Origin of the sequence: Bartonella silvatica, from assembly GCF_040545155.1 — a bacterium.
In the GTDB taxonomy this organism is placed as follows: Bacteria; Pseudomonadota; Alphaproteobacteria; order Rhizobiales; family Rhizobiaceae; genus Bartonella; species Bartonella silvatica.
This window is the reverse complement of record NZ_JBEPLI010000008.1, coordinates 1-57,671: the sequence shown is the minus strand read 5'-3', so window position 1 is coordinate 57,671 and position 57,671 is coordinate 1. Positions and strand designations below refer to the sequence as shown.

Annotated in this window: 49 protein-coding genes, 2 tRNA genes, 1 other RNA gene and 4 pseudogenes (1 of these 56 running past the window's edge); 26 read left to right on the top strand and 30 right to left on the bottom strand. The window is 40.0% G+C overall.

Going from position 1 to position 57,671, the window contains the following annotated elements:
- Positions 1–729, top strand: partial view of a hypothetical protein gene (locus ABID23_RS04675; protein ID WP_354189812.1) — the 3' portion only. 237 nt of this gene lie to the left of the window's left edge; 729 of the gene's 966 nt are visible here — the last part of the coding sequence; its start codon lies beyond the left edge, outside the window; the stop codon is at positions 727–729.
- A 442-nt stretch (positions 730–1,171) separates the two neighbouring features.
- On the opposite strand, the gene ABID23_RS04670 is transcribed toward ABID23_RS04675, so the two are convergent.
- On the bottom strand, positions 1,172–1,384 hold the full coding sequence (locus tag ABID23_RS04670; protein WP_354189810.1) for a hypothetical protein: 213 nt from the start codon (positions 1,382–1,384) through the stop codon (positions 1,172–1,174).
- Positions 1,385–2,844: 1,460 nt separating this feature from the next.
- Here ABID23_RS04670 and ykgO point away from each other — a divergent pair.
- Both ykgO and ABID23_RS04660 read left to right on the top strand, forming a co-directional pair.
- A complete protein-coding gene (gene ykgO / locus ABID23_RS04665) occupies positions 2,845–2,970 on the top strand; it encodes a type B 50S ribosomal protein L36 (protein ID WP_011181208.1) in 126 nt (41 codons plus the stop codon).
- 120 nt (positions 2,971–3,090) lie between these two features.
- Positions 3,091–3,885, top strand: coding sequence for a tetratricopeptide repeat protein (locus ABID23_RS04660; RefSeq protein WP_354189808.1), 795 nt, complete (start codon positions 3,091–3,093; stop codon positions 3,883–3,885).
- Between the two features lie 78 nt (positions 3,886–3,963).
- On the opposite strand, the gene ABID23_RS04655 is transcribed toward ABID23_RS04660, so the two are convergent.
- Positions 3,964–4,194 (bottom strand): hypothetical protein, encoded by a 231-nt coding sequence (locus ABID23_RS04655; RefSeq protein ID WP_354189806.1) that lies wholly within the window; start codon positions 4,192–4,194, stop codon positions 3,964–3,966.
- A gap of 212 nt (positions 4,195–4,406) precedes the next feature.
- On the opposite strand from ABID23_RS04655, the gene ssrS reads away from it, so the two are divergent.
- The 5 genes and pseudogenes from ssrS to ABID23_RS04630 form a co-directional block, all read left to right on the top strand.
- Positions 4,407–4,567: non-coding RNA, 6S RNA (gene ssrS, locus ABID23_RS04650), on the top strand.
- Between the two features lie 126 nt (positions 4,568–4,693).
- Entirely contained in the window at positions 4,694–5,302 is a 609-nt protein-coding gene (locus tag ABID23_RS04645; protein ID WP_354189824.1) for a 5-formyltetrahydrofolate cyclo-ligase, read from the top strand.
- Between the two features lie 139 nt (positions 5,303–5,441).
- Positions 5,442–5,570 carry a hypothetical protein gene (locus tag ABID23_RS04640; protein ID WP_354189804.1) on the top strand — a complete coding sequence of 43 codons (129 nt, stop codon included), beginning with the start codon at positions 5,442–5,444 and terminating at the stop codon, positions 5,568–5,570.
- 67 nt (positions 5,571–5,637) lie between these two features.
- Positions 5,638–6,459 carry a TIGR00282 family metallophosphoesterase gene (locus ABID23_RS04635; protein ID WP_354189822.1) on the top strand — a complete coding sequence of 274 codons (822 nt, stop codon included), beginning with the start codon at positions 5,638–5,640 and terminating at the stop codon, positions 6,457–6,459.
- A 648-nt stretch (positions 6,460–7,107) separates the two neighbouring features.
- Positions 7,108–7,589: pseudogene (locus ABID23_RS04630) on the top strand (integrase arm-type DNA-binding domain-containing protein); the annotation flags it as partial.
- A 24-nt stretch (positions 7,590–7,613) separates the two neighbouring features.
- On the opposite strand, the pseudogene ABID23_RS08170 reads toward ABID23_RS04630, so the two are convergent.
- From ABID23_RS08170 to ABID23_RS04615, 3 genes and pseudogenes are all read right to left on the bottom strand, one after another.
- A pseudogene (locus ABID23_RS08170) lies at positions 7,614–7,823 on the bottom strand (carboxyvinyltransferase); the annotation flags it as partial.
- A gap of 304 nt (positions 7,824–8,127) precedes the next feature.
- Entirely contained in the window at positions 8,128–9,423 is a 1,296-nt protein-coding gene (gene murA / locus ABID23_RS04620; protein WP_354189800.1) for a UDP-N-acetylglucosamine 1-carboxyvinyltransferase, read from the bottom strand.
- A 173-nt stretch (positions 9,424–9,596) separates the two neighbouring features.
- On the bottom strand, positions 9,597–9,743 hold the full coding sequence (locus tag ABID23_RS04615) for a hypothetical protein (protein ID WP_354189798.1): 147 nt from the start codon (positions 9,741–9,743) through the stop codon (positions 9,597–9,599).
- Positions 9,744–9,899: 156 nt separating this feature from the next.
- On the opposite strand from ABID23_RS04615, the gene ABID23_RS04610 reads away from it, so the two are divergent.
- Positions 9,900–9,974 (top strand) — tRNA-Thr (locus tag ABID23_RS04610).
- Between the two features lie 17 nt (positions 9,975–9,991).
- Here the strand turns inward: ABID23_RS04610 and ABID23_RS04605 are convergent.
- The 4 genes from ABID23_RS04605 to ABID23_RS04590 form a co-directional block, all read right to left on the bottom strand.
- Positions 9,992–10,783 carry a lambda exonuclease family protein gene (locus tag ABID23_RS04605; RefSeq protein ID WP_354189796.1) on the bottom strand — a complete coding sequence of 264 codons (792 nt, stop codon included), beginning with the start codon at positions 10,781–10,783 and terminating at the stop codon, positions 9,992–9,994.
- A gap of 1,216 nt (positions 10,784–11,999) precedes the next feature.
- Positions 12,000–12,197 carry a hypothetical protein gene (locus tag ABID23_RS04600; RefSeq protein WP_354189794.1) on the bottom strand — a complete coding sequence of 66 codons (198 nt, stop codon included), beginning with the start codon at positions 12,195–12,197 and terminating at the stop codon, positions 12,000–12,002.
- 4 nt (positions 12,198–12,201) lie between these two features.
- Positions 12,202–12,591 carry a hypothetical protein gene (locus ABID23_RS04595; protein ID WP_354189792.1) on the bottom strand — a complete coding sequence of 130 codons (390 nt, stop codon included), beginning with the start codon at positions 12,589–12,591 and terminating at the stop codon, positions 12,202–12,204.
- Between the two features lie 311 nt (positions 12,592–12,902).
- The gene (locus ABID23_RS04590) at positions 12,903–13,220 is read right to left on the bottom strand and encodes an XRE family transcriptional regulator (protein WP_354189790.1); all 318 of its coding nucleotides are present in this window, start codon (positions 13,218–13,220) and stop codon (positions 12,903–12,905) included.
- Positions 13,221–13,669: 449 nt separating this feature from the next.
- Between ABID23_RS04590 and ABID23_RS04585 the strand changes: the two genes are divergently transcribed.
- The 3 genes from ABID23_RS04585 to ABID23_RS04575 all read left to right on the top strand — a co-directional run bounded on the left by ABID23_RS04585 (position 13,670) and on the right by ABID23_RS04575 (position 17,565).
- The gene (locus ABID23_RS04585; RefSeq protein WP_354189788.1) at positions 13,670–14,671 is read left to right on the top strand and encodes a YdaU family protein; all 1,002 of its coding nucleotides are present in this window, start codon (positions 13,670–13,672) and stop codon (positions 14,669–14,671) included.
- A gap of 233 nt (positions 14,672–14,904) precedes the next feature.
- A complete protein-coding gene (locus tag ABID23_RS04580; protein WP_354189820.1) occupies positions 14,905–16,776 on the top strand; it encodes a bifunctional DNA primase/helicase in 1,872 nt (623 codons plus the stop codon).
- A gap of 204 nt (positions 16,777–16,980) precedes the next feature.
- Positions 16,981–17,565: a hypothetical protein gene (locus ABID23_RS04575; protein ID WP_354189786.1), complete on the top strand. Its 585-nt coding sequence runs from the start codon at positions 16,981–16,983 to the stop codon at positions 17,563–17,565.
- 131 nt (positions 17,566–17,696) lie between these two features.
- Here ABID23_RS04575 and ABID23_RS04570 read toward each other — a convergent pair whose 3' ends face one another.
- On the bottom strand, positions 17,697–17,843 hold the full coding sequence (locus ABID23_RS04570; RefSeq protein WP_354189784.1) for a hypothetical protein: 147 nt from the start codon (positions 17,841–17,843) through the stop codon (positions 17,697–17,699).
- 70 nt (positions 17,844–17,913) lie between these two features.
- Positions 17,914–18,063, bottom strand: coding sequence for a hypothetical protein (locus ABID23_RS04565; protein WP_354189782.1), 150 nt, complete (start codon positions 18,061–18,063; stop codon positions 17,914–17,916).
- A gap of 2,139 nt (positions 18,064–20,202) precedes the next feature.
- On the opposite strand from ABID23_RS04565, the gene ABID23_RS04560 reads away from it, so the two are divergent.
- Complete coding sequence (locus ABID23_RS04560) at positions 20,203–20,433, top strand: hypothetical protein (RefSeq protein WP_354189780.1); 231 nt, start codon at positions 20,203–20,205, stop codon at positions 20,431–20,433.
- Positions 20,434–23,316: 2,883 nt separating this feature from the next.
- Here the strand turns inward: ABID23_RS04560 and ABID23_RS04555 are convergent.
- From ABID23_RS04555 to ABID23_RS04540, 4 genes are all read right to left on the bottom strand, one after another.
- Complete coding sequence (locus ABID23_RS04555; protein WP_354189778.1) at positions 23,317–23,748, bottom strand: hypothetical protein; 432 nt, start codon at positions 23,746–23,748, stop codon at positions 23,317–23,319.
- Positions 23,749–23,988: 240 nt separating this feature from the next.
- A complete protein-coding gene (locus ABID23_RS04550; protein WP_354189776.1) occupies positions 23,989–24,312 on the bottom strand; it encodes a hypothetical protein in 324 nt (107 codons plus the stop codon).
- Between the two features lie 230 nt (positions 24,313–24,542).
- Positions 24,543–24,824 carry a hypothetical protein gene (locus ABID23_RS04545; RefSeq protein WP_354189774.1) on the bottom strand — a complete coding sequence of 94 codons (282 nt, stop codon included), beginning with the start codon at positions 24,822–24,824 and terminating at the stop codon, positions 24,543–24,545.
- A 494-nt stretch (positions 24,825–25,318) separates the two neighbouring features.
- Positions 25,319–25,492, bottom strand: a complete 174-nt coding sequence (locus ABID23_RS04540) for a hypothetical protein (RefSeq protein WP_354189772.1) — start codon at positions 25,490–25,492, stop codon at positions 25,319–25,321.
- Positions 25,493–29,295: 3,803 nt separating this feature from the next.
- On the opposite strand from ABID23_RS04540, the gene ABID23_RS04535 reads away from it, so the two are divergent.
- On the top strand, positions 29,296–29,847 hold the full coding sequence (locus ABID23_RS04535; protein WP_354189770.1) for a hypothetical protein: 552 nt from the start codon (positions 29,296–29,298) through the stop codon (positions 29,845–29,847).
- A 727-nt stretch (positions 29,848–30,574) separates the two neighbouring features.
- On the opposite strand, the gene ABID23_RS04530 is transcribed toward ABID23_RS04535, so the two are convergent.
- Positions 30,575–30,718 (bottom strand): hypothetical protein, encoded by a 144-nt coding sequence (locus tag ABID23_RS04530; RefSeq protein WP_354189768.1) that lies wholly within the window; start codon positions 30,716–30,718, stop codon positions 30,575–30,577.
- 556 nt (positions 30,719–31,274) lie between these two features.
- Positions 31,275–31,427 (bottom strand): hypothetical protein, encoded by a 153-nt coding sequence (locus ABID23_RS04525; RefSeq protein ID WP_354189766.1) that lies wholly within the window; start codon positions 31,425–31,427, stop codon positions 31,275–31,277.
- Positions 31,428–33,466: 2,039 nt separating this feature from the next.
- On the opposite strand from ABID23_RS04525, the gene bgtA reads away from it, so the two are divergent.
- From bgtA to ABID23_RS04505, 4 genes are all read left to right on the top strand, one after another.
- Positions 33,467–34,129 carry a gene transfer agent endolysin BgtA gene (gene bgtA, locus ABID23_RS04520; protein WP_354189764.1) on the top strand — a complete coding sequence of 221 codons (663 nt, stop codon included), beginning with the start codon at positions 33,467–33,469 and terminating at the stop codon, positions 34,127–34,129.
- Positions 34,126–34,347, top strand: a complete 222-nt coding sequence (locus ABID23_RS04515; RefSeq protein ID WP_354189762.1) for a hypothetical protein — start codon at positions 34,126–34,128, stop codon at positions 34,345–34,347. The genes bgtA and ABID23_RS04515 overlap by 4 nt, the downstream gene beginning before the upstream one ends.
- 131 nt (positions 34,348–34,478) lie before the next feature.
- Positions 34,479–34,697 (top strand): hypothetical protein, encoded by a 219-nt coding sequence (locus ABID23_RS04510; RefSeq protein ID WP_354189760.1) that lies wholly within the window; start codon positions 34,479–34,481, stop codon positions 34,695–34,697.
- Between the two features lie 255 nt (positions 34,698–34,952).
- On the top strand, positions 34,953–35,834 hold the full coding sequence (locus tag ABID23_RS04505; RefSeq protein ID WP_354189758.1) for an outer membrane protein: 882 nt from the start codon (positions 34,953–34,955) through the stop codon (positions 35,832–35,834).
- A 1,623-nt stretch (positions 35,835–37,457) separates the two neighbouring features.
- Here ABID23_RS04505 and ABID23_RS04500 read toward each other — a convergent pair.
- A tRNA-Leu gene (locus ABID23_RS04500) sits at positions 37,458–37,542 on the bottom strand.
- Positions 37,543–37,764: 222 nt separating this feature from the next.
- Here ABID23_RS04500 and ABID23_RS04495 point away from each other — a divergent pair.
- The 6 genes and pseudogenes from ABID23_RS04495 to ABID23_RS04470 all read left to right on the top strand — a co-directional run.
- Positions 37,765–38,367, top strand: a complete 603-nt coding sequence (locus ABID23_RS04495) for a YqaA family protein (protein ID WP_354189756.1) — start codon at positions 37,765–37,767, stop codon at positions 38,365–38,367.
- 18 nt (positions 38,368–38,385) lie between these two features.
- A complete protein-coding gene (locus tag ABID23_RS04490; RefSeq protein WP_354189754.1) occupies positions 38,386–38,955 on the top strand; it encodes a disulfide bond formation protein B in 570 nt (189 codons plus the stop codon).
- 399 nt (positions 38,956–39,354) lie between these two features.
- Positions 39,355–39,888: a type II toxin-antitoxin system PemK/MazF family toxin gene (locus tag ABID23_RS04485; RefSeq protein WP_354189752.1), complete on the top strand. Its 534-nt coding sequence runs from the start codon at positions 39,355–39,357 to the stop codon at positions 39,886–39,888.
- A gap of 830 nt (positions 39,889–40,718) precedes the next feature.
- Entirely contained in the window at positions 40,719–41,528 is an 810-nt protein-coding gene (locus ABID23_RS04480) for a VIT1/CCC1 transporter family protein (RefSeq protein ID WP_354189750.1), read from the top strand.
- Between the two features lie 243 nt (positions 41,529–41,771).
- Positions 41,772–42,311 carry a dUTP diphosphatase gene (gene dut / locus ABID23_RS04475; RefSeq protein ID WP_354189748.1) on the top strand — a complete coding sequence of 180 codons (540 nt, stop codon included), beginning with the start codon at positions 41,772–41,774 and terminating at the stop codon, positions 42,309–42,311.
- Positions 42,312–42,396: 85 nt separating this feature from the next.
- Positions 42,397–42,668: pseudogene (locus tag ABID23_RS04470) on the top strand (dCTP deaminase/dUTPase family protein); the annotation flags it as partial.
- 67 nt (positions 42,669–42,735) lie between these two features.
- On the opposite strand, the gene ABID23_RS08165 reads toward ABID23_RS04470, so the two are convergent.
- The 7 genes from ABID23_RS08165 to ABID23_RS04440 all read right to left on the bottom strand — a co-directional run bounded on the left by ABID23_RS08165 (position 42,736) and on the right by ABID23_RS04440 (position 47,408).
- Positions 42,736–42,984, bottom strand: coding sequence for a hypothetical protein (locus ABID23_RS08165; RefSeq protein ID WP_435521249.1), 249 nt, complete (start codon positions 42,982–42,984; stop codon positions 42,736–42,738).
- The gene (locus tag ABID23_RS08160; RefSeq protein WP_435521248.1) at positions 42,981–43,157 is read right to left on the bottom strand and encodes a hypothetical protein; all 177 of its coding nucleotides are present in this window, start codon (positions 43,155–43,157) and stop codon (positions 42,981–42,983) included. Before ABID23_RS08160 ends, ABID23_RS08165 begins: the two co-directional genes overlap by 4 nt.
- A 608-nt stretch (positions 43,158–43,765) precedes the next feature.
- Positions 43,766–44,350: a biopolymer transporter ExbD gene (locus ABID23_RS04460; protein ID WP_354189746.1), complete on the bottom strand. Its 585-nt coding sequence runs from the start codon at positions 44,348–44,350 to the stop codon at positions 43,766–43,768.
- Positions 44,347–45,213, bottom strand: coding sequence for a MotA/TolQ/ExbB proton channel family protein (locus tag ABID23_RS04455; protein ID WP_354189744.1), 867 nt, complete (start codon positions 45,211–45,213; stop codon positions 44,347–44,349). Before ABID23_RS04455 ends, ABID23_RS04460 begins: the two co-directional genes overlap by 4 nt.
- A gap of 521 nt (positions 45,214–45,734) precedes the next feature.
- Positions 45,735–45,908, bottom strand: coding sequence for a hypothetical protein (locus tag ABID23_RS04450; protein WP_354189742.1), 174 nt, complete (start codon positions 45,906–45,908; stop codon positions 45,735–45,737).
- A gap of 308 nt (positions 45,909–46,216) precedes the next feature.
- Positions 46,217–46,339, bottom strand: coding sequence for a hypothetical protein (locus ABID23_RS04445; protein WP_354189741.1), 123 nt, complete (start codon positions 46,337–46,339; stop codon positions 46,217–46,219).
- 589 nt (positions 46,340–46,928) lie between these two features.
- Positions 46,929–47,408 (bottom strand): short-chain dehydrogenase, encoded by a 480-nt coding sequence (locus tag ABID23_RS04440; RefSeq protein ID WP_354189740.1) that lies wholly within the window; start codon positions 47,406–47,408, stop codon positions 46,929–46,931.
- A gap of 808 nt (positions 47,409–48,216) precedes the next feature.
- On the opposite strand from ABID23_RS04440, the gene ABID23_RS04435 reads away from it, so the two are divergent.
- Entirely contained in the window at positions 48,217–48,543 is a 327-nt protein-coding gene (locus tag ABID23_RS04435; RefSeq protein WP_354189738.1) for an ElaB/YgaM/YqjD family protein, read from the top strand.
- A 3-nt stretch (positions 48,544–48,546) separates the two neighbouring features.
- Positions 48,547–48,990, top strand: coding sequence for a phage holin family protein (locus ABID23_RS04430; protein WP_354189736.1), 444 nt, complete (start codon positions 48,547–48,549; stop codon positions 48,988–48,990).
- 586 nt (positions 48,991–49,576) lie between these two features.
- Here the strand turns inward: ABID23_RS04430 and glmM (ABID23_RS04425) are convergent.
- The 5 genes and pseudogenes from glmM (ABID23_RS04425) to ABID23_RS04405 form a co-directional block, all read right to left on the bottom strand.
- A pseudogene (gene glmM / locus ABID23_RS04425) lies at positions 49,577–49,892 on the bottom strand (phosphoglucosamine mutase); the annotation flags it as partial.
- A gap of 311 nt (positions 49,893–50,203) precedes the next feature.
- Entirely contained in the window at positions 50,204–51,562 is a 1,359-nt protein-coding gene (glmM, locus tag ABID23_RS04420; RefSeq protein WP_354189734.1) for a phosphoglucosamine mutase, read from the bottom strand.
- A 953-nt stretch (positions 51,563–52,515) separates the two neighbouring features.
- The gene (gene ftsH, locus ABID23_RS04415; RefSeq protein ID WP_354189732.1) at positions 52,516–54,699 is read right to left on the bottom strand and encodes an ATP-dependent zinc metalloprotease FtsH; all 2,184 of its coding nucleotides are present in this window, start codon (positions 54,697–54,699) and stop codon (positions 52,516–52,518) included.
- Positions 54,700–54,813: 114 nt separating this feature from the next.
- Positions 54,814–56,385 carry a tRNA lysidine(34) synthetase TilS gene (tilS, locus tag ABID23_RS04410; protein WP_354189730.1) on the bottom strand — a complete coding sequence of 524 codons (1,572 nt, stop codon included), beginning with the start codon at positions 56,383–56,385 and terminating at the stop codon, positions 54,814–54,816.
- Positions 56,375–57,671 (bottom strand): tol-pal system YbgF family protein (locus ABID23_RS04405; RefSeq protein WP_354189728.1); only part of this gene is annotated, 1,297 nt, incomplete at its 5' end. The genes ABID23_RS04405 and tilS, both read right to left, overlap by 11 nt.

Here is a 57,671-nt window from a genome sequence, read left to right as displayed (position 1 = left end):
AGCTTCACAAAAGAGTTTGCCTCACTCCCCCACCACAAACAAAACAGCCCGCATCACCAACACCGTCAGCCTTCACAGACACACCCTCTCCACCAAAAACCTCTCGTCTGTCCTAAGAAGCAACCCCACCTTACAAAATACCCTAAAACTATCTGCCAAAACGCCCCCTTCACTATCTTCGCAACAGTGCCCCACCATTTCCGGCTTCACACCAGCTTCACAAAAGAGCTTGCCTCACTCCCCCACCACAAACAAAACAGCCCGCATCACCAACACCGTCAGCCTTCACAGACACACCCTCTCCACCAAAAACCTCTCGCCTGTCCTAAGAAGCAACCCCACCTTACAAAATACCCTAAAACTATCTGCCAAAACGCCCCCTTCACCATCTTCGCAACAGTGCCCCCCTATTTCCAGCTTCACACCAACTTCACAAAAGAGCTTGCCTCACTCCCTCCTACAAACACAGCAGATCCCCCTCACCAACACCATCTCTCCACCGCCTCCCTTTCATGGAACAAGCTTTCTTACTTCCACTTTCTTCTCTCACTTTTACGGATAAGAGATAAGATACTGATTGATAAGCATTTTACCTTTTCAGTGAGAAACGTTCATATCGTAAATTTTTCTCACGACAAATCTGTTTATCTTGAAGCAGATCCATCCTCTCACACATCACAAGTGAAATTATCTTGCAAATCCAAACATTTAAAGAAATGCCTCTTATGAAGAATCTCAATATAAAAACTGTTACAATCCCACGAACTGGACAACAGAATTCAATACATTGATTTATAATGATCATCTATTGCCTACCCATACTGAATGAAAATCCCGAATATCGTAGGATTCTCTCATTTCAAACTAGTTTATGTTATATCAATCAAAACCATTTGCTTGCAGGTCACAAGTGGGATGAGCATGTGGATCAAACTGTACAAGAAAGGACGAAGCTCTCATGAACTTATCTTAGCAAGGGCTGTCGCAACATCCACGAGCTGGCAAAATAATATGAGAGTACCAGCTTACTTCTCTATAAGCGTAAAGATGGGGGCTCAGTAGATTTATCGTTATATCCGTCACAAGCATGTCGCAAAATGGACTTGGATGCTCTTTGAGAGATGTTTCTTAAAAAAGCCCATGAATGTACAACCCTGTGGCATTCTGTTCTTCATGAGAGGCTACCCCTCTTAAAAGAAAGAAACAAAAGCGTGAAGAAATACATCATTTCCATTGATTGAATCACTCCATTTTTGGAAGCCATAAAGCACAATGAAAAAACGACAGCAAACCAGTGACTTTCTCCGGTCTTTACAGCTTTATATTCTGCCCAAGACTGTCTTCCGATTGCAGAAATGACATCACCCAAAAAGACGCAATACACTTTCTCTCACCTCAGATAGAAAAGCAGCAACAGTAAACAGAGCTTTCATTCACCTCAATCCTACTCTCAAACATACTGCTAGGATTGAGCAAACACACGGCGACCATTAAGATGACGTGTTGCTTGTCAAGCAACAACAAAAGCACGCACTCTCTCAAATCACCAACATCATAAAATCAGCCACCAACATCATAAAATCGGCAAGAGATGAGATGCTTTTTATAAAACATGAGATGATATAACAACGATGCCTTGTAAAAAAAGCTTGTAAAAAAGAGAAAGGGCGCATTGTCTCACGCTTTTATAGCGTTCTTTCGTGCAGTTACGCTGCTTACCATAACGGGCTTCATATTTCATGATCCTGACAGATTTTCACAGATGTCCTTTAATGCTCTACCACATTTTTATGTTCTATACGTAAAGAGCAAATTGATCATGATATCCAACCGATCTCTGCTTAAGAATAAAATCCTCCCTCTCATTTATAGCAAGGATAGCAAGAAATTTTATGGTCAAACATCGAATCCCTATTTCTGGCCTGTTCATTCGAGCAGATTTGACCTGTCCGTTCTTTTATTCAATTTTCTGATCATTTTATTTGCAATGACTTGTCTCCCTCCCAGACATAACTTATCTCCCTCCCCAATATTTCGCCTCATACCCCCAAAACCACTCCGTCATAAAGCCATCCTATCATACCGTTGATACAATTGAAGGCAATGAATCGCACCTCATACTCTCATACCGCGAACGTCTTTTCATCGAAAAAAGAAGGGTTAACCATAACAGCGCGTTTCATCTTTCTCGTAGGTGTCGCCCTAGCATGAAGACAAGCAACAGCTTTTGCATAAAGACAATAAGAGGCATATCTTTTCTCCTTTTTACCCACACATCAGCCCCACTTGTGACGTACAAATGATTTGTTTGCTTCAAGATAAACAAATTTCAAATAAATGAGAGAATCTCACGATATTCGGGATTTTCATTCAATATGCGTGGGCAATAGATGATCATTATAAATCAATCTATTGAATATAGTTTACCCATCCGGTTTTATGGTGAATATTTAGTTCCTCGTTTTTAGAAAAAAGCCAACCCCCCAAGCAATAAATTCATTTTTCAAACTAACTTTTTTCTCTTAATTTAAAATGTTTTCTTTTCTCTCTCATACGCCATCAAGAAATTATAAGGAATGTTTCCTTGACAAAAAGAAGACTTCTTGCTAAAAGAACTTCTGTTATTTTGCGATTTTCACTTATTCGTTGTAGTTATGGAATGTATAGGTGCACGCCCCTTTAAAGGGTGTGTTTTTGTTTTATGACTACAGAGAAAAATGTGTGGTCTTGCAGTTGCAAGAACGGAGCAAAATATTATTTAACACCGCGATGTGTTGTCATATGAGAGTGATCGCATCATGGTGTGTTGGTTTTATGTAAGAAAATATATAAACGGTGAGTATGATGAAAATTAAGAATTCACTTAAAGCACTAAGGGAGCGCCACCGTAACAATCGTTTGGTGCGTCGCAAGGGTCGTGTTTATATCCTCAATAAAACGAATCCGCGTTTTAGAGCCCGTCAAGGATAATGTTTTTGTGCCTGCTTTTTGGCAGGCATTGAATTTCTTATTTTTTGGCATTTTTTGTTGCAGGTTCTTTTTGCATGCAGGTCCGTTGTCTGACAATTTATCGTTTGAGGACTTGTTTTTATGCGTTTTTTTATTTTTTTGAAAGCTTTACAGTTCCGAATTTCTGATTTTCGGGGAAGTTTTTTTTATTCTTTGATATTTTTTTTCAGTGTTTTTTCCGGCAGTTTTTGTCTGAATAGTGTTTCATATGGTCAAAAAGTGCCTTCCCTGCCTGAAGATCACCCTTCTCCCCAATTGTTTTTGCCCTTAGATGATCTCATCCCCAACGGACCACCTTCAGAATCATCAAAGCCTGCGCCTGATTCATCTGCAACCGTTCTTGAAGACTTTGATACATCGCAGCTTTCTCCTACTGAACAAGCTAAGCAGCGCAAAGAAGCAGAGATTGTACGTCTGCTGAAAGAATTAAAGTTTTGCGCTCATTTTCGTGAATCACAAAAAATAAGTCGGCAACTTCAGCTTTTATGGTCACAATCGGGCAGTGAAACGATTGATCTTTTAATGTCTTGGGCTGAAAATGCGATTAATTCCGATAACTATGGCCTAGCACTTGATTATATTGATAATGCACTTGCACTTTTACCCAACTATGCGGAAGCTTGGGTAAGACGCGCATGGCTTCATATTCAAATGAGCGATTTTAAGCTTGCCATGCTTGACCTTAACCAAGCTTTAACACTTGAACCACGCAATTACATAGCCTTTTTTGAACTTGGGATCGTCATGGAAGCGACAGAGCGTCCAGAACTTGCCCTTAAAGCCTATGAAACAGCCCTTAAATATTATCCGCAAATGCAAAAACTACAAAAACGCGTTGAGACTCTTTTAGAGGAACAATCACCGCAACCTCTGTAATCGGAAGTTGCCAACGAAACTTTAAGCTTTTCCTTTATCCACGTCACATCCAAACGCATGACGCCCACCCCGCATATATCACGCGCCGCGCATATCCTGCTCACCCACCATATTCTTCATTGACCCCGCGTGCTCTTCATCCACCCTGCATCCCCCCATCCATCCTCCTTCCCTGCACCTACCCTGCACATGCTCACCTACCCTCCATACCCTTATACTCTGCCCCACTCTCTTTACTTGTTTTGCTTTCCACGCCACCAAGCTTTGATGCTTAAACCACGCAGAGAGCGTATACACTTTGAGAAACAAAGCAAAGCCTCTATACCCCCTCAAGGCTTCTAACTCTTTATGACCTACAAATGATAAAAACTGTCATTTTATCCTCATGATCAAAGGGATAAAAACACACGAAGATTTAACCAAAAGCTTTGACCGAAAAAGAGTTGTCTCAATCTCTGCAAAAGAGAGAACAAGACATTTTACATCTAGCAGAAGATTTCAAACTGTTTTATAATGGGGTCGGTGTTCTGCGCTTCTCGACAGGAAATAACGTATTCCTGAGACCTTAATGATCTCCAAGGGAGCTGTCCCTGATGAAGCTCGTGGGCTTTTTCATATGGCGCCCACCTATTTGTATAGGTTCTCGGAGTCAATTTTTTCCACCGGCTGTCGTGGATCACCTTTTTACATCAATAAGTTAATTTCTATGCGGGAAGAGGTCTGTCAATATTTCTAAAGGTTTGACTTTATTTCGTTGCAACGACTACAATAGATGTCATACACAATAGACATTATGATCGACGAAATAATGGTAGAAGACACAAAGCACTCACAATCCGCCTCATCCCTTCGTAATCAGCTACGTAAGATCGGTTTATCCCGCCGTTCTGCTCTTTCTGAATCAGAGCGCAATATTTTTTCTCAGCAGTCCTGTTCTCATTTGGTTCATTATCTGGAAGAAAGAAGAGAGGATTTTTCTCGCCTTATGCTAGCGGGTTATTGGCCCATCAAATCAGAAATAGATCCTCGCCCTTTATTGGAGGCGATAACGTTACGTGGTGGGCGGTTAGCATTACCAGCAGTGCTTGATTCTACCAGCATGGTTTTTCGTGCTTATTCACAACATACGGTTTTAGAGCGGATGCGCTTTGATACTTTGGGTCCAGGCATAGAAAATGCGGTTGTTATCCCCAATATTATTATTGTTCCCCTTTCCGCGTTTGACAGTCAATGCCACCGCCTTGGCTATGGAGGAGGATATTATGACCGTACTGTTGAAACTCTTAAACAGCAGGGGCATAAAGTTCACTTATTAGGCTTAGGTTTTTCATGCCAAGAAGTGGAAGCGATTCCCCAAGAAACACATGATCTTGTTTTGCAGGGAATTTTTACAGAAAAAGGTTTTTTAAAAGGCTAAAATGTGATCAAAACGCCTATGCGTTTTTATTTTTGGGTGCCATTGTTGAAGCAACAGACTATAAAGCTGTTTTTGAAGGGCTTCCAGAGTTCATTGAAAATGGTAACGTGATCTTGTCGTTGTCAATGGTGAAAATGCAGTGCATGGTTTTGGCATCACAAAAAAGGTTTATCAAGGCTTTTTAATGACAGGAGGTGATGTTATCATGATAAGCAATGATGCATTTTTATGCCAAGAAGTTGAAACAATTCCGCAAGAAACAACATGATCTTGTTTTGTAAAGAATTTTTACAAAAAAAGGTTTCTTAAAAGGCAAAAGTGTGATTAAAACGCCTATGCGTTTTTTATTTTTGGGCGATATTGTTGGCGCAACAGGCTGCAAAGCTGTTTTTGAAGAGCTTCCAAAGCTCATTGAGAAATGGCAACTTGATTTTGTCGTTGTCAATGGTGAAAATGCAGCGCATGGTTTTGGCATCACACAAGAGGTTTATCAAGACCTTTTAATAACGGGTGTTGATGTTGTCACGACGGGCAACCATGCATTTTCACGCCAAGAAGCATTACGCTATGCTTATGAGAGTGATCGTTTTTTACGCCCTGCTAATTTTTTAGAGGAAACACCAGGCAAAGGCTCTGGTATTTTTACGGCCAAGAATGGTGCTCGTGTTCTTGTTGCCAATCTTTTAGGCAGTATTTTTATGCCATGTAAGGTGATTGATCCGTTTGAAATAGCTGAAAATATTTTATTTTCTTGTTCTTTGATGGATCAAGCAGATGCTATTATTTTTGACTTTCATGCAGAAACGACAAGCGAAAAACAGTGTCTAGGACATTTTCTTGATGGTCGTGTCAGTGTTATCGTTGGAACGCATACCCATGTTCCCACAGCAGATGCGAAAATCCTAGAAGAAGGCAGTGCTTACTTATCAGATGCCGGAATGTGTGGAGACTATAATTCTTCTATAGGAATGGAGAAGGAAGAGCCCTTAAATCGTTTTATTTCTAAGCAAAAGAAATACCGTTATGAACCCGCACAAGGACCGGCCACTCTTTGTGGTTTAGCCGTTGAAATTTCAGACCGCACCGGTCTTGCAGAAAAGGTCTCAGCGGTGCGCATTGGTCCTCATTTAAAGCCTGAGCTTCCAGATTTTTGGTAATATACTTTGTCACTTTTGAGATGATCCTTTCATCAAAGGAAGCAAGACTATTTCTCCCGCTTTTTCTTTTTGGTTTTTCAAGTTGAAAAAAGAAGATTTTTAAACAATATTTTTCCTAAAAAGAGTGGTCGTTTATAAGAAAAGATTTTTGAGCTTTTTTGCCACCAAGATCTGTTAAAAGGACCCCAATATCTGTTAAAAGGATAAGTCCATTAAGCACCATGAAATAAAGATTTCAAATATCTTTCATGCCAATGATTCTCAAAAAGAAACACTCGCCACACCTCCCAAAGGTAGCATGAATCGCAAAGCAAGAGGCGAGAAAGCGCCCCCTAGACACGCCTAAAACAGCCATAGAAAAGCCACAAATAAAGAAAAAGCCTCAACCGCTGCTTCACACCCCACCCACAAACATCACCAAAGAGGCACAACATATTTTTAGTGTATAACATATTGATTTATAATGATATAAATCGTTATTCCTATTGAATTAAAACGCCGAATATCGCAAAACTCTCTTATTTCAAATCTGTTTATGTTGAAACAATCAAAATCGCTTGCTTGCACAACACAAGCGGAGTGAGCGCGTGGATACAAATTGTACAAGAAAGGAATAAAATGGCTCTTATGAACTTATCTTAGCAAAGGCTGTCGCAACACCCACGAGCTAGCAAACAGTATGATGGTGCCGGCATGCTCCTTCATCAGCGTAAAGATGGAAGTGCTGGGTGGATTTATCGTTATACCATTCACGGGCACCGTCGCGAAATGGGATTAGGTGCTTTAAGAGATGTCTCTTTAAAACAAGCGCGTGAATTGGCAACGGGGTGGGCTCTGTTTTACGCGAAGATCGTGCCCTCATTAAAAAACGTAATAAACAAAAGCATGAAGCAATGCGCAATCTCCATTTATTAAAAGATATTGCACGAGATTCTTTTGAAAGCCGTAAAGCTGAATTAAAGAATAACGGCAAAGATGGGAATTGATTTTTACCTTTAAAACTTCACATTTTACCCCAATTAGGCTGTTTGCCCGTATCAGGGATTACACAAACAGAGATACACCATGCCCTTGCCCCTATTTGGCATACAAAAGCTTCAACAGCAGAGAAAACACTGAATCGTCTTAATCCGCATAAGAAACAATGCCCTCACTCAAGGGCATAAAAAGCCACAAAATCTTAAACGGTGGCCCCGTTTGATGCGCACACCACAGCGTGATAATTTTTTAACCTCTCAAAACCACGATCAAGATGATAAACACGATTGACAATGGTTTCCCCCTTTGCCGCCAATGCCGCAATCACCAGAGAAACAGAAGACACGCCAATCCGTTGCCATCCCCCACATCCCTTGTAGATTTTCTATTCTATGAGATAAATTTTCATCCACATCTTATCTTCCCCACATCTCATCTCTCATGCCAATGACTCTCAAAAAGAAACATTCGCCACACCTCCAAAAGACAGCATGAATCGCAAAACAAGAGGCGAGCCCCCCTCAGAAATGCCTAAAAACAGCTATAGAAAAGCCACAAATAAAGAAAAAACCTCTAAAATGCTGCCTCACACTCCACAAACATCATCCAAGAGGCACAAAAACAACGCCTCAACGCGCGCCCGCATAAGAGGCAATGCCCCCCACTCAAGGGCATAAAAAGCCACAAAACTTAAACGGTGACCCGTTTGATGCGCGCACCACAGCGTGATAATTTTTCTTCTAATCTCTCAAAACCACGATCAAGATGATAAACACGATTGACAATAGTTTCTCCCTTTGCCGCCAATGCTGCAATTACCAGAGAAACAGAGGCACGTAAATCCGTTGCCATAACGGGCGCCCCTTGTAGATTTCCTGTCCCTATAATTGTTGCCGTCTGCTTATCGAGCTTTATCTGTGCCCCCAAACGGATCAGTTCCTGCACATGCATAAAACGATTTTCAAAAATTGTTTCGGTAATATGCGCTGTTCCCTGAGCCCGTGTCATCAGCGCCATAAATTGCGCTTGCAGATCGGTTGGAAAGGCGGGATACGGTCCTGTTTCAATATCAACAGGCATTATTTTTGTCTGTCGAGGATCGCGCTTTACGTGAATTCCCTGATTTTCTATTTGAATAGCGAGTCCTGTTTTTTGCAAGACTTTGAGCACTTGGGTTAAATGGTTATGATTTGCATTTTGCAGAAACACATCTCCCCCAGCCATTGCCACCGCCATTGCATAGGTTCCGGCTTCGATTCGATCAGCAATCACGTGGGCTTTAGCCCCATGGAGTTTTTGCACCCCTTCAATAGTAAGGGTTTTTGTTCCCTCACCAATAATTTTTGCACCCATTGCATTAAGGGTGCGAATAAGATTTGCCACCTCAGGTTCACAAGCCGCATTATCAAGGATAGTTGTCCCCTTTGCCATTGTCGCCGCCATAAGCATCACGTGGGTTCCCCCCACGGTGACTTTAGGAAAATGATAGTGAGTCCCTTTTAATCCTTTTGGCGCTTTTGCATGAACATATCCATTTTCGATTGCAATATGCGCCCCTAAAGATTTGAGTCCCTCGAGGATAAAATCGACGGGTCTTGTCCCAATAGCGCATCCTCCAGGCAGAGACACATAAGCTTCACGACACCGTGCCAGCAGCGGTCCAATAACCCAAAAGCTTGCACGCATTTTTTTCACCAATTCGTATGGGGCATGCGTTGTCGCTATCTTTTGAGCAGCAAAATGAATGATTCTTGCATTGCTGCAATCATCGTTAAATTTTTGTCCATCCACAGCGTATCCAACACCGTGATTATTAAGAATACGAATGAGCAACTCCACATCAGCAAGATGAGGAATATTTTCAAGAGTAAGCGTTTCTTCAGTAAGCAAAGAAGCAATCATAAGGGGCAATGCAGCGTTTTTTGCTCCTGAGATAGGAATGGTCCCTTGCAGTTTTTTCCCCCCGATGATTTGAATAGAATCCATAATGCTTTCCCTCTTTCCCTTTGTATTTCCCCTTCCAAAGGTTTTTTCCCCCTTGGGAAATTTTGGAAGTTATTTTATATTTTTACAATGCGCTAGGTGATATCAAAAACATCTCCCAAATTCTATAATGAACATGGAGAGCTTTGGTTTCAAAGATATGGTAAAAAGCCTTTTTAGGGTTCGGTTTGCGCTCTTTGTCGACTTTGTTCTTTTCGACGTTTGAGATTTTGTCGCAATTGTTTTGCCAATCTTTCTTGGCGCTGTTTTTCTTTTTGCTCTTGATGAGCTTTATGATTTTGTTTTTCTTGTTTTTGCGTCATTGCACAACCTTTTAAACAATGTTGAGCTTTTTTAAACATTGATGTCTCTGGAATCTATGTCATGACACAAGAGAGGTTTTCTTTCAAGAATAGACAAATGTTCTCTTGCCTATTTTATGACAATATGGCACAAGACGGCGCAAGAGATTGAAAAATGCTGCGGTAGCTCAGTGGTAGAGCACTCCCTTGGTAAGGGAGAGGTCGAGAGTTCAATCCTCTCTCGCAGCACCATCGAATCCTCGCGCACGCTAAACAGCTCCCCGCCTTCTCTTGCCACGCATTATTCTCGTTTTATTTCCCCGCCTCTTATTCCGCCCTACCACATCAACACCCACTCTTCTCTCACCCAGCCGCCGCCCTGCTTTTTTCTCCGGCTGCTGACATGTTTGATCTTCTAAAGCATTGACTATTCTGATGCTAAATCCTGTTTCAGCCGACTTAATTTTGTGCACCATATGCTCCAATTCCTCATTAAAACGGTTAATTGCACCCTCAAGCTTGCGAATATAAACATCATCCCGATAAGCACGCTTAATAAGAGGCGGCATATCTGGCCAATAAAGCATCAAATCCACCCACTCACGTTCAGCAATCCATAACCCTCCCTGACATTGTGCTTTATGCTCTGCCGGAAAATCATTTTTGTAGAAATGAGGAATAAGGATTTCCGGTTTTTTTGTTTTAATTTCCAACACGCCGTTTGTCCCAACAAAAGCATCCGGAGAAAATCCTTTCATGCGATCATCTGCAAGAACAAACCCAACACATTCCGGCTCTGTGTGCGTAAGCGTTCGATAAAGAATCCGTGCCCTTGGTTCTAACTCTATTCCCCGTCGCATAGCCAATGTTGTGCCCTCATCAACAGTTTTTCCAGTGATTCTTTCACCAGCAAGTTTCATCATCACGGCATGATATTTTGAAGTTTTTTGCCCTTGTTTTTTTTGTGCCATCACCATTTCAAACAAAGAAGCTGTCATCAACCCATTGCGTGCTTTTTTCCATTCTTCTGTTCCCTGAATACAATCGATAATCATTGGCATGATCTTTCTCCCCCTGTTACAAAACATTTTGTCTCACAATAATTTTGTCATTTTGCCTTAAAACGCTTTTTTGATGAAACCCTTCAGATCTTTCCAACCGCATTTTTTCCAACATTCGCTATTTTGGAGTTGAACAATTTTTTCAAAACATATAAAGCTTGCTTTTCTATAATCTCGTCCGTTTTTTCACAAAGTATCTCCCCACCTTCACTGCACAAACTGCCCCAAACCGCTTCTCACAAACCCACTGCCCCACGAACCAAACACCCCACAGCTTTGGAACCTCTCACATCCCCTCCGCATCTACTTCCGCATTTTCCACATTCCCCACAATGCCACCAAAACCATAGAGCAACATTTTGCTGCTTAAACAAAACGCTGCCACACAAAATCGCTCTCTATGATGCCACCTCAATCAAGCGCCCCGAACACCACCAAGACACCTCCCAAACATCTGCCCCTCATAGATCTCACTGGATACACCCCCAACCTTATCGGAATTCCCACCTTCACCGCACAAACTCCCCCGCAGACCTCACCGCTCCATATCTCGAACGCCACAAAAACATCTGCCCCATCACAAATGCCCCCAAACATCTCTTCACAGACCGCCCCTCCCAAATATCTACCTCCTCACAAACCCACTGCCCCACGAACCAAACACCCCACAGCTTTGGAACCTCTCACATCCCCTCCGCATCTACTTCCGCATTTTCCACATTCCCCACAATGCCACCAAAACCATAAAGCAACATTTTGCTGCTTAAACAAAACGCTGCCACACAAAATCGCTCTCTATGATGCCACCTCAATCAAGCGCCCCGAACACCACCAAGACACCTCCCAAACATCTGCCCCTCATAGATCTCACTGGATACACCCCCAACCTTATCGGAATTCCCACCTTCACCGCACAAACTCCCCCGCAGACCTCACCGCTCCATATCTCGAACGCCACAAAAACATCTGCCCCATCACAAATGCCCCCAAACATCTCTTCACAGACCGCCCCTCCCAAATATCTACCTCCTCACAAACCCACTGCCCCACGAACCAAACACCCCACAGCTTTGGAACCTCTCACATCCCCTCCGCATCTACTTCCGCATTTTCCACATTCCCCACAATGCCACCAAAACCATAGAGCAACATTTTGCTGCCTAAACAAAACGCCCCACCACACAAAATCGCTCTCCATTGATGGGGCTAAAAAGTTTCACTCATGCTGCTGCACGACACAAAAATCATCTCGGCAATATTTGAGTGCCAAATTTTCTGCAACACGCATGGCATCCTTTTTTGACATATAAAGAATTGCCTGATGTTTTTGAGATTCAAGTTTGATGGTATTTTGAATATTTCCAGCGTAATAAAGCGGAAACCCCTGATAAAAAGTTTTGAGATAATGTGCCATTTTCTTACCACCAGTAATCATTTAAGACATCACAAGGGCGCAAACGGTGCTGTTTTTCGTAAGATCCATAGATACGATCATCATAATCGCGTGCCACTTGTGCATTGAGATAGTCATGATAAGCATCACTATTGAGAATGAATGGCTGAAGTTGTGTATTTTGGTCGTTTATTTCATAATTTTCGACATAAGCCTCAGCAAATTGTTCCGTAATATCCTCGGCGTGAAGTGTTGTAAGATCAAGACGCAAAAGTCTGTAAAGCGTTTCATACTCCTCAATCAGTTCGAGTCCTTCTTCAATTTGATCAACGGGCCCTTCATAGACCTCATTTTTTCCATCTTCACAAAGAATAACGATGATCTCATCCTCTTTAACGAATGGAATATTTTTCATATTTCCCCCCCTTAGATAGTTTATAAAGCCCCACTTTGTCTTGACAAGGCCGAATATAGCGTTAGTCTTATATCCTCTATTAGGGAGATGTCAATTATTTTTATCCTCGAAAAAAGATATATTTTGAATCATTATGATGTTCAAACGACATATGTGAATGAAAGCTTGTTTTATTTTATCTACGCTATGCTCCGTGTCGTTCTCTATTTGTTCTTAATTAATGTAACCATCATAGACAGGAGGACTAAAAATGAGTGATTTAGAATTGATAGAGGAATGGTGCAAGCTTGATTTAAAAACACAAAAAGATATTATTTTGGCGCTTCGCCGATTGGTCTGCGCAAAAGAGTTAAAATCGCCTGCCTCTCCTCAGGAGAAAGCTTTGAAATCAGATCGATAAATTCTTTATCTTCGGGGCTCGCCCCCTGTCCATAGAGAATATAATTCATACTGATATCAATTTCATGACAAATCCGTGCGAGGGATTCAATTGTCGGTTCTTTTCCCTCGCTGAGAATGGAATGAAGATACCCAGCACCTTTACCGGCTGCGAGGGATACAGACCTCTTTGACCTTCCACTTTTTTCAAGAGCAGTCTTTAATCTTTGTCGCCAACCATCAATATCCATGTTTTCACCATATAGCGCATCTTTTAAAAAAAACATGTCCTTTTTATAAAACGGACTTGCATTATCCTCTAAAAAGGATAGAATTAAGGCAGCCAGTTTTGCATTTTATAAAGGGGGTATAAACATTTATTTTCAAGTTACCAGAACATTGTACCACCCAAAGGACGCCCAAAGGTACTCGCTGAAAACGCCCTCTATTTAAAAATATTTCATTCTTTATCCTTTGCGATCGACATAATGCCCAAACTTTAAGACTGATCCATCTCCATGAGGCAAATATCTACTGTCTTGATGAAATGATTTCATAGTGCCTATCATTTAACAGAAGCAGCCGCAACAAGATGAAAAGAGCAAACGAAACAACGACAACCCAATTTCCATAGATATTACGATATCTTATCTGATTTTTTTTAACGGGAATGAGAGAAAAAAAGAAAGTGGATTGAAACATGACACAAGTCAATGAATCAAAAACGTCTTACTATGAATCATCTACGCTTCCTTATGTTTGTTGGTATCAAAATGATTTTCTAGGAGGCGTGCGTGGAATGCGCGCCCATGAAATTGGAATTTATACGATTCTTCTTAATGAAATGTATGCCCGCGGTCGTCCATTAGAGCTCTCATCGGAACGGTTAGCGCGTCTTTGCGGCTGTGACAAGCGAACATTTTTGAATGTTTTAAAAATGTTAATCGAAGAGGGAAAGATTTTAAAATTAGACAATGGTTTGTGGAATAAGCGTTGTGAAAATATCTTTCATGAGCGTGCAAAATTGCTTGAACAAAAATCCTTTGCGGGGCGTTCATCGGCTAAAAAACGCAAAAAAATCAATGATCAACTTCAACATCTGCTCAACGAGAAAGCAAGGAATGATCAACAAAGCTCAGAAGCTCAGAAGAGAGAAGAAAATGAAACACCTAACGGTGTTTTAGAAAAGAAAAATTGTTTAATGGGGACAAAAGAGGAGAGAGGACAGACAAAAACGCCAGCAAGCCCAAAAAGTCCCCCATCAAGCGCCCCCTTACAACAACACACCCCAACAAATGCAGAAAGCCATGCGCACACAGTGCCACATCATGCTCCCACAACCACAGCTTCTATGCCCACAAGTGCACGCAGCAAAACGAAAAGCCGCACCACAATTCTCAAAGGACAACGCCTTCCCGCTGATTGGAAAGCCGATATTGATGCGGCAATTGCCGAAGGGTTAAGTGAAGAGCAAGCCCATTGGCAAGAAAGAAAATTTCGCGATTACTGGCACGCCAAAAGTGGCAAAGAAGCATTCAAGGTCGACTGGCAAGCCACATGGCGCAATTGGTTTCGCCGAGAAATTGAACGTTTAAAAGAACACCAAGAAAAACTTGCTGTTTTATCCTCGCCCCCTTCCTCCAAACCACATTGCAACGACAATGATACCCTGTATCGGAGTTTGATTAATTATCACACATGAGCATGATTTCTGAGAGCAACAACTACCCTCACCAACCAACAGCGCAAAACTGCCACCATCACCGCAATGCTTCTGCCAGCATGCACAAAACATCCTTAAAAAAACCTCTGACCTCTCATCGAACAACCAAGAAAGAACCCTAAAATCAAACCGCAACGCACATCGGCACACCAAACCACAAACCCAAACTTCGAGATAAAACATAACCCTAGAATGCAACCACTGATATGACCATGAGCACCATTTTTGAGATCAAACAAAAACTTTTCCTACAAGCAGAAACTATCGCCGCAATGCTGCTGCCACGGGGGCAAAAACGTGGCAATAATTGGATCGTCGGAAATACACACGGTGAAGCAGGACAAAGCCTATCGGTTTGTTTAAGCGGCAGTAAAGCAGGGCTTTGGTATGACTTTGCAGAAGGCAGAGGCGGTGACCTTTTAGATCTGTGGTGTGAAGTGAAAAATATCAGCCTCTCTCAAGCCTTAGAAGAAGCCCGTTCCATACTGAATCTCACACGCCCCAAACCCTTTATGGCGCCTCATCGTTCTTATCAACGTCCCACTCTGCCCACAGAGAGAACACCACAAAATTTAGTAAAAACCTACTTAAATAAAGAGCGCGCTATTCCTTTTGAAATTTTAAAGCGTTACCGCATAGGAGAAAATGGCGATAAGATCATTTTCCCCTTTTATAAGCCTGACGGGACTCTCGCCTTGGTCAAAGAACGCCAAGCGCAAGCGGGAGCAAAAACAAAACCAACGACCTCACAATGTGAACCCATTTTGTTCGGTTGGCAAGCACTTTACCCCACATCCGCACACCACGCACCCGCATCCCCTGTCTCTCAAAATAAAGATTTTTCTTCAAAAAACCGGACGATTGTCATCACCGAAGGAGAAATCGATGCCCTTTCCTTAGCCGCTTATGGATACCCAGCAGTATCGGTACCATTTGGAGGCGGTACGGGGGGCAAACACAATTGGATTGAAAATGAATTTGATCATTTAGACGTTTTTGAAACCATTTTTTTAGCCACCGATATGGATAAACCAGGTGAAGAAGCAGCACATTACATTGCCAGCAGGCTTGGGCGTCATCGTTGTTACCGTGTACGCCTCCCCCGCAAAGATGCCAATGACTGTTTAACAGCTGGCATTGATAGCGCCACCATAGCCGCCACCTTTGCATCCGCAAAAAGCTTTGCCCCAGAAGGCTTACGACGCGCCTCAGACTATAAAGATCAAGTGATCGGATTATTTTGGCCAGAGCCCGAACAGCATCTTGGCTATACCGTTCCCTACCCCAAGCTCAATGGCAAATTACATTTTCGCCCCGCAGAATTAACCCTGTGGAGCGGTGCGAGCGGTGCGGGAAAAAGCCAATTGTTATCAGACTGCATTCCCCATTGGATTTCACAAAAGAGTCGTCTTTGTTTAGCTTCTTTAGAAATGAAAGGAGAACAATCGCTGCGCCGTTTAACGAAACAAACAGGAGGTCTAGAACAACCAACAAAAGAGATGATTGAACGGATTTTGAATTTTTTAGATGATGGGCTTATTCTTTATGAACATGTTGGTAAATCGAGTGTGGACGCCTTACTCGATGTATTTGACTATTGCCGCGCTCGCTACGGCTGTGATCAATTCATCATCGACAGTTTAATGCGCCTAGGCATTGCCTCTGATGATTATAGCGGGCAAGAACAAGCCGTTTATAAAATCATTGATTGGACGATTTTGCACAATGTGCATATTCATCTTGTCGCCCATGCACGCAAAGGCGGTTTAGACATTCCCGGCACAGAAGACATCAAAGGTGCCTCCGAAATTGGTGCCAATGCCTTTAATATCATCACCATTTGGCGCAATCGTTCCCTAGAAGACAAAATTTTTTCTGCATCATTAAAAGAAGAAAAAGAGGATCTCGCTACACGCCCAGGCGTTATTATGAATATTGCCAAACAACGTTCTGGTGATTTTGAAGGAAAGGTTGGTCTTTGGTTTGACCAAAAGACCTATCGCTATCGCTGTTCCTCCTCCCTTCCCTTAACGCCACGTCGTTATATTGAACGCCCAGACAAAACCCCCAAACAACAACCATAGAACGCCCCAGCGCAGGTGTCTCTGACAAACCCCTCCACTTAAGACATCCCCCCTCTTGTCCCCATCCATTTTCCCTTAAGAGATCCCCATTCTTTCAAAAAACCCCATTATTTTAAATAACACCAGCATAAAAACGTTCTTCGCCAAACATAAAGGGCAGTTCTTTGACGATAGAAACAAATTTATAATTTTTGAGGAGATGATATGAAGCATCCACATAAAACAGACAATAAAGATGAAAGAAACCCAACGGTTTCTCTCTCCCACCCTCGCCAAGAGAAACAACCTCTTGGTCACTTAAAGACACAAGAAATCACGATTGAAACGAGCAACCCTTATTTTCAATCCTCTCATCCAGAAAGCGCCAACAACCCGCGCACGATAAAAGCCACGGCCAATGCGCACAGCCGCCCTATTGCACTTTTATATGCGAAAGGTCACATCAGCAAAGCACAATATAAAGCAGCAGAGCGTTTTTATGTTTACTGGCGTCACAGTCAGGCAGATCTTCACATGAGTCCAGACTACAGGCGTGAAAAGGTTGAGTCCAGCCAAGGCTATATCCACCCCATTGAACGCCAAATAGAGGCCTCCAATCATTTAAAAACGGTCAAGGTGCACCTTGGTATACTTGGTTATTCTCTTGTAGAAAAGGTTGTGGGTTACGATCAAGCGATCAAAGAATTAAGCACCTCCAAACGCAAACAAAACTCCCTTGCAGACCATTTACGGGATTGTTTAGACTTACTCGCTTTTCACTGGGGCTATGCAACACGCAAGGACCTCTGAATCCCCCCAAACCATCCAGAATAGAAGCTATAACACCAACTAAACATACAAGCAGTAACACGCGTATAATCCGCCCCTATATGGTAAAACAAGACGACAATAGAAAGGAGACAACCGTGGGAAAAGAAACGTCACCAAGCCAACGTCCCCACATCTGTAACCGCTGCCCCCGCATCGGTAAACCACGCCCCGCGCCCATTGACAAACACCATATGCCCCACCAGCCAACAGCTCAAAACTTCTGTCACACACCAACCTAAAATACCACACAAAAACACCCAACGCCTCAACAACCACACACCAACAAACGCAGAAAACCCTACACACCCACATTCACATCCCCCGCATCTATAATTCCCCTATACACCCGCGCAGGCGCACACAGAAAAATGGCCCCTTATTGCCGCCCATACGCGTACAGAAAATCCCTCCTAACCACAAATCAACACACGCAGCAAGCCACATACCCACAGTGATACCTCCTGCCTCAACAACCACATATCATGCTCTAACAACCACAACTCTCATACCCACATTCACACGCAACAAAACGAAAATCCACACCATGATTCTCAAAGGGCAGCCCCTTCCAGCTCATTGAAAAGCCGATATTGATGCAGAAACTGCCGAAAGATTAAGTGAAAAGCAAACCCATTGGCAAGAAAAGAAATTTTGCGATTATCGACACGTCAAAAATGACAAAGAAGCGTTCAAGATCGACTGGCAAGCCACGTGGCATAATTTCACACGGCGCCATTATTTTCATCAAGAGATTGAACAGCGAAAAGAACATCAAGAAAAGCGCGCTTATTTATCCCCACACGCCTCCTAGAAAATCATTTTGATACCAAAAAACGCAGTAAGCCACACGCCACAGTAACACCTCCCATCCCAACACCATACGTCCCCATGCCCACATTCACACGCAGCAAAATAGAAAGTCCCCCCGCACCCGAATCGGCACACCGTATCCCTACATAGGCACCCCCGCATCCACATCAGAAACCCCTGCACCATAAGCGATAATCTTTCTGAAAATCATCACTATCGATGAGTGTTTACCCTTTTAAAGCTTTGCCGTTTTTTAGATTTTGACAATATTCTTAATCTGCTCAGATCTTCATTCATCAAATCGATAGCATTTTGCTTACTATTTTGCTCATACATTCATAAATCTGCAAACTTATTTTTCTCATTGAAGTGCTCATAGAGACAAAGAATCAAAGTATTTTTCACAATGACCCCATGATTGCTCATAGCATTCTAAAAAACGATGGAAAAGCATAGTATAAAAGCAGTATATTTTAGAATAAAGCACACCCTAAACTGAGAAAAACAATATTCATTAAACTATTTTTCCTTTAGAGTGCTTCACTATGTTGCTTTTTTCGGCACAAGAATTTTAATGGTACAAACCCTATAAAAACTTTCACAAACAAAATAAATTGGGAAAAAGACAAAATAAAAACACCAAAATGGACTCATTGCTATAGATTTTCATGCCTTTTGCTATTATAGTCATTGGATAATCTTATAAAAATTTTTCCAATATTGAGGTTTCAAGATCAACAGAGTGTGTAACAACAAACTCATATAAGTATAAAATCAATTCATTTGGCTATTTTTACCTGACGAACAGAATACGCCATATCCCTTACGGGATGCATCCCATTTTTTATGGAATACATCCCGCCACTTTATAGGATTCATCCATCCCTCATGGGATGTATCCTAGCCCTTAAAGGATGCATTTTAAACCCTCCAAAATGCGTCCTTTTTCCATGGGACGTATCCTACCCCTCATAGAATACGTCCCGCTCTTTAAGATGTCCCCGACCCCTCATCAGGACATCTTAATCTTTATGGGATGCATTCTAAACCCTCACAGAATACATCCCGCTCTTTATGAGATATACCCTAACCCTCATAAGTATATCTCAATCTCTATGGGGCGTATCCTAAACCCTCACAGAATACGCCCCAACTTTCATGGAATGCATTCTAGCCCTCAAAAAATGCATCCCACTCTTTAAGATGTGCCTTAACCCTCATCAGGACATCTCAATCTCTATGGGATGCATTCTAGCCCTCAAAAAATGCATCCCGCCCTTTATGAGATATACCCTAACCCTCACAAGTACATCTCAATCTCTATGGGACGTATCCTAAACCCTCACAGAATACGTCCCAACTTTCATGGGATGCATTCTAGCCTTCAAAGAACGCATCCCGCTCCTCATGGGATATGCCCTAACCCTCATAGGCATACCCCAAACTTTATGGGATACATCCCAAACCCTCACAGGATGTATCCAACGTTCCTACACGATATGTTTCGTTTTTATGCGGACTCTCCTTTTATTAAGTCAGAAAGCACAACAGAAATTGACCACCACAATTCTTTTTTACCCAATATATGAGTCTATGGACCAAAACTTTCAAACACACTTTTATGCATTCTATAAATAGAGCTCAAAAGAATTAATTAAGGCAATTAATAGTAAAATTTTGTCAATTTAGAGGCAAAATGCATTCTTTTTTATGAATATTGCATTTTTACTATAATCGTTTACAATATACTAACGTATAATCCATTTTGATATTTACTATTTGTAAATAAATATTAGGAGAAGAACTATGAACATCAGATATTTTTTTATGGCGAGTGCCATTACCAGTGTATTGACACTCGCTCTTCAAGAGTCTGATCGTATAGTCAATAAAAAACCCTCTCCTATTGTTGCTCCTTATACTGCTCATGAAAGCGATTTACATAATCATGGATCAGTAAGTGGCGCATTGGATACATTGAATATACTGGAAACAGACAGTAAGAGTGGAGTACAACAAACCGAAATAAATGATTGAGTAATTAAGAAAGTATAAATATATTTTATATTAGTAAAAAAAACTTATCGCACTCTAATCTTCTCTATATAAGTTCTTTTTATACGAGACAGAAGAGAGAATGGAGAATGGTTTTTAAAGAAAATCTACAGTACTATTAAATATTAAGCACTGTTAAATATTAAAAGGCCTTGTTTTTCTGAGGCCTTTTTATTTTATCATCACTGATATTGTTTTACATCCCATACTATTTTTGTTCTCGTTTGCTTCTAAGGGAGAAATTCTCTCACAATTTGCCATTCCCCATACGCCACTGGAAAATACCCACGCCCTAAGCGTAACGCCTCACATCCCCACCATAACACCCTGCTCTACTGGAGAATCATCGTCTGCATTCCCTGCCCCTGCTCCCCTAACAACCCCGCACCCTAAGAGTCTGCACCATCACACCCCACACCATTGGCAAAACACCTCGCCATTGATCACAAAAAATCCCTCCCATGCCTAAATTATCCTCAATTTTTTCACAAAACTGCCATTGTTTTTTATTTTTTCAATTTTCTTGTCTTGATTCGTGCAAAGTCCTTAACCTTAATATAAAGAAGCGACTTCATTTTCTCGAAAAATAAGAAGCCATAAACGTATCAATTTCCATATCAAGAAATATGTACGCACCATCTTTTAGAGAGAAAAATCAAGACAGCCCAGTCCTCGAAGAACTTTCACCTCTGCATCTTCATCACATACAGGAATTCGCAATTCTTGTTTTTTCTGCTCAACCATTTTTTTTTATGATAAGCGCATTTTTTATGACATCATTTACGCTCTCTAACGCTAAAAAGACTGATAGCCACCCCTTTTATAAGATAAACTCTCTGCAAGGCATTTCAGCAAATGGTAACTGAATTGCTCTTTCTTACGCCTTTTTCCTTGCCATAATCACAACAAGTTGAAGATGAATTTTTTCAAGAGCTGTCTTTTGGAGACTTTTACGGAAACCAAATCTCCCCCCCCTCTTGACATTTATGATAAGGTCAAAAAATCTCAACATCACCAAGCAATGCCAAAACCGTAAGAATCAGCAAAACAAAAAATGCTGCATTGGTCTCATCCCTTCCCCATGACAATGGGCTTTTTTCAAACTATGATATTTGAGGCGCCCCGCCATTGATGCCTTCTTTCAAATCTTGTAGCCATTCTGACCAAAACATCATCAATCGCAACCAGCCTACTAACAGCCCCTTCCGAAAATGATTTTATTGTTTTTTACTATTTTCATTGCTGTCATAGCGAACAGAAACCTCAGCAATATCGTTAACTTTATCAGCCCATCTTATCAATTTGGGCATCAAGATAGAGAACGATGTTACCAATATCAGCAAATCATATTTGAAAGATCATCAACGCTATTTAAAATATGTTGAATATCTTACACTGGGGCTATATTCACGGGTTTCCCCATATTGAAGGATCAACATTTTATAAAATGCTAAAATCATCAGTCATTGATTCATCAAACAGTTGGATTAAACACCCACGAACCGTTTCTACAAAAATTTCCAATCCGCTTCACCACAAAACACAGACATCCCATGGTCAAAATTGCCAGATGATAAGGATAAATTATTAGGAAAAAAGCAAAGGAATACAGTATTCGTGAACAATCTGCAATAAAATTGCGAGAAATTTTTGTTGCTTTCATCATGATACATCACTCTTGGCACTCTGATAAAAAGCACGCCATGCTTCCCTCTTCCTCCAGCTTCTAGCAATCACCCAAATTCTTAAATACTGTTGCCCCTTTCATGACCAAAATAATCACCGGCCTCATCCTCCTCATAGAAGCCTCCTTGCTCCCACATCTGCCCCCCTGATATTACCTTCATAAAACTTTAGCCCCCACAAAAACAACATACTCATGGGCGTAGATTGCTCTGTTATTTTATCACGCTTTTCCCTTCTCCAATCATATCGTCGTTCTTTTCTCTCACTCTTTTGGACAAAGTCATACAAAACGAACACGGGTATAAAACCATAAAAAATATTGAAAAGCAGAGACGAATAAAAAACACCCCATTTTATAAAGCAATTTTTCATTTCTCCCCGTAGTATTGGAATTTATTTCAAAATAACCTATGGCTTTATAGTAGCAAATCACCACTTCTCCCTTGATGATAAGCCCCAATCACATAAGATTCTCTCATCACCCATCATCTCATATGAAGCAAGTAAAATCACGTGCTTAGATGTTACAAAAAGAACTGGCATAATGGTGCCAGCATAACGAAGCTGGTATAAAAGAGCTAACATAACGGGGCTGACATAAGGGGCAAAACCATACGAGATAAAAATACCTTTTAGGAATCATCTTCATGCAAGGGGTGATATAACACGCGCAATTTTTTTACAGAAAATAATGACGCCAATTTACTTCTTCATAAGAGTAAATCAATAGATCTATACCACTCACAAACGCCGTCGCGAAATGGACTTGGAAATATTGAGACATATCTGCGAAAACACGTGAAGATACAACTGGGGGTTTGCTTTACAAACATGCCCAAAAGCGTGAAAAAAGCAACGCACAAACTCCATCATTAAAAAGACATTTCCTGAGACAGTTTTGAAAAGTTGTAAAACGAAATGAACAAAAAAGAGGAGCGAGACATATTTATTCTTAAAACTTCATATTCTCCGCCAATAAAGCTGTCTTCCCGTTTGCAAAATGATACCAACAAAAATACGCAATATATTTGTTCCCATTGCGCACACAAAAACGACAATAAAGAAAGCGCGCATCCCCTCAATCTCTGTCTTGAAAATGCTGCTACCGTTGAGCAAACATGGCTGAAACCATTAGGATTGAATATTAACTTACAAGCAACAACAAGAGCATGCACGCGCTCACACATACTTAAGGAAACAATGGCACAAAAAGTACAATGTATTGGCCTTAGATTGATACTGGCTTTTATCGAGACGATAAATTATTTTTCTTGTTTTCTGATTTCCGCTTCTAATTTCTAGATATTTTTTCAACAAATATCCCAATAGGATATAAAGAACCAATATAACAGGTATCAAGACAACCACCCCCGCTGTAATGACTTCTAGCACAACAAAAACAGCGAAAAGAGTATAGTCCTCCCAAACAGTGAGCAACCAGCGTGCCATAATGGGGATAAAAAGAACCGCTCTGCCCACCACGATGATCACACTGATATAGAAGATTATTCTCAAATCCCTGAAAGAGAAAAAGACGTGTTTAAGCGAAAAATGCGGCATTTCTTTTCGATATGATGAATCTTTATACTTCATGCTTTCTTCTTTTTTCATGAGAGTAAATTTTCATAAATCTCAAACAGTATAGATATTTTTCATGGCTCTTTTTAATGTTTTGCTCACCCTATAGTAAACGACCAAACGCTTGATAAAAGAATAATACAGTGCCACAATGACGATACTTAACAAAACATCACAAACCATCCCGAATAATAAAATAAGGAATGGAATCACCATCGTCCACAAGCCTAACACAATAAATCCCCCCCTTTTGTTTTATTGATCAACGTGTTGTTACTGTTTCAGCTCTTCCAAGCGTTGCAGTTTTTTATTCAAATAAAAAGTTACGATTGCTCTGAGTATAAAAATAACAGGGAGCGTGACCAGAACACACGCCGATACAAAAACACTCACAAGAGCGATTCTAAGCTGGTTTTCAATAGACTTTCCTATCAAATTCCAAAAAGCTATATAAACATAAACTTTTACAGCAATCATCATAAAAGATATAATCGATACAATGAGATAATCTTTCCGCGAAAAAGCAGTCCATTTTTTAAGTGAAAAAACGCTTTCACCTGTATGCAGTTTTTTGTTCAGGATTTGATTTTTTTGCACACTCTCATTGCTTTCAGGATGCTAAAAACGCTGCGGTTACTCTTTCATCAAATGTTTTTGTTTTTTCCATTTATAGTATAGGCTCGCACGCTTTATAAAGGAATAATAAGGTGCGATAACAAGCATATTGATAAAAATAGTAAGAACTGTGACTCCTATAAGGAAAAGACACCAAATCGGAATAAAAAAAGAAAAACGATCGCGTCCATAACATTGAAGATCCCATCCGTTTATCTTTTTATTTCCGTGACATCTTCAGATTTTTGCATCGCTTTTTCTGATTGACGCTCACGGATTCTACGGATTCCCCACAGGATAGGCAAAGGTGTAAGAAAACACACCCAAATCAAAACGGGGAGCAGAAAAATCAAAGACCCCACATGCACCCACCTTTCCCAATGCAACACCTGGTCCATTGGTTTTGCACGTGCAGAAGCTTCAACAACCATGATCATAAGAAATGTATAGAATATGACAAAGAAGTTGTGCGCGACTATTTTTTTATTTTTCAAAAAAAACAGCCTTAGATTTTTTGTACGAAAAGCAACGGAATTTTTTAAGACACACAAAATTTTCCCCCTTCATTTTCCCCTTTTTTACCCCCATTGTCGTAAGAAAATTTAATCCGCCCTTTACTGTATAAAGAATCTCTTTGTTTGACTCAACACTTTATTGCTTTCATCCACTTTTATCCGCATTTATATATAAGCCCTGCATACTCCATAGCATCCATATACCCCAGCACGCATCTCACCTAAACTGTTTCTTAAAGCGACACGAGCATCCACCATAACATCTCTTTGGTTTTAAACAGGACACAGTGGTTCTCAAAAACCTCCTCTTTTATAAAACAATATTTTCTTGTTCTCTGAAACCTTGTCTGTTTTTATCAACGACTTTTCTACCATACCCCTTATTTTCATTGTAAAATTCTTCATGACATCATTGGGAGTTTTAAGCTTGAAAACACGAATAACAAATCACTGTTTTTTGAATTGCAAGACCATCACACAGACTGGACAACATAAGAAAAAACATCCTTCTCAACAGAAGAATAAAACATGAGAAAAGCACTTTTTTTTACTTCTCTCTCAATCATAATAAGACCATAAATTGATTGATAACGATCATTGATTATGTTGCATGTTAAATACCCCCCAACAGTGTGAGGTTCTCTCATCGCAAGTCCCTATATTGCATCAACCAAAGTCATTTTCTTGCACATCACAAGCGGGGCGCGCGTAGAGATAAAAACACGGGAAGTCAAAATGCCTCTTATAAATCGTCTCAATGCACCACCAATAACAATACAAATAAACTGGAAAATAGAATAACGGTGTCTATACTCTCATAAGCGCAAAGATGGTGACACGCCATGGCTTGTATATTCATTCACGAGCACCTCTATGACATGGACTGTAAAGCTTTATAACCCTTAAAAAGACACGAACTGGCAACACAATGGCGTTTTGTTACAATAGCATTTTATTTTGCATGAGAGCCGTACCCCAAAAGAACATAAAAACAAAAGTGTGAACAACGCATATCGTTCTTAAAAGACATTGCAGCAACTGCTTAAAATCGGAAAGCAGCATGAAAAAATGATGACAAGACAGAGAATGAATTTTCACCTTTATATCCTGCCTCCACCAAGCTGTTTTTCCATTTGAGAACTGAAAAAACAGAGAAAATGCTTTTGCCTGCATAGAGCATATGCAAACCACAACAGCAGAGAAAACAAATATATCTCAAAACATATTCGAGGCATGTCTCTGACTGTGCGTTCTCTTCTTGTTCTTGCAAACCATTTTTAAAACCAACACGTCACGATAAAACTGAGAAAAACAGAAAGAGTGCCCCTACCTGCATAGAGCATATGTAAACCACAATAGCAGAGAAAAACAAATATATCTCAAAACATATTCGAGGCATGTCCCTAGCTGTGTGTTCTCTTCTTGTTCTCGCAGACCATTTTTTTAAACCGACGCGTCACAATAAAACGCAGCACAAAAATGACAGGTAAGAATAAAAGAAAACACGCAAAAATCCATGCCAGCGGCTGTAAGATGATAAAAGAAATCCACTCATCTCCCCAGATAACCTGAACGCCTAAAGAAATGAGTGTTGGAACAACGGCTATAATCGTAGAGATATAGAATATGTTTTTATAATTTTTTTTGAAAGGGCGATAACTTTTTTAAAGGAAAGAAAATCATCATCCTAGCGAAACGTTAAATTCTTCTTTTTCATTTTTTTATACTTTTTTGATCTCAACTCAAGTGCTCACGTTGCGTTCTTTAAGCATTTTTTTGAGTTCCTTTTTCACTTTGTAATAAAGCCTCACACGCTTGATAAATCCATAATAAATGGTCACAGTCAGTGTGGTCAATAAAAGACTTATAAGTGTCCGAAACAGAAAATACATGATTTTAAATGTCACAAAACTCCCCATCACCTATCCCCTCTTGGTCCTCTCTTTTACCCTTCACGCTTGTCCCCCTTCACATATTGTATAGACAAACCGCCTCTATACAAAATACAAATTGCTTGATCACATGCTTCAAGAACATCTTGATTTAAGGGCTTCTTGTCAGTTCTGTATTTTTTAATGGTCCAGTCAATATCACGTTCATGGGATCTATAACATATCAACACCCCGTATAAAAAAAGTAACGATATAAAACTTGAACAACCAAATGAGAACGACACTCAACACACCTCTCCTATCGCAACAGTGGACAAAACAACAAAGCTACCATAACAAAAACAATAAAAAGAAATCCCTAACCAAGACCACATCAACTTTCAAAGCTATAATTTTCTATATGAAAGGGGACTAAAGAGCTGTATTAAATACACCATCCTATGCGTGCATTTTGCTCTCACGAGAATGAAATAAGCGCACTCTTTTTCATTTCTTAAAGCATATTTTTTCAAACATACTGAACAATGACCATGCACAATGGTTGAAAAAAGCCCAATGATCAGCATAGAAAATATCACAGCTGTTATAATGCGACCACGCTTAATATTCTATGAACCATATCGTTTTCTTTTTCATTTCAAAAAAGACAAACTTGGTATCTCATTAAAATTTGGGGGTCGGGTCTAGAGAATTAATAAAACCAATAAGCCCTCTATTGCTACCAGAGGGCTTTAAGCAAGGTTCAAACATTGGGGTTAACAATGTCGATAAAAAACAAGAAACGAAAATGAGCGAATTTAAAAAACGTATTAAATATGCCAATACAAATAATATAAATAACATTAATAAGATTAGCAAAGAATTGAAAAAATGGTAACGCCAAAAAAAATGAAGCTTTCAATTTAATACATACCCTCAAAATGAAAAACAATTTCATAAATATATTAAAAGATTAAAGCGAAATGTCATTTATATCTTGTTTAAATTTTCTATATTGATTTGCAAATGATTAAGAATTTTTAAAAAGTCCTTTTTAGATAAAGAATGTGTATTTAACCTTATTGTTAAATAGGAAGGACTTTTGTTTAATACTTTTCCTGATAAATGATAGGCCGCTATATTATTTTCTTTAAGATATAATTTTAAGTTATCTAAAAGTTTCTTATCAACTATTTCCGTCATGTTACCTCACTTGATTTGAAAATAATAGTAATAATAAGTGTCAATAAAAAAATTAAATTTTTTTATTATTATGATATAATTCACACTATCCATCTTACCAGTATCTTAAACACATGCTTCCAATCTCTGCGTCATTTTTACTGTTTATGGGATAGCTTTATTGGGGTATGTATAGAAAGAGTATAGATAAAGAAAACAATGCCAAAACAAAAATGCCCCATCATATCAATAAATGACAACGATTGATCATCCCCGATTGTCTATCTGTGTCATAGAGGCCCTCTGTTTACATCATAAAAGCACCATAAACATTGAGGATAGGGGAAACACAAAAAAACGATATCCATTCAATATTGTCTTATCATCTTTTTTTTAAAGACCGATCTCAAAAAAACGAAAACCTCTTTAAATTCTTGAAAAAACAAACGCTTGTTTAAAGAAGCCAAATGATCTGCGAAATTAAATGAGGGGTCAAAGACGCAATTTTCCATCGCATAGGAATCCGATAGTCATACCTCTTCGTTTTTAAAAATCAGAAAAAAGCACGCGCAAAGACTTCACAAAGAACATCGTCTCTGACACGTCTTTCTTCTCAGATAGAGTCTCTTGCCAGCACGATTGCGGCATTTACAAACCCAACAAACCGTTACAATACAAACCTAACAAGCCAGCACATCATTTCTCTTAAAGAAAACCGCCCTTTTCATGCTATTATCTCAAAAATTGCGTATAGTATCATGATAAGGTGCCGTTTTATCAAACAGTAAAATTGCAGGAGACACTCATTCTGTTCCTCTATAAAGGAGAAATTTCAAGAAAAAAGACAACGATACCCCCCCCTCTCCTTTTATCATAAACATTGTCTTATCAGTCTATTCTTGATAATTTATTTGAAAATCCACCATTTTTATGGTAGAATAATAAAAGTAAAAAGTTTATTTTTTTAAACTCTATTCTGGTTAAAAAAGAATAGAATTTATCCTAAAAAGGATAGAAAAATATGCTTATGGCGTGTACCAAACATTCCAATTATCATCTGCCAAACAGAGGAAAAAATAAAACAGTCTGTGCAAAATCATAGTGAATTGTTTTCTTTTGATATCGGTTGGTTTTCTCATTTTAGCTGTGCAAAAGCTCTTTTAAGGAGCAAAACTTGCTCTCAATAACAAGAATAAGCAATATTCGTAAATATGTAGAGAGGTTATTTTCCATAACAGGTTTTTCTTGCTTAAAATCAACGCAACCAGCATACAGTCTTCTCTTTTATCGCCATTCCTCTTTCTAAAGTTTTTGTGCAGAATGCATTTTTTCGAGTGCTTTGTTCACGACCTTTTTCTTTCAATCGACAATTTCTTTTAAATTCAAATGGTAGTTTCATGAAAATCGGTAAAAAACGCGGTAGACCACGCATAACAGGCAAACGAAAAGAACCCAATGGCCGTATTTCACGGGCAAAAAATACACACACGCCGCCTCCACAAGCAACGATAGAAATGCGTGCCAAACACTTTGGTTTATCGATAGAAGAAGCCAAAAACCCTCTTTCGAGTTCCTATATTGGTCGACTCTGTTTGCTTGGATATAAAGATGCAGCATCCGGCATAAGCAAAGATCAATATGATGCAGCACAACGTTATCTTCAAATGAGAAACGACTATTTATGTGCCAAAGGTTTTCCGAATGGTTATTATGACGACTTTACCCATACAGCAGATGAAAAGGCTAAAAAGCAGTGGATTAAGAGAGCCACGGATCACTACGAGGAAATAAAAGCCCTTATTCAAGAGACCCAGCACCAATACCGTCAACATAATTTTTATGCAGCATTAGAATATATTGTTATCGAAGATCAAGCGCTACCCCATTTTGTCAGTTCACTCCGTATGATTCTGAACGTGCTTCATAAATATTTTGAAGGCTTAAATTAACACAGTGGCACCCATAAAAGTGCCTTTCCATGGGAATAAAAACATCATGAGACGAGAATAAAAGAAATAATTCTTCAATCTTAAATCCTTGTAGGAAAAAAGAAAATTCCTATGATGAATTTGTAAAAAACACGCAGCTCACCACAAACATCAAAACGCGCCCCAAAACACGATGATAGCACTCATAAAGCCCCCCAATGTCTTTAAAAAAACCCAACAATTTTAGAAAAATGCACATCAAGAATAGAAATATTTCCTGAAGCCATGAAGCATGATCAATATCCATTCATTCACTTATTATTTTCCCCCTTATTTTAATTGACCAGACACAGAACAGTTCTCTGTAAGAGCAACATAAGCCCCTTGTATCAATCAGAACGGATCACTCAAGCCCCTCCCATTACCAAAATACTCCAAACGCCTCCCTCCAAAACCCCAAACACATCCTGCCAAAACATATCTCCTCTCCAAGAGCCATAAAACACCTCTCCCATAACCAAAACTTCCCCAACGCTCCATCGCCCATCATCGCGCCCCTACGCGGAATATTCAGTTTGCACAATGAATCTATAACATCTAAAAATAGCCCCCAGCTTTTCTCAACAGATAAGACAAAGAAACCAACCTTTTTACAAAGTGATGAAGATTGAAGAAGCTTCCGCCTATAAAGCAGGAAAAAAATAAACCTAAAACACTAAAACAACACGCTCAATGAAAAAGCAGCAAATTAAGAGAAGGAAACGAATTTCTTAACAACCATAACCCCCTCCCATAACCAAAGCTCCCCAAACACCACAGCAAAACACTCCAGCCCGCCTATCATCCCCCCCATCCACAAAGCTGTGACCAACGCCTCGCGGCGCCAAAACATATCTTCTCTCCAAGAACCATGAAACAGCCTCTCCAAAAGCCATCCCTCACGCACTTTCAAAACTTCATATCCAAACAATACACTTGACCATCTCATCTTTGTAAAACCAGCATTTTCGTTTCAAAAAGAAGGAGCAACCACCCTGTCTTTATCGGCAAAACGTTTTGTTTCAAGCAACAAACGTTGCTATACAAGACAAGAAAAATGTCACCCCGCAGACAGATAAATGGTTGCTCCATAAATAGCCCATTGTCTCAAATAAAAAACGCAAAATTTCACTTTTTCATTGACAATATGTGAAAAATCGTATTTAATGATGTATGCGGGGCGTGTGTTTTTGCGCTTAAATTTCATAATTATATATCTGTCTTTTATCATTTTATTGCGTGTCTAGCATCGTCCTGTAAAGCGATACTGCAGGGTTATGCAGATCAAAAGGGCAGCGCTGTGGTGCCCCTTTCAGCCTTTCATTTTCATCAACCATAGAGAAATTTTATCAACCGTGCATACAACCCGTGCATAAAAGTGTAAAATGGAAAAGAAGGAAACAAATTGCTTAAAAACCATGCCTACCCTCCCATAACCAAAGCTCTCTCAATGCCCCAGCCCCGAGATCATTCTGCCCATCTACAAAGCTGCCGCCAAAGCCTCGCGGTGCCAAAACGTCCCTCCTCTCCAGAAGCCATGAACCAACGCTCCCCAAACACACCAAACGCTCCAGCCATCATCGTGCCACTATGCGGAATATGCAATTTGCACAATGAATCTATAACAATCTAAAAATAGCCCGCAGCTTTTCTTAACAGATAAGACAAAGAAACCAACCTTTGTACAGAATGATGAAGATTTAAGAAGCTTTCATCTGTAAAGCAGAAAAAAATACATCTAAACATTAAAACAACGCGCTCAATGAAATATAAAAGGAAGAAAAATATAAAAAGAGGGAAAGAAGATACAAATATAAAAGCAGGAAAAATTCTCACATGAGAAAACACTTTAAGAAAACAGAGCACAATGGTTGATGTCAAAGCATCTGACACGAAGAAAACGCATAAAACCATTTTTCATAAAATTTTTTATTTTGACATATCCAGATGAAGTGGACAATACACTCAAACGGCTGATTTTATAGATGTCAATAGAAAGAACACACAAGTCTTGAACTTTAAGAGGTCTATACTTTCCATTTAAAAGGGTTTCTCAAAAAAATAAGGATGATTTTAATGACCTCCTCACCACAAAAGGTAAGAGGATCATAAATGCCAAAACATATTTCAATCACAATGAAAAAATTATACTGAAACCCCGATGAAGAATAAGGAAATTCATATGATGAAACCACACGAGACAACAAACTCTGCCCCCAAGTTCACCCAATCGCAAGCAAGTAAGCAAACAATGGAATCATGAGAAAAGCTTTCTACCCATGGAAAACCATTCACCACCACAAAAAAAATATTCCACAATGAAACATGAAAAAATATGATTACACACTGAAGCCATGATAGGCTGAAAGGCAAGACGACTTAAAGGCAATGGCTTTTATGCCAATACAGACCGAAGGCTCATACCTACCCTCCATAGACCAAGGAAATTATGAATATCTCGCAATGAGTGAAACGAACGCCTCACGACCTTTGTATCTCAATCAAAGAAAGCCTGAAAGAGAAGGGCACGTCCTCTAGACTTATCATTAACACAACAGAAGGTTTACTTTACGGTGATTGGTCGCAAAACCATAGATGAAAAAATATTTTAATGCTTTTTGAGCCTGCATCATTCAATGATGAGACAAGCTTCTTGCTAACTATCAGAATACCACGCACCATCCAACGTCAACAATGACCTGCATGTTATGATCCAAAGTAGAGACGAGTATTCAACAGAGCTCCTCTGAATGGGAAATGTTTGTTGTTTCAAACATCCTCTTGCATCTGCTCCATCAGAAAGAAGATACCATATGATGACGTAAAAGCAATATGGCAGTACCATCAGCTAAATACGAACCTTCCAACACGTCTTTACAAACACACACGATGACAACGACACCTCAAGGAATGAATCGAATTAAAAGATTCGAAAATGAAAAGATCCATCAAAAAATGAAACATTTTCTGAAAGATTTGAGAAAAACTCAGTTGAAGGAGAAAAACAATTTTTCCTCTCCATAAACAAAGAAAGACCGAATATATCATTATGATACAAGTTATGGTGCAAAAGCAAAAGTCGCATATGCGAACAGCCCAAATGTAGAATTTTTGAGGGCGATAACCAATCATCAAAGTCCCTCTACATGCCCCTCAATTATGAGTTTGGTTAAAAGACAAACAATCTACATCCCTTTCAGCCACCCCCTTTCAATCACACAACAAACCGAGAACATCAGTGCAAAGCAAAAGCCCACACCATGCAACAAAGCGTACGGACCAAAAAGCCCAAAGATCATCCACGAAAGCCAAAACGCATTATGAAAATAATGCAGTTTCACATCTTTTTGACCGGGCGCGTTCTGACTATTCTGGCTACTCGTGTCTGGCTACTCATTTCTGACAGTGGGCTGGTACGGAGTTGCTGCGAACATCCAGCGACTAACTTTTGACTGCAGTTTTCTAGCTGCTAGCGTCTGGTTTCTAACTACAAGCGACGAACTGCTGATGTCTGCCTTCTCGTTGCGAGAAGAAAGAAAAAATGTCTTTTAATCTATCAATCTGCCTCACCTGATGTGGGGCTTTTTTTATGGAGGAGCTTATGCGAAAAATATCACAAGAAGGGCTTGCCCTAATTAAACAATGGGAAGGTTTACGCTTAAACGCTTATAAAGACGCCATTGGGGTGTGGACTATCGGTTATGGACATACAAATATGGCTGGAAAACCTTTAATTCATGAAGGCATGATCATCACTGAGAAGCAAGCAGAAGAACTACTTTGTCAAGATTTACAACAATTTGAAAATGCGGTTGAAAGCGCTGTGACTGTTTCCTTAACCGATGAACAATTCGCAGCCTTGGTATCCTTTTGCTATAATGTGGGAACAAAAGCCTTTTGCAATTCCACCCTTTTAAAGAAACTCAATAAAGGGGATTACGAAGCTGTGCCCACCGAATTACAAAAATGGACCAAAGCCAGTGGAAAACGTTTACAAGGTCTTGTCCACCGTCGGGCAGCAGAAGCAGGCTTGTGGGCGAAAAGAGCGTATATTTCTTCGAATTACCAAACAGTCGAAACACAAGCACCAACAGCAGCTTTCAAAGCCGAAGCTCTAGCGCCAATCATCGGCTCTTTTTCTGGGCTTGGAGGCTTATTAGCCGGCAATGGTCCTGTTCAATGGGCGCTTGCTGCCATTATGGTTTTAGCGGCTGGAGCTGGCATTTTCTTTGTTGCCAAACGCTTTCAGGAGCACCGTTTATGATCTGGATAAAAAGAAATCTCATTCTCATAGGAGCGGCTTTGGCCGCTTTTTTTATGGCTTTGGCAAAAGCTTTTACCCTTGGAAAACAGGTTGCCCAGAAAAAGCAAACAGAAGAAGCTCTCAAAGCAGCCATAACACGATTAGAGGTAGAAAATGAAATCAATCAGAAAAGTGATGCTGATGTGCGTGCTGCTCTCTCTGACTGGCTGCGCAAATAATAAACACACAAGCTGTATTGGCTGGTTACCCATTTATTTAAGCCAGCAAGATATCAACGCCATCAGTCCCAATTTAGCAAGAGAGATCTTAAAGCATAACCAGCAGGGTGAACGTATATGTGGGTGGAAACATGGCCAAAAGGAAAACTGAAAAACATGTAGAGTTGACAGAAGCAGAAAAAAAAATGCTTCAAGAAATGATCGTCACTTATAAAAATGTGAAAGTCATGTCTCGTTATATGAAGTGGATAGCCTTTTTCATTTTTTTGCTTATTCTTGACTTTGCACGCTTCATGGATGCCGTTGATGATGTCTTAGCCCATTTAAAACAATGGCTCTCAAAGAATTAGACATTCACTCTTATACTCTTGTGTGGATGAAAATCTTCTTTCAACGAAGAAAAAACGTAAAACGCACGATCAAACAAATTTTTGAAACACTTTCTACACTGATTGACCGCTTATTCTAGCGTCAAAAAACATGTGCTCATTTTAAATTCTTTGGAAAAAGAAAAAATCATATAGTATTTTATTTTATACAGATATAGATTTTTTTACCAAATCATGATATCGCATTGTATTTTAAATATGGGGTTATATAATTTTATGAATACAAAATGTTTAATTTTAGCATCTCTTCTCGCCTTCCTTGCAGTATCAAATGTACAAGCAGCTGATACTGTTGTTCTTTCGAAACCCAATACGCCTGCTCTTCCCAAAGCGAGTATTTCACCTGTTATTTCTGCTCCAGCATTTTCATGGAGTGGTTTTTATCTTGGAACACAAATTGGTAATTTTTCAAGTAAAAGCGATCTAAATTACGCCAAAGATGCCCGTACTGGAAAATGGGATTGGGTTGATAGAGAATTATCACCCAAACCATCAGGATTCATAGCAGGCCTTTATGCCGGCTCTAACATTGAACTGGGTAATAGCTTTATCTTTGGTATTGATATGGATATGGCTTGGTCTGATAAAAAAGACACCAAAACGGGTAACGAACAGAAAATTACAGAAGATCTTACTTCTATTAACGTCGCCTTTAAAGAAGCGGGTATCCCGATTAACAGACCTGGGGCAGATGATGAAACGATTCCCAATTATGGTGATATCGTCATAAGCAGTGTGACTTTGAAAGAAAAATGGGTCGGTGCGACACGCGCACGGATTGGTTTTTCTTGTGATCGTTTTATGCCTTATGTTTCTGGTGGTGTTGCTTATACACAGGTACAATACACCATGTCACTTTTATCAAAGTCACAGGAAGATCCATCGTTTATCTTCGCGTCTGGTGATGTTTTAGATAAGACAGAAAAAATGGTTGGTTACACCCTTGGTGGTGGTGTTGATATTGCAATAACGGATCAAGTTATTTTGCGCACAGAATACCGTTATTCAGATTTTGGTAAAAAGGAATTTGCAAAGGATAAACTTGATATTCACTATAAAACCAATGATTTCCGTATTGGCGTTGGATATAAATTCTAGTCGAATATACACTCTCATGTAATTTAAGATGAACTTTCTAAAAACCCTGATTTTATCAGGGTTTTTATCTTTATCCATGAAGATCATGAAGTTTTAAAAAATTCCTTTTCAAAACATACAAAAGAAACCTATCCATAAAACTTACATAACTCTTTTACACGACAATATGAGAGAGAGAGCGGTGCTATATTCTTCACATTTTTGTGATAGAGAATCATCCATATTGATTTAAAAGGAAATGACGTTAAAGTCGGTATGTTTTTAACTTCACTTTTAAATTTTCCACTCGAGAGGAGCCGATAACTAAATACCCCGCACAATAAACTAAAGCCACCAAGACAATTTCAAATGGTATCGATCAATGTGCAGACGATAGAGATATTTGTATTCTTCCATCTTATTCATACGAGTAAAAACCATGAAAGTGAGAAAATCTCATCTCTTTCACAATGATTGCTAAAAAGAAGTTTTAACACCATTTTGTCAGTCTCATGACTGCCCCCTCAAAACTTCACCGGATGACATAAGCACAGTGAATATAGCCATATTTATAACTTTGATTGATCTGCCTTTCACTCTAGAGAACGAATTTTTTCACCCGAAAATCTGTCATGGACATCATCGTTCAAACGCTCCCTTCGTCCCATAGTTGGTAATCTCACACCCTCACTTTATCACCCATCATTCGTGAGAACACCACCAAATCAAAAGAACAAATCATGACGATACACTTCTAAACATGGTGTTCAACATCATAGATTCATGTTCTAACAATTATTATTTTCTCTCTTTGCTTTATTGAAAAGAAAATAAGAATTAAACAGAAACAAGATTGTTATTTTTATAACAAGCGATTGATTTACCTACACTTTATCATAGTTCCATTTGTACAAAGAGCATGTTTCATAAATAGAAAACATATTGCGCTTACAGCCTATTTCCATAGGTTTTGCTCTAATGACATCATTGACGCACACAAGCAAACAGCCCTCCAAAAACCATTCTATTTCATACAATGGGGTGACAAGCAGAGCATGCCTATTATCATGTTCACTATATATCTCTCTACCGTCATCTTAACATTTCCATAGCTCTCCAAGATAAACAACACATCCTTTAAAACGAAGGAAAATATGCAGAGAAATATTACTAGCCCCCTCTCAACATGGTGTTCCATACAAACCATGCCTTAAGCTTCACCCCTGTCGCTTGTTACTTTTTCCGTTAACGAATCAGATCAAGCGCTTGAAACAGTACAAAAAGCTTTAGCCTTAAGTCTTGCTTCTAAAGATACAACACGACAAAAGCCTTATCCCATTTCACAATGCTTTTTATTGAAACGGAAATGAAAAACCTAACGTCCTTGATTCTGTGCAGTTTTAATAAGTCATAGTCCAGCACACTCTACATATTAACCTTGAGATGAATTTTTGACAGATAAGGCGGATAATCGATCAAATGTTCTTGTTTTCCTCATCACTTTTTAAACCAGCCATTGTGCTTTTAACAGATTCACCCAATATCAAAAGCGTCTATAAAAATAATGAAGGAAATAAAAACAACAACTTATAAACAAAACAAGATAAACAACACCACCACGTGATATTGTAGAAAATCTATAAGTGGTGCGGGTGGTCGGACTCGAACCGACACTCCTTTCGGAACCAGATTTTGAGTCTGGCGCGTCTACCAGTTCCACCACACCCGCACATTATGATCATGGACAGACTTGCCCATCATTTCCTTGCACTATATGAAGAAGAATAGATTCGTCAACATAGATTTTTTGTTTTTTAAAAATCTTGCTTATTATTGCTTGATCGCTTCTGATAAAGTTTTGTGTTGAGATCTTTTTTTGAGGTCTTTTTTGCATGAGCTTGATGCAGCATCATTTGTTATTTTTTTACCTATTCACTTTATGAAATCACCCATGATATTGAACAGACTAAAGCTTTGGACGGTTTCTTTAGCGAATCGGCGTACAGCGACACATTGGCTTGGTTTTATTGCTTTTATTGAAAGCTCTGTTTTTCCAATTCCCATTGATGTTTTATATATCCCTATGACCCTTGTTCATCCCAAGCGTGCCTATCGTTATGCTTTTATTGCAACGATATGCTCTGTTTTGGGAGGAATTTTTGGTTGGTTTATTGGGCATTTTGCCTATGACACTCTCGCCAAACCGATTTTAGAGTTTTATGGAAAAGTGGAAAGTTTTCAAGCTTTAAAAAACAGTGCAACCTTAGAGTTTCTTATCCTGTTACTGATCACTTCAGGTTTTTTACATCTTCCACCTATCAAAATCGTCACGATTTTGGCAGGTGTTGTGGGTATTCGTCTCGAACTTTTTATCCTTACCTGTATTTTTGCACGGGGTGCTCGTTTTTATCTTCTTGCATGGCTCATCCAGCGTTTTGGACAACACGCAATGAATTTTCTCTACCAGCACTTCAAATGGATTATCTTGATTTGTTGTGTTACTGTGCTGTTGCTTTATGTGGGCGTGCTGTTTTTTTTAAAGAAACAGCTTTAATTTTAAGGAATGCACTCAATGGCACATATTTTTACTCAACACGTTTTTCGAGACCATTTTTATAGACGTCCCCACAAAAAAGAGCTCATTTTTTGGTCTTTTTTTCTCATGTTCTGTATTTCCACAACGCTCGGTCTCGCATTGGGTTTTGAATATATTGGCGGATATCTTCCTTGCGATTTATGCCTTATTGAACGTTTTCCATATTATGGTGCTCTTCCATTTTTGATTTTAGCAATTTTTGGATCATTTTTTTTCCGCCTATCCTCTTGGGTACAGCTTTTATTTTTATGTGTTTTTGTCTTAATGTCCATCAGTTTTATTTTAGCGGTATATCATGCCGGTGTTGAATATGGCTTTTGGCCCGCCCCGCGCAGTTGTGGCTTAAGCGCGATAAGAAGAACAACAGACGTCAACCAGCTGTTTGAACATTTGAGCAACATCCATCCCCCTTCTTGTTCTGAAGCTTCTGCCCGCTTTCTTTTTCTCTCATTTTCAGGATGGAATGCCGTGGCAAGCTTGTTCTACATGCTTTTCAGTTTTTACATTTTTTCAAAAGGACTTCTTTCCAACTCTAAAAAACAATAAAGACAAAACAACAAGCAGGCAATATTTTCAACATGCCTGCACACGCCCCAACACCAGCATTTTTCTCACAGCACCAAAGCTCCTCCACCTTTGCTGAAAAACTTTCCACCCCACACATAAAAAGCCTCACCTTCTCCACTCATGACTCGTTTTTTGGGCGCGGTGACAAATACCCAAATGCTCCTTTAACAGAAAGAAGACCTGACCCCTCCTTAAAACTCTGTTCCTTAAAGCCAAAAAAGCTCTTGCCCAACACCAGCGTTTTTTTACAACCTCAAAATGAATGCGTTTTTTCCTCTCTGTACTTATGCGCAATATTTTTATAGAAGCCATAAAAGAGAAGCTTCAAAATACACAGCAATAAGTGGGGGGACCAACAAATACGAATAGTCTGCTCACATGCCTGAGGATAAAAACAACACACCTGCCGTTACGCCTTCACCTTTAACGTCTTCAGTCGATATATGCCAACTTGAAGAACCGCATGTCAGGATGGAACATAATTTCAATGTATGGCGTGAACATACACTGAAGAGAGATTTGAATTCTCCTTACCAAAAACCACCTCATATAAAACCACGACTCAAATCAGCCCCACGCATTCGACAAATTTTTTGGTGCGATTTCCCTCATGATGCCATATTACCTGAATTTTGGAAAAAACGACCTGTTTTAATTCTCTCTAAAAATGCAAAATTATATGGAAACGTTACGATTTTGCCTTTTTCAACAAAATCACAACCGAATAATCCAGCCGCCTACCCATTGCAGTCTCCGATAGAACGTAAAAAAGCGTGGATTATCTGCAATTATATCACAACAATTTCAGTCAGCCGCTTAAGCTGCTCACGAAGCATTCCAAGATTATCCGAAGAAGAATTCCATAAAGTTGTAGCGCTGATGCTCAAATATTTACCACGTTGCTATTATTAACTTTTTCTGAAAAAACGATTGCATTTTTTGTACAACTGATTGACTTTTTTTCGAAATACGCATATATTTCTTATCATATACGGCATCAGCAATGGTGGCCGCTTCCCCTTCTTCGGAAGGGGAGATAGGAACGAAGGAGTGGGGCACTGCTCCTTTCGTCATTTTAGGCACCTCTTTATGCGGTATCTCTTTATCGCTTATTTTGGTAAGTGGTTCAAAGAGTCTTTTGAGAAAACCGATTCTTTGCAAATATTTTTATTGATTAACGCCCTGTTGTTTCTCATATGTCAACGTTTCGATCTCAAAAGCATCTATAGCCAGCATCTATAAAGCGGCATGAACACTCTTGATCAATCTTTTTGGATCATTCTCTTATTCAAGTTTAAAAGACACATTCTTTTAAAAACAGTCCGTTAGATATACCCCCAGCACAATTCTCTGCTCCATATCTTCAATACACCACACACTTCAAGAGAGCTCTATAATGGGCTGCTCAACACCAGCCTCTCACACTAAAATCTCAATCATCTCTCTTTCAACACGCCTTCAATATCCCCCTCCTATTTTTTTCAATAGATTATATATTTTTTCCATACACTCTCGCCTATTTCTCTCAAACGCTTCCCTATAAACTTCAGCATTTTTCCTTTATTTTCTTATACAGTTTTTCTCGCCACACCTACTCTTTTGATTTTCAATTATTTTTTTACACTCTTGATACGCCAACATTCTTTTCACCACAGTCTTTTGCCATTCTGAAGTTTTAGATTGACTTTCATTTTTTTTATCCTATATCTTTAGAACTATTCTAAAGTACAAAGGAACAGAAAATGTTGAGGTCGTTTTTTTCATTTGTACAACGTAAAGCTCTGTTTTTTCGTTCAACACAAAAGAGAATGATTCAAGCACTCAGGTTAAAGGGACAGCATGCCGCTCTTTATTTAAAATATGCCAAAGCTTTAAGGCACTCTTCTCCTCAGCAAGCAGCTATTTTTGCAGCCATGAGCATCCAAGAACTTGAAAGTTATAAACAGCTTCTTTGCCTTTCTTGTAGCGCTCGCACCAGAACTATGGATTTATTCTGTGAGAATCCTTCCGTTGTAACGCGCAAGCCTCACAATCTAAACTCCCGAAAAAAAATGACACATCCAACCACAAAGAAGCCGACAAAAACACAAAAACAAATACTTTTGACATGGATTCAACCTGGGCTTGCCGGTTTAATGGATGGGTCTGTTTCCACCCTTGCGCCCATATTTGCAGCAGCTTTTGCCACAGGTGATACACATCAAACTTTTTTGATCGGGCTTTCCTCTTCCATTGGTGCGGGTCTTTCAATGGGGTTCACAGAAGCCGCCCATGATGATGGTAAATTATCGGGTCGTGGTTCTCCACTGAAAAGAGGTCTTTCCAGCGGAATTATGACAGCACTGGGCGGATTAGGTCACACGCTTCCTTATTTAATCCACTCTTTTTACATCGCCACGGTCACTGCATTTATTATTGTTTTTTTCGAGCTTTTAGCAATTGTTTGGATTCAACATAAATTCATGTCGACTCCCTTTTGGCGCGCATCTTTACAGGTTATCATTGGCGGTGCTCTTGTTTTTGCCACCGGTATTTTAATTGGCAGTATCTAACAACACCAAAAACAATCTGTGTCTGCAAATATTCCAAAATAAGGCTAGCAGATTTATGCTCCTTTCCTGCCCATATCTTGACAGAGATCATGGCGGGAAAGGGCATCAATATTAAACATATTTGCCCCCCAATAAGAACTGGGAAAACCCATATTATCAATTTTTATTGTCTTGTTTTATGCGCGACGTTTGCTAAAGTGTTCTTTTTCTATTTTAGATCTACACTTTGGAAATAGCTTGATTATGCCTCACAATCAAACCAACGCGCAAAACACCCAAGAGACTCCTTCTTCCTCTCCACGTTCTTCTCAACAGGTGACTTTATCGATTCAACGCCTTGCCCATGCAGAGGGTTTAGAGCTACCTCACTATGCCACAGCGGGTTCCGCTGGTCTTGATCTGCGCGCCGCCCTTGGTGAAGAAGAAACTCTAACCCTTGCGCCTGGAGAGCGTGCACTGATCCCAACGGGGCTCGTTTTTCACTTGTCCCCTGGATTTGAAGCACAAATACGTCCCCGTTCAGGTCTGGCCTTAAAACACGGTATTACATGCTTAAACACCCCCGGAACCATTGATAGTGATTATCGCGGTGAAGTAAAAGTTCTTCTGATCAATTGTGGAGAAGAGAGCTTTTCCATTCAACGTGGCATGCGCATTGCACAAACGGTCATTGCCCCTGTTATTCAAGTTCATGTTTGCGCCATTGAACCCGATCAAAACGAAATCCAAAACCATGCAGGAGATCGAGGAACAAGGGGATTTGGCTCAACGGGGCACAATTAAACGGTACGTAGTAAAGAATCATCCCTCTCCACGTTCTTCTCAACAAGTAACTTTATCGCCCCAACACTTCGACCATGCAAATTAGCTTGCCCATGCAGAGAGCTTAGAGCTTCCTCACTATGCCACAGCGGGTTCCGCTGGTCTTGATCTGCGCGCCGCCCTTGGTGAAGAAGAAAACCTTGGCTCTTGGGGCGCGTGCACTGATCCCAACGGGGCTCGTTTTTCATCTATGCCCTGGATTTGAAGCACAAATACGCCCCCTGTTCAAGTCTCGCCTTAAAACACACCCATTACATGCTTAAACACCCCACAATCACTGAGTGTAATGATCGCAGTGAAGTAAAAGTTGTTCTCATAAAAGGCAAGACTATCTGCCCAATTCATTGCTGGGAAATATTACTGGTAATTTTTGTTTTTTATGACGTTATTTATCCAATACATCCCGTGCCTTTGCTGTTGCTTGTAAATTCACATCCAAACCGCATACAGCCGTATGTTTGAGACAAAAATTAAGACGCATCAATACTGTCCAAACAGTCTCAGCTTTTGTATACCAAATAAGAGCAAGAGTGTGTATCGTTTGGGCAATCTCTGAAATGAGAAACAACCTCATTGGAGAGAATACGCAGGCGTAATGTAAAAACCAATTACAAACCTCACCATCATTTTTCATTCAGCTTTACGACTTTCAAAAACATCGAGAGCAATATCTTTTAAATAATGGCAATTGCGCATTGCCTCACGTTTTTGTTTTTCATGTTTTTTAATAGGGTCACACCCCTCACATAAAACAGCACACCACTCAGTTGCACATTCGCGGACTTGTTTTAAAGACACATCTCGCAACGTTCCCAAATCCTTTCATGGCGCCAACCGTAAATGGTATAATGGTCAATCCACCTAGAATCTCCATATTTACACTTATCGAGAAGCAAGCCGGCACCATATTTTCAGATGTTGCGACAGCCTTTGCTAAAATAAGTTTGAGACGTTTTTAGCCCTTTCTTATACAAATTTGATTCACACACTCATCTCACGTGTGATGTGCAAATGAGTGGTTTTGATTGATTCAACATAAATAGCTTTGAAATGAGAGAATCTTACGATATTCAAGGGGCCCACACAATATGAATAACGATAAATGATCATTATAAATCAACATGTTATACAGTCCATATAGGCAATCATATTTCTTTGTGTCTTCACCCTGACGCCACACCCTCTACCTTCTTTGCTTGTGTCTCCCCCCACCGAACATATGATTCTCTACAGCACCGGCAGCACCTAAGACTCCACTACTGATGACTCCTTTTGCAAACAACATGGGAAGATTTTGACCACCACACCGACTTTTCTATAACCAGCTCTCTAACCGGCAGTCTTTATTTGATTGAAGCCAACCCACCAACGCCCCATCATCAATTTCACTATTGGCTGTAATTAAAATTTTCATCTCAGTGAGCGGGAGACACTGTGTCCATCACAGAACTGTTGACACTGTTGACCATCGCTGCACCCTCTGCTTCCTTACGCATGACCGCCCCTACATCACCCGCTATATGCCCAGCATCGTTAGAGCCTGCTTCTCTGCCCCCTTTTTTGTAGGCAACATGGGCAGATTTTGACAACCCCATAAGACCGACCTTTCGATAACCGGCAGTCTTTATTTGATTCAGCAAATCCACCACCGCTCCATAATCGATTTCACTATCGGCTTTGATCAAAATTTTTGTCTCAAGATTTCGATTGGTTTCTCTAAACAAAACATCCTTAAACTCTGTTGGAGTGATAAGATGATTGCCAATATAAAGAGAATGATCTTTTTGTAAGGTGATATACAAAGGTTCATCCGGTTGAACCACTGAGGGCGCTTGGGTTATAGAAGGAAGTTGCACAGGAATAACAGATGTTGCCAACGGTGCCGCCACCATAAAAACAATGAGTAACACCAAAACGACATCAATAAAAGGAGTCACATTAATTTCGTTGTGCACCCCACAGCCATCAGAATCCCAATCATCATTAAAATTTGCTTTCATTTTTTATGACTTCTCTGCTGTCTCTGCTTATCGAGTTCACGGCTTAAAAGCCTTTCAATAGCAGCAGCGATATCACCCAAATCATTCCGATAACGACTCAAAGCACGCATTAAGATATTATACATAACAACAGCAGGAATAGCGACAAAAAGACCAATCGCCGTTGCGAGCAACGCCTCGGCAATTCCAGGCGCCACCACATCAAGCCGCGTTGTTTGTGATTGGGCAATGCCGATAAAAGAGTTCATAATCCCCCAAACGGTCGCAAACAACCCCACAAAAGGAGCAATAGCCCCAATGGTCGCAAGAACAGTGCTCCCGCATGCAGCACGCCGTGCAGCCGCCAGTAAACAACGTGACAAAAGCGAATGAACTCTTTCTTTGACGCCTTCATTCATATCACGTGCGATCTCTTCATTGCGGTTTATTTCATCAGAGAAAAAGATATCTTCGAACGGCACCCCCTGCGACTCTTGCCTTGCACTGGCTTTTTCATCAACAGCCCCACCACTTCCTTCAGCACTGCTTAGATTCACCCGTTGTGTAGAAAGATAGACTTCTCTGAGCACTTCTTTGAGAAAAAATACACCCACTCCTTTACTCTCTTTCAAGCCAGCAGCCAAACGTACAAGGGTCTGCGCATTCAGAGCCAATTGCAACTCTCGACGCGCTCTTCGTTTTGCTACACTCATCTCAACAATTTTGACAAAAGCAATCGTCCAAGACGCAAGAGAAGCCAGCAATAAAAGAACAATAACGGCTTTCACAACAAAATCAGCCGCCATAAACATAGAAAAAGGCGAAAGATTATGCATTGCAAATACGGGAGACGCGCTTTCTAGGGGGAGTGTCTCAGCTTCCATTTTATCTCACACCTTTGTGCTTTCTTTTTTATTCTATGACATTTCCTCCCCGACAGCATTACGTCTCCATAACACCATCCCTTTTTAACATCACTGTGTATTCAATCTAAGAAATAAAACATGACAAATCAAGTATAGTTTTATTTCAAGAAAGGTATCTTTCAAGGGGGAGGCAAAAATATCTTTCATAAACCTTTCATAAAATGAGAAGAGCGTTCTTTACAAAAAGAACGACTGCACAAAATGACTGATCTAGTCTAGAATGCATAACATAAAAGAGTTGGCTGTCTAATGATAATCGATTCAATATCATCTTGATAAGAGAACTGAAAGAAGAATATTTTTGATCTCTTCTTTCACAGCATCAAAACCACTTTATGAGTAATCACAAACAACGCCGGCATGAAAATACAGCTGTAAAAGATAACATACGCGACCACTCTGATACGAGATAAAAACCAATTCGAGACCTAGAAAATATCATGATGATGCTCTTTTACAAGCTCTGAATAATCATCAGGTTATATTTCATGCGTGCGAGATAAAGCAACAGCAAGAGCATCCATTCTACTTTGTAAGATCGATTTAAATATCGTCTTCATAACAAACGCGCATACACTTGCTTTCTTTTGCGTATCAGAAAAACAGGCGTTTAAAGCAAGCACACCAACAGCAATTACTTTTCCAGTACCCATTATATTTTCCCAATACCCATGACATTTTCAATGTATCAGCCACTTTTCTCTCTTTAATCACAGCTTATTGCATCCGCCTTCTATCATCACTTTATGAAAGCGCGTTCTCTGCCTCCTATATGCTTTTAGGTTTTACGCGCTGCTTATATCAATCATAAACTTTGCACCATTTTATTACCTTTGAATTCAGCGTTATGGCTTTCAAAAACATCCAAAGCAATAGCTCTTAAATAAAAGCAATGTCTTTCAATAATAGAGATATTGCTTCACATGTTTGTTTATTGCGTTCGTGAATAAAATCATACCCCTCACACAACAACAAAACGCCATTGCGTTACATATTCACGTGTTTTACCAAAACATCTCTTAAAGCACGCCCCCTCTTTCGCGCCAGCCCCCATCAATGGTGTAAAGACAAAGCCATTGAGCACCGGCCATCTTTACACTTATGAAGGAGCAGACCGTTTCTTCTTCACCAAAGGTGGTTTACAGATCAAGACCAGCAAAACTCGTTATGGCACTCATGCGGGAACTTTCTTGCGTAGATGTTTATATGGACAAGCCAGCACCATCATTTTATTTTCCAGCCCCCAGATGTTGCGATAGCCCTTGCATTGAGATGATTCATCAGAAGTTTTTGGACTCCTTTGCCTCCTCATTTTGATTCACAGGCACATCCTATTTATGACACACAACCCCGCTTATAACGTGCAAACGCGTCGTTAATGGATTCAAAGCAGATTGCAAATGAGAGAACCCCACACTTTTCAGCGTTATTATTCAATATCCATCAAGGCAGATTATCATTATAAATCAAATTGTTGTACCATTTTCATAAGAATGGGCATACAAACTTTGATTGCCTCGAATGATTTGAGCAAAATTTGTACACCTCCAGCAAGAGCATAGACAAGAGCATAGAAAGGTCTTTATCGATTGTGATATGGTCTTTTTCACCACAAAGAGTGACATCTTTAAAGAAGATACAAAATCTTCACCCCCATTCACCGTCTCAAACAATCATAATTTCAGTCTATTTTCATGACCCTTTATGGCATACAAGACCTGTTGGCTTATCCCCTGATGCGTCAGCCAGCACCAACCCCAGCACCCATCATTGTCCCAGCACCCATCATTGTCCCAGCACCCATCATTGTCATTGTGCGTTCTTTTTCGTCCCAATTTCACGGCTATGAAATCCACCTTATTTTTACGGGCAGACTCAACAATCATTTTGTCGTCAAAGTTAGAACCAAAACCATGAACAACACAGGGTGTTTTCTCCCAAAGAGCCAACCGCTCAATCAAGCTGCAAGAAAATGTATGAGCGGGCGAATGACCCCACAATATGCAATATTTGAGCCCATACCACTGCATCATAGCTTCTAAAAATTGCGCCCGCAAAGCTGCACAATAATAATCCAACGGTACACAAAGATCATTTTTTTGCAAGACCTCAAGCTGATCCCGATGAGAAAGAAAGCGCACTGCAATCATCACTTCTTGCAGCTTAAATGATCAACACAAAGGAGCAAGCATCCCTGTGCTCCCTGCAACTCAATAACGAGAATGCTCATTATTTTTGATCATCATCCCACCTTTTTTACAGTTGCATATTTCATACGCGAACCGCTACATCCCCCTATTCATAATATCTCATTACTTATAAGGTTCTATGACACCCTCCTTTTTTAATCAAGAAAAAGCTATAAAAACAAAGTGTTGCATATTTTTATAAAATATGGACTGATAAAAAATTTATCATTTTTTATAGGAATGATAACCTTGAAGAGCTTAGGACTTTCTCATTTCCAACCTGTTTTATGTTGCATAAATCACAGCCATTCACCAGCCTTATAAACAAGATGCACCTGTGAAACACAATGAGGACACAAAGGCGTACAAAGCTCTCTCATGAACCGTCCAAGCGCAGTTACAACACCCACAAATTGGCACATAGAATGATCGTTCCAACTTGTAACAAAGATAATGGATAATTATCACACATTGTGATTCATGGATTGTCACTTTTCTTTGAAAAAGAAAAATAAGGAACATTGAAAACATGAAGATAACAATATATTATGAGTTTTTTCTATCACATTCACGAATAAAACCGATCTTATCGCCTAACAAAATCCCCAACGGAATGTCCTGTATAAAAAATATCTTTTTATTGAAAAAAGAAAGGGAACTTAAAAAAACATTTAACGTTACCCAAGCAGTCAATTTTTTACTCTAAAGTAAATAATCATTTGAACACACAGAGTCCTGAGAAAGGATAAGTCAAAGAGAGGGAAAGACGAGCATGACAAAGAATAAAACAACACAGAACAATAACACAGCAGCAGAAAAAGATCTCCAAAAACAGTTTGATAAGCTAAGTAATGAAATTTCAGGAATAACCTCAACCCTAACAGATCTTGGTGCCACTAAATTGAATACCGCTAAAAACAAAGCCGAAAGACTCTACCAGTCTGCAAAGGAAGGCAGCGAAGATATAATGTCACAAGCAAAAGACAAAATGGGCGAATTTGAACAAACGATGAATCAATGCATTCGTAAAAATCCTGGCAAAAGCGTTCTATTTGCAACGGGTGTTGGTTTTATTCTTGCTCAATTATTGCGTCGTTAAACAATGCATAAGTTTATTGCTCCTATTTTAAACCATATTTTTGGTGGAGGGCTTAAAAGCACTGTCAAGAAAGTACGCCTGCAAGCATTTTGCTACAGTATTACTGGCATTGCATTGTTTATGGCGTTGCTTTTTTTATGCATAATCGGTTTTCTTGCCTTATGTTTGGTTATGAAGCCTCTTGCAGCGGCAAGCACATTGTTTGTCATTTGGCTTTTTCTTGCGGGATTGGGTGTTTTTATTGGTCGCATTGTTAAAACTTATCAACGCTACGAACAACAAAAGAAATCAGAAGAACAACGCCACCAGCTCATGGCAGAAGCAACACTTTCTAGCATTGCGCTGCTTGGCAGATATCTCCCTTTTGGAAAACTCAGCGTTCCGATCCTTGGACTTATGACTTATTTCCTGTGGAAAAAGGATAAAAAAGACCACTTTTCAGATTAAAATATGCAATCTTATAATCTTACCCCCCCTACGGTGTTTTCTCTAAAGAGAAGACACCGTTTTTTTAAACAAGGCATGACAAAATTAACCTCAAATATGAGCCTTTTGAATTTCAATGCTGAATAACATCCCTCTATCATTTTTTATTCCAGCGAAAGGTTTTATCACTATACACATCCTAAAATCACCATGAAAATATTCACGCCAATAAAATTACCATATTTGAAAAAAGGATATATTTTCAAAGAGATATGCCACGAATATGCAAAGCCAAACGGCTTGGGAACAACAGCAAATACATCAATGAATAGATCATTGCATAGCTAGTGCATCATGATGTGTGATCACCTCCATCATCTCTGTCACCAAACTGTCCAAAACATTCCGCTCATCACGCTTAAGCCATAAGGCAATAACAGGCTGAAAGCACACATCATCATATTTCCCTATGATAGTTCCACGGACAAACAGATAACCATTTTTTCCAAAAGATCATTGAACAGACTGGCTCCTTGAAACAGATCTTAGCGTGAAGTTCGTCATGTTTTCTCAAAAAAAGCTGAAAATGCTAATGGCAATAAATACATCAATAGAGAGACCATTGCACAGCCGGTGCATCATGATGCGTGATTACCTCCATCATCTCCGCCACCACACAGTATCCAAAACATCACGCTCATCACGCTTGAGCCATAAGGTGAATAACAGGCTTAAATACCAGAAGCACGAATGACCAATCGTGCCTCGTTTCCCAAACGCTTTGTTGTTTGATCTATCGCGGTTTTGACCGGATTCTTTTTCAATATATTTTTATTTTTAATTTTTACATTTTTCAAAATCTGTGGCACAAGTTCAAATCGCTTACACAATTGACTCATCGGAATTTGGCTTTCCTGCATACAAACTCATCACACACAACCATGAAATGGATAACAAAAAAGCCACATCATTATGTTTCCACCGCCAAACAGATAATCAACTTTTACCTAAAAAATCATATCGAAGACCTTTTCATCATAAGAACAGATCTTATGTCCATCATAATCTTTAAAAGAAAAGAGCTTTGATCACTGTACAGACCACAACATTAAACCAATGAAAGGATCACATGTTGAAAATATCTAACGATTCCTAAACGACTAAGACATACGACAATAATATATAAATCAAAACATTTCAGAAACAACAGCAAATGCGTGTGATAAAGGATGTATTATAGAGCAGCTGGTGCATCATGATGCGTGATCACCTCCATCATCTCCGCCACCACAGTATCCAAAACATCGCGTTCATCACCTTCAGCCATAAGGCGAATAACCGGCTCAGTACCAGAAGCACGAATGACCAATCGTGCCTCGTTTCCCAAACGCTTCGTTGCTTGATCTATCGCGGTTTTGACCGGATCCTTTTTCAATATATTTTTATTTTTAATTTTTACATTTTTCAAAATCTGTGGCACCGGTTCAAATCGCTTACACAATTGACTCATCGGAATTTGGCTTTCTTGCATACAGGCTAAAATTTGCAAAGCCGCCACCAATCCATCACCCGTTGTACCAAAATCACTCAAGACGATATGCCCCGAAGCTTCACCACCAACATTATATCCTTTTTTACGCATAGCATCGACAACATAGCGGTCTCCCACATTTGTCCGAATAAGCTCCAAGCCTTTGCTATTTAAGAAGCGCTCAAGCCCAAGGTTTGACATAATGGTCGTCACAACACCATTACGCTGCAAGCGTTCCATTTTATGCCAGCTTTCAGCAATCACAGCAATCAACTGATCACCATCAATGATCTGCGCCTTTTCATCAACAAGCAGCACACGGTCCCCATCCCCATCGAGAGCAATCCCCACATCAGCACGGACTTCATGAACTTTTTGTTTTAAAGACGTTAAATCGGTTGATCCACATTTTTGATTAATATTGGTTCCATTGGGCGTATCATGAATAGCAATAACTTCGGCGCCCAATTCCCACAAAGCACGTGGCGCCGCTTTATAAGCCGCCCCATTAGCGCAATCCACAACAATCCGTAAACCCTCCAAACGAACATCACGTGGCAAAGTTCTTTTAGCATATTCGATATAACGATAAATATCGCCCTCAACCCGTTTTGCATAACCAATTTCAGCACAACTGGCTAAATGTTTTGAAAGGTCAGTATCAATCATTTGTTCAATTTTGGCTTCAACATCATCTGAAAGTTTAAAACCATCAGGACCAAAAAGCTTAATGCCATTATCATAGAAGGGATTATGGGAAGCAGAAATCATCACCCCCAAATCAGCACGCAATGAACGGCAAAGCATAGCAACAGCAGGCGTTGGAACAGGACCTAACAAGAAAGCTTCCACACCAGCCGCTGTAAATCCTGAAACCAAAGCATTTTCCAACATATAACCAGATAATCTAGTATCCTTACCAATTACCACACGGCACGGCTGATGTTTTGACCGAAATAAAATTCCGACCGCCATTCCCACCTTCATGGCAAAATCTGGCGTCATAGGAAAAGAATTAGCTTTTCCCCTAATTCCATCTGTACCAAAATATTTTTGTGCCATATTTATTTCCTTTATACAGAATTCTTCTTTTACAGTCTGATCAAATGAACCCCTCTGACACAGTGCTCCTCTTCATAATTTGAGACCATTTTCCCCTCTATTTTTTCAGACTTTTATATAATCAAGACTTACACCATATCCGCTGCTGAAAACAAATCTCTTATTTCCATAACAATTAGCCCTGCTTCACCAAATTATGCTTTCACGCCCCATCTATCAAATAACATTATATTTGCATATCTTTTATGCATATGATCACTTTAAACAAAGTTAAAGAATAACCGCTCTATCAAAAAACAATCTGTCTCCCCCCCGCACACAGCAAGCATACAGCCATTACCACCCCCCCTTGCACATATGCAAACCAACAGTTTCTATACCCTAAGAAACGCCCTATATTGCTATAATAGATTGATTCACAGATCGTTCATCATTGTATATATTGAATGAAAGATCTACGTCTTCCAAGATCCTCTCATTTCAAATCTCTATATGTCACATCAAACAAAGCCATATCCTTACACACCATAAACAAAGCGCGCACGGAGGTAAAACAGGAGTGGGAAAGACCAAAAAGGCTTTTTATAAATCATTGCAATGCAAAAACAGTAAAACCCCTCATACACTGGTCAATAAAATAATGGTACCAGCTTTCACCTTCATAAGCATAAAAACAGTGGTACGCAATGGGGTTACACTACCACTTACAAACATCTTCATAAACTAAGATTGGAAGCACAATGAAGTGTTTCTTTAAAAAACCGTGAATAGAACAATCCTCTTATAAACAATGATCAAATAAATCATGCATAAAGCGAGGATTTTCTATAAAAAAGTGCCAACCAATAATCATTTTATTTTTATATGTAAAAGCTCTCCATATGATATAAAAGGCGCAAGCAAAGCACGCGCCTTTTTCAAAACTTTAAATCTCGTTCCCAAAACATCATAACTTAAGCGTCATGAGAAGGCTTCTTTTTGTCTTTATCATGTTCCACATGATCAGACTCTTTTTCAGCACTGGCTTTACTTTCAGAATGCTTTACCGTTTTTTTGGTGCTTTTTGTACTCCGTGTTTTTTTCTCAGTGCCACGAGATTGCATTCCCTTAAGCTCGGCATCATCGAATTGAGCATCGCTGGATTTTATTGTTTCTTTTCCAGTTTTTGCCTCTATCTTTCCTGTTTGAGCAGAATCGGTTTTATCTCCCTCTTCACTCTTTATCTCAACGAGATCTTTTGCCATTTTTGCATGAGACTCACTCTTTTCACCCCCCGTTTTAGGAACAGAGGAAGCGCGTGGAGCAACAGTGTCATCTTTTTGTGTCCTTGAAGGAGGCTTCCCTGCAATGACTTCATTAATTTCAGCCCCCGTAAGCGTTTCATACTCCAACAACCCCTGAGCAAGAGCAAACCATTCTTTTTTCTTTGTTTTCAGAATCTTGGTCGCGCTCGTATAGGCATCATCAATAAGCTTACGCACTTCCATATCGATCATACGCGCTGTTTCCTCAGAGATATTTTGTGTCCGCGCAACAGAATGCCCTAAAAAGACTTCATCCTGATTATCGCCATAAGCCACATTTCCAAGGAGATCAGAAAACCCCCATCGTGTAATCATCGCACGTGCGAGTTTTGTTGCTTGTTCAATATCAGAAGCCGCACCAGATGTGATATTTTCTTTTCCAAATTTCAACTCTTCTGCCACACGTCCTCCCATCATAATGGCAAGCCGAGAAATCATCCAGCGATAACTCATGGAATACCGATCACCTTCGGGCAATTGCATAACCATTCCTAAAGCTCTCCCCCTTGGCACGATTGTTGCTTTATGGACAGGGTCAGCAACAGGCACATTAAGAGCAACAATAGCATGCCCTGCTTCGTGATAAGCCGTGAGTTCTTTTTCTTCTTGTGTCATGGCGGTCGAACGGCGCTCAGCCCCCATCATCACTTTATCTTTTGCATCTTCAAACTCTTGCATTGTCACAATTCTCTTATTACGGCTTGCAGCCATAAGAGCAGCTTCATTCACAAGATTCATCAAATCAGCCCCAGAAAACCCTGGCGTTCCTCTTGCCAAAACCTTCAAATCAACATTAGGCGCTAAAGGCACATTTCGCACATGCACTTTCAAGATCTGTTCACGCCCAGAGACATCAGGATTTGGCACCACAACTTGCCGATCAAATCGCCCTGGTCTTAATAACGCAGGATCAAGCACATCAGGACGGTTTGTTGCAGCAATAAGGATGATGCTTTCATTGGGTTCAAACCCATCCATTTCTACGAGAAGCTGGTTTAAGGTCTGCTCACGTTCATCATTTCCACCTCCCAGACCTGCACCACGATGACGCCCAACAGCATCAATTTCATCGATAAAGATAATACAAGGAGCATTTTTTTTAGCCTGCTCAAACATATCACGCACACGGCTAGCACCAACACCGACAAACATTTCAACAAAATCAGACCCAGAAATGGTAAAGAATGGCACATTGGCTTCACCTGCGACAGAACGCGCAAGCAAAGTTTTACCGGTTCCTGGCGGACCAACAAGCAAAACACCCCGTGGGATACGCCCACCTAAACGTTGAAATTTTTGTGGCTCCCGTAAGAATTCAACGATTTCTTGTAAATCTTGCTTTGCTTCTTCAACACCAGCCACATCTTTAAAGGTCACACGCCCCTGCGCTTCATTAAGCAGTTTTGCCTTTGATTTACCAAACCCCATTGCCCCCCGAGATCCATTTTGCATTTGCCGCATAAAGAAGATCCACGCCCCCACAATAATAATAACAGGAAGCAAAGAAAAGAGGAGATTAAGGAAGATATTATTGCCAGAGCTTTCAGGAATTGCTTTAACATTAACATTTCTGTTTTCTAACTTTTGAATTAACCCTGGATCTCTTGGCGCATAGGTTGAAATAACTCTGCGCTCAACGGTTTGTCCTGTTAACTTTTGACCTTGAATGGTGACAGATTTCAGCTCATTATTTTCAACTTTTTGCAAAAATTCAGAATAGGAGACCTCTCCTCCTCCAGAACGTTGACTATCTCCACTAAAGAGAGAAAATGACACAATCAGAATTAGAGCAATAACCCCCCAAATAAGGAGAGAGCGGTAATTAGAATTCATATTCAGCCCACTTAATCAAATACAGATTTTAAATAATTTCTTTTAACATATAACCTTGTCTGCCCCTTGCCAAGGTATGAGAAGATGTTTATTGTCTTTTAAAGTGATTTTTCTTTATCTTTTCACCTCAATATTAAAAAAAGGTTCCACAACATTCACAAAAGCGACATCTTCATAAGACAAAAGCCAATTGAAAGGGGCCATAACGCGATTTATAACGATATTTTTGTGAAAAACAACGTGATGAGTCAACTCTGGAATATCATAGTCTTTGTTGTTTGAAATCATCAACAATGACTGCAGAGAGGGGAAATGCACTTTTTTAAGATCAACGCAGCTGTTTTTCAATAAGGATTTTAGCTGTTTTAAATGCGCTGCTCCAACCTTTATGGTATCGTTTCCATGGTTGCGAATCTGGTAGCGCCCATCCCATAAAAGAGTTTTTCCTGGTTCAACGATCGCTTCTTTCATGTTGCGAGATTCGCGCCAAAAGGCAATTCCCCTTTTATCATATTCAATAACAGATCCAGCATAAGTAAAGCGTTGCTTTTTTGATATGCCAAAACAAAGCCTTTGGGCAAGAGTGATCAATTTTGAAACAGGAAGCAAATAATACCCCCCTCCCATCAACACAGCAAAAAGCCCGACAACAAAGGGAAAAGCAGGATGCTGCTGTAAAAAAGGTGCAGGTTTTGCAATAAAACCACGTCCATATTCAACAGTGATATCCAGTGCCAAAATCAAATCAGCAATCATTTGTGCCTGTTGACGACGTTTTAGCGTGGCTTCATGAATTCTTTGAGCAATAACAGTTAACTTTTGGGGAGGAAGAGCTTGACGCACACGCACACGTTCAAAATGACGATCTTCATTTGTTGGATCATCAATCCATGTTTTTTTCTTTAAGCGCAAATAAGCCCGTAATATTTCACGCCGAACACCAAGGAGTGGACGAATCAAGCGTATTTTTTGACACAATAACGCCTCACGCGGGATACAAGATAACCCCCGTGCATCCATAAAACGTGCCTCCATAAAAAAAGAATTTTTCTGCGCAATATCGTCCTTATCTCCAGTAAGGCATATTCTATCCGGCATGCCGCCAAAAGCCTCACCTGCCAAAACACCTGCAGGATTGCACGCATCCTCTCCAGTGCGCGGACTGCCAAAAGCTTCGCTTGGAAAAACATCCGCAGAGTTTTTCACCCACCTCACATCGTGTTCAGAGCGAAAGACTGCTTTTTCCCTCTTTCCGACCCCTTTTTGAAAACGCTGGTATCGCATCTGATAAGTTTCAACTTGATCATTGAGCGTATGCCCCGTCATAATAAGCGTTGCACCTTGTTTTTGTGCTTCTTGAAACAAAAGGTTATAGCGGGCAATACGGGCGCTTGATGCGATATGCGATCTTGGTTTTTTGCCTTCCCACCGCACAATGACGTGTTTAATATGGTGAGCACGACAAATTTCTGCAACACTTTCTGCTTCACGTGCGGATTCTGTGCGCAATTGATGATCAATGGTCACAGCAATCATTTCTGGAGGAGCGGAGAGTGTCTCTAAATAATCTTTAAGCAAAAAGAGTAAAGCAAGAGAATCACCTCCTCCTGAAACAGCAAGAATCAACCTCTGACATTGGACAAAATCCGATGCTTTAAAGAGATTTCCTGCTAGTCTAATGCGCACCGTGAGCAGCCTCACCCCTTTTTAGAGATTGACAAAAGATAGATTGCAAAGTTTGCTGTTTTTTTAAATTTTTTGCAACAGGCGCACAAGCTTGTTTATTTTGCTCAAGAGCAACCATGCTTCCTGCTAACTTTAATAAAATCTCAGAAGTATAGAGCTTTTTGGTATCTTTATACCACGCAGTTAAATACACCTGTGCCGCTTCATGATAGCGTTTTTGCCCCAACAAAGCTTCTGCCAACCAAAACAAAGCATCATCACTCAAAGGATCTTTTTTATAACGCTGTTGAAAAGCACAAAAAGCTTTTTCCGCTTCTACATAGTGAGCAGAACGAATAAAGTTATATCCTTCCTTATATAAAGCTTTGGAAGAGAGAAGAGAATCATCTTCATCCTGTTGCGATACCAGATGATCACTTTCCTCCGGCGTTTTTTGGCTATGATCGTTCTGCATATCGGCAACATTCTCAAGAGCACAAGAATAAACGACAGAATCTTTCTTATCAAACAGCTGATGGAATTGCTTTTGTACCTTTTCCAGAGTGTTATGTTCAAGCACCGCCCGTATATTGAGCAAAAGTTTATCCAAATCATAATCTTTAAACAGAACTTTCTGATTTTCTAAAGGAAATTCTTGACTTTGCACGTCCCCCTGAGAAGAAAATTCTTTATTCACTGCACCTGCAGTCTCATCGACCATACCTATAGTCGCTTTATTGATTGCATCCACAGCCTCATTCACAACAACAGAAGCTTTATTGATTGCATCGGTCGCCTTACCCATAGCATCAAAAGCAGCTTTATTGGCAACATCAGGCGCTTGATTCACTCCACCACCAACAACATTCACAGCGCGAACAGCCTCATTCACTGCATCAGAAGCTTTATTCACTGCCTCCACAGCCATACCCGTTACACTGGAATCTTTAACCACCATACCTGCAGCAACTTTATTGAGTGCCTCCACAGCCTTATCTGCCGCATTCACAGCCTCGTTCATGGCGTCAGTCGCAACCTTATCTGCTCCACCGGAATCTTTAACAACGATACCTGCAGCTGCTTTATTCAATGCCTCCACAGCCTTATCTGCCGCATCCACAGCCTCATTCATAGCATCTGTTGCCATTTCATTCACCGCATCTGTAGCCTTATCTGCAGCATCAGAAGCTTTATCCGCAGCATCTGTTGCCATTTCATTCACAGCATCCGTAGCCTTATCTGCAACATCAGAAGCTTTATCCATTGCATCTGTTGCCGTTTCATTCACAGCATCCGTAGCCTTATCT

Excerpts from the sequence above, each read along its gene's own strand:
- glmM (WP_354189734.1), bottom strand. The coding sequence starts at position 51,562 with ATGGCACAAAAATATTTTGGTACAGATGGAATTAGGGGAAAAGCTAAT.
- dut (WP_354189748.1), top strand. The coding sequence starts at position 41,772 with ATGCCTCACAATCAAACCAACGCGCAAAACACCCAAGAGACTCCTTCT.
- ABID23_RS04485 (WP_354189752.1), top strand. The coding sequence starts at position 39,355 with ATGCCTGAGGATAAAAACAACACACCTGCCGTTACGCCTTCACCTTTA.
- ABID23_RS04585 (WP_354189788.1), top strand. The coding sequence starts at position 13,670 with ATGACACAAGTCAATGAATCAAAAACGTCTTACTATGAATCATCTACG.
- ABID23_RS04505 (WP_354189758.1), top strand. The coding sequence starts at position 34,953 with ATGAATACAAAATGTTTAATTTTAGCATCTCTTCTCGCCTTCCTTGCA.
- ABID23_RS04560 (WP_354189780.1), top strand. The coding sequence starts at position 20,203 with ATGAACATCAGATATTTTTTTATGGCGAGTGCCATTACCAGTGTATTG.
- ABID23_RS04600 (WP_354189794.1), bottom strand. The coding sequence starts at position 12,197 with ATGGCACATTATCTCAAAACTTTTTATCAGGGGTTTCCGCTTTATTAC.
- ABID23_RS04455 (WP_354189744.1), bottom strand. The coding sequence starts at position 45,213 with ATGGAAGCTGAGACACTCCCCCTAGAAAGCGCGTCTCCCGTATTTGCA.
- ABID23_RS04510 (WP_354189760.1), top strand. The coding sequence starts at position 34,479 with ATGGCCAAAAGGAAAACTGAAAAACATGTAGAGTTGACAGAAGCAGAA.
- ABID23_RS04635 (WP_354189822.1), top strand. The coding sequence starts at position 5,638 with ATGCGTTTTTTATTTTTGGGCGATATTGTTGGCGCAACAGGCTGCAAA.
- ABID23_RS04645 (WP_354189824.1), top strand. The coding sequence starts at position 4,694 with ATGGTAGAAGACACAAAGCACTCACAATCCGCCTCATCCCTTCGTAAT.
- ABID23_RS04605 (WP_354189796.1), bottom strand. The coding sequence starts at position 10,783 with ATGCCAATGATTATCGATTGTATTCAGGGAACAGAAGAATGGAAAAAA.
- ABID23_RS04595 (WP_354189792.1), bottom strand. The coding sequence starts at position 12,591 with ATGAAAAATATTCCATTCGTTAAAGAGGATGAGATCATCGTTATTCTT.
- ABID23_RS04575 (WP_354189786.1), top strand. The coding sequence starts at position 16,981 with ATGAAGCATCCACATAAAACAGACAATAAAGATGAAAGAAACCCAACG.
- murA (WP_354189800.1), bottom strand. The coding sequence starts at position 9,423 with ATGGATTCTATTCAAATCATCGGGGGGAAAAAACTGCAAGGGACCATT.
- ABID23_RS04555 (WP_354189778.1), bottom strand. The coding sequence starts at position 23,748 with ATGAAAAAAGAAGAAAGCATGAAGTATAAAGATTCATCATATCGAAAA.
- ABID23_RS08165 (WP_435521249.1), bottom strand. The coding sequence starts at position 42,984 with ATGAAAAATGATGGTGAGGTTTGTAATTGGTTTTTACATTACGCCTGC.
- ABID23_RS04540 (WP_354189772.1), bottom strand. The coding sequence starts at position 25,492 with ATGAGAGAACCTCACACTGTTGGGGGGTATTTAACATGCAACATAATC.
- ABID23_RS04490 (WP_354189754.1), top strand. The coding sequence starts at position 38,386 with ATGGCACATATTTTTACTCAACACGTTTTTCGAGACCATTTTTATAGA.
- ABID23_RS04530 (WP_354189768.1), bottom strand. The coding sequence starts at position 30,718 with ATGTTTTGGCGCCGCGAGGCGTTGGTCACAGCTTTGTGGATGGGGGGG.
- ABID23_RS04580 (WP_354189820.1), top strand. The coding sequence starts at position 14,905 with ATGAGCACCATTTTTGAGATCAAACAAAAACTTTTCCTACAAGCAGAA.
- ABID23_RS04435 (WP_354189738.1), top strand. The coding sequence starts at position 48,217 with ATGACAAAGAATAAAACAACACAGAACAATAACACAGCAGCAGAAAAA.
- bgtA (WP_354189764.1), top strand. The coding sequence starts at position 33,467 with ATGCGAAAAATATCACAAGAAGGGCTTGCCCTAATTAAACAATGGGAA.
- ABID23_RS04450 (WP_354189742.1), bottom strand. The coding sequence starts at position 45,908 with ATGGGTACTGGAAAAGTAATTGCTGTTGGTGTGCTTGCTTTAAACGCC.
- ABID23_RS04460 (WP_354189746.1), bottom strand. The coding sequence starts at position 44,350 with ATGAAAGCAAATTTTAATGATGATTGGGATTCTGATGGCTGTGGGGTG.
- ABID23_RS04590 (WP_354189790.1), bottom strand. The coding sequence starts at position 13,220 with ATGGATATTGATGGTTGGCGACAAAGATTAAAGACTGCTCTTGAAAAA.
- ABID23_RS04660 (WP_354189808.1), top strand. The coding sequence starts at position 3,091 with ATGCGTTTTTTTATTTTTTTGAAAGCTTTACAGTTCCGAATTTCTGAT.
- ABID23_RS04480 (WP_354189750.1), top strand. The coding sequence starts at position 40,719 with ATGTTGAGGTCGTTTTTTTCATTTGTACAACGTAAAGCTCTGTTTTTT.
- ABID23_RS04515 (WP_354189762.1), top strand. The coding sequence starts at position 34,126 with ATGATCTGGATAAAAAGAAATCTCATTCTCATAGGAGCGGCTTTGGCC.
- ABID23_RS04430 (WP_354189736.1), top strand. The coding sequence starts at position 48,547 with ATGCATAAGTTTATTGCTCCTATTTTAAACCATATTTTTGGTGGAGGG.
- ABID23_RS04535 (WP_354189770.1), top strand. The coding sequence starts at position 29,296 with ATGAAAATCGGTAAAAAACGCGGTAGACCACGCATAACAGGCAAACGA.
- ABID23_RS04615 (WP_354189798.1), bottom strand. The coding sequence starts at position 9,743 with ATGACGCAAAAACAAGAAAAACAAAATCATAAAGCTCATCAAGAGCAA.
- ftsH (WP_354189732.1), bottom strand. The coding sequence starts at position 54,699 with ATGAATTCTAATTACCGCTCTCTCCTTATTTGGGGGGTTATTGCTCTA.
- ykgO (WP_011181208.1), top strand. The coding sequence starts at position 2,845 with ATGAAAATTAAGAATTCACTTAAAGCACTAAGGGAGCGCCACCGTAAC.
- ABID23_RS04495 (WP_354189756.1), top strand. The coding sequence starts at position 37,765 with ATGATATTGAACAGACTAAAGCTTTGGACGGTTTCTTTAGCGAATCGG.